This window comes from Zestomonas carbonaria, from assembly GCF_904061905.1.
In the GTDB taxonomy this organism is placed as follows: domain Bacteria; phylum Pseudomonadota; class Gammaproteobacteria; order Pseudomonadales; family Pseudomonadaceae; genus Aquipseudomonas; species Aquipseudomonas carbonaria.
In genome coordinates, this window is the sequence record NZ_CAJFCI010000076.1 from 56391 (window position 1) to 110808 (window position 54418).

Sequence of the window (54418 nt, forward strand, 5' to 3'; positions counted from 1 at the left end):
AAAACCCTGACAGTCGTGGGGCGGAGCCGTTGGCGGCGCCGTGGTCGACGGACGTCTAGGTCGATGGGGCAGTGGCGTTCAGTCCTCGCTGAACGCCGCCTGCCGGGTGGCGCGCAGGCGCGGCAGGCACATGATCAGGACCAGCACGACGGCCAGCAGCAGCAGGGTCAGGCTCAGCGGTCGGGTGACGAATACGCTGAGATCACCGCGCGACAGCAGCATGGCGCGACGCAGGTTCTCCTCCATCATCGGTCCGAGAATGAACCCCAGCAGCAGCGGTGCGGGCTCGCAGCGCAGCTTGACGAACAGGTAGCCGAGCAGGCCGAACAGAACGGTCAGGAGCACGTCGAACAGGCTGTTGTTGACGCTGTACACACCGATGCAGCAGAACAGCAGGATCGCCGGGTAGAGAATGCGGTACGGTACCGACAGCAGCCTGACCCAGATGCCCACCAGTGGCAGGTTGAGCATCAGCAATAGGACGTTGCCGACCCACATGCTGACGATCACGCCCCAGAACAGCTCCGGCCGCTCACTGATCACCTGGGGGCCGGGCACGATGCCGTGGATCATCATGGCGCCGACCATCAGCGCCATCACCGCGTTGGACGGCAGCCCCATCACCAGCAACGGAATGAACGAAGTCTGTGCGCCTGCGTTGTTGGCCGCCTCAGGGCCGGCCACGCCTTCGATGGCGCCCTGGCCGAAACGGGACGGGTCCTTGGCCAGGCGCTTCTCGATCATGTAGGAGGCGAAGGAGCTGAGCATCGCCCCGCCGCCGGGCAGGATACCAAGCAGCGAGCCGAGGCCGGTGCCGCGCAGCACCGGTTTCCACGAACGCCGGTAGTCGTCGCGGGTCGGCAGTACGCTGCCCACCCTGCTCACCTGCACCGGCCGAGACGACTCGTCGCGCTCCAGGTTGGCGATGATCTCGCCGATGCCGAAAATCCCCATGGAGATCACCACGAAACTGATGCCATCGGCCAGTTCCGGCAGGCCGAAGGTGAAACGCTCCTCGCCGGAGTTCACGTCCACGCCGATCAACCCCAGCAGCAGGCCGAGCAGGGTCATGGCCAGCGCCTTGAACAGGTCGCCCTGGGCCAGCACCACGGCCGCCACCAGGCCGAGCAACATCAGCGAGAAGTATTCGGCTGGACCGAACCTGAGGGCGAACTCGGCGAGCGGCGCAGACGCCGCCGCGACCAGCAGGATCGCCAGGCTGCCAGCCACGAACGAACCGATGGCGGCGATGCCCAGCGCGGCTCCCGCCCTGCCCTTGCGGGCCATGGCGTGGCCATCCAGGCAGGTCACAACCGACGACGACTCGCCAGGCAGGTTGACCAGGATCGCCGTGGTCGAGCCACCGTATTGGGCGCCGTAGTAGATGCCCGAGAGCATGATCAGCGCCGCCGCGGGTGTGAGCCCGTAGGTGATCGGCAGCAGCATGGCGATGGTCGCCACCGGTCCCAGGCCGGGCAGCACGCCGACCAGGGTGCCTAGGGTCACGCCGATCAGGCAGTACAGCAGGTTGTGCCAGGTCAGTGCAGCGTCGACGCCGGTGGCGAGGTTGGCCAGCAGTTCCATGTCCGAGCCTCAGGCCGGCAACACGGGCAATTGCAGACCCAAGCCCCAGGCGAACACCAGCACGCCGAAGCAGGCCAGCACCACGCCCAGCCCGGCCAGTTCGCCAAGCCGCGCCTGGCGCCGCGCGTAGCCACTGAGCAGGGTCATGGCCAGGGTCGCCAGGAGCAATCCCAGGGCCGGTACCAGCAGGGCGAAGGCAACCACCCCAGCGGCGACGAACAGCGCCGGGCGCACGGCAAACAAGGACGCCAGGGCGACCCGCTCGCCAGCACCGAACGCCAGGCTGCGCAGCAGCACCACGACACCGAGCATCACCAGGGTGACGCTGACCAGCAGCGGGAAGTAACCCGCGCCCATGCGCATCGCCGTGCCGAGCGGATAGCCTGAAGCGATCAGGCCACCGGCCAGGCCGAAGGCGACGAACAGGCCGCCGGCCAGGGTGTCGCGCGGATCGCGAATTCGCAGGCCGCCACACGCGGCCGATGAGGTAGAAACAGGTTGCATCACAGTCTCCGTGGCTCCCCGACGGAGCCCACTTGCATGAAATCCGTTCCGCTGGTGCGGTCGCAGACTGTTCCGATCCGAACGGCGGGCAATGCCCGCAACGTTCAAGCGAGCCCGAACGCGGTCTTGCCGGCCAGGACCAGTGCGCTGTCCCGTTGCGGCGTGTGCACCCGTCCACAGAGCACGTTGCGGTAATGGCGCTGCAACGGATGATGCCGGGACAGGCCATGATTGCCGGTCAGCTCCAAGGCTTTCTCCACCACCGCGACGGCGTTCTCGGTCACCGCGACCTTGATCAGCCCGGCCTCCTGGCTGGTCAGCGGCCGCTCGCTCAGGGCATCCAGTTGCAGGCGATTGCTCAGCAGCCAGCCCTCGATCTGTCCGACCGCCTCCTGCCCCCGCCCCAGGCTGGACAGCGGCGCGCCCAGGCTGGCCGGGGCTCGCTGGGCCAGCCACTCGACCAGCCAGTCGCGAGCTGCGCGGGCCACCCCGTCGTAAATAGCGCCGAGCAGGGTCGCCATGGCGCGGTTGAAATCGGCCACCGCCGGGGCATCCAGCGCGGGTGGACGGTCACTCGGATAAACGTCCACCGCGTGATCCAGAGGCAGGCGCACGCTCTCGAAGATCACCTCATGGCTGCCGGTGGCACGCATGCCCAGGTGGTCCCAGCTCTCGACGATGCGGATGCCCGGTGTATCGCGGTGGACCAGCCAGGTGCCAACCAGGGGTACCGGATCGTCGCTGCGAGCCCACACCGCCAGCCAGGTCAGCCCCGGAATACCGGTGGTATAGAGCTTGTGGCCGTCGAGCAGCCAGCCGTCGGCCTGCCGTTTCGCCACGGTCTGCGGCAGGCCGCCGCGCGCTGGTGAACCGAGTTCGGGCTCGACCCGCAAGCTGTTGATCAGCGCGCCCTCTTCCAGCGCCTCGCGCATCACCCGCCGCTTGAGGTGTTCGGGCCAGTTCGGGTTGTCCGCCAGGCGCCGGTGATACAGATACTGCATGCACAGCACCAACGCGGTTGAGGGTTCGCCAACAGCTACCGCGCCGATCACCCGGCGCAATTGCGCCAGGTTCGCCCCACCACCGCCAGCCCGGCCGTCGGTGGCCAGGCCCAGCAAGCCGTAGCGGTGCAACCGCTCCAGATTGGCGTGGGGAAACTCGCTATCGCGGTCGTAGCGCTCGGCGTCCTCGGCCAGCTCCCGGCTCAGCACCGCCAGGAACGCATCGTCGAGCACGTTCTCGATACCGCGCTCGAGCAGATTCACGACGCTCATGCCGATACCGCCTCGCGTTCACGCTCGGCCACCTTGGCACGGGTCAGCGGCAGCAGCTCCCGCCCATACTCGATGGCGTCATCCAGGGGATCGAAACCACGGATCAGGAAGGTGGTGACTCCCAGGTCGTAGTAGTCCAGCAAGGCGTCGGCAACCTGCTCCGGAGTACCCACCAGCGCCGTGGAGTTGTGGGCACCGCCGACCACCTTGGCGATGCCGGTCCACAGCCGCTTGTCCACCCGCTCGCCCTTGGCCACTGTCTCGCGCAAACGCTGGGCGCCGACGCTGTCGGGCTTGCACGGCAAGGCCGTACCGGCACTTTCGAGGCGCTGGCGGGCACGCTGCAGGATGTCTTCGGCCTTGGCCCAGGCGGCCTCTTCGGTCTCCGCGACGATGGGCCGGAAGGACACGCTGAACCTCACCACGCGACCATGTCTCGCCGCTTCCGCACGGACCTTCTCGATGGTCTCGCGGGTCTGCTCCAGGGACTCCCCCCACAGCGCGTAGACATCGGCATGCTCGCCGGCGACGCGATGCGCCACCGCCGAGGAGCCGCCGAAATAGATCGGCAGATGAGGCTTCTGCAGCGGCTTGACCGCCGAGAACGCCCGCTCGGCGCGATAAAGCTCGCCCTGATGGTCGAACGGCGCGTCACTGGTCCAGACCTGCTTGATCACCTGCAGGAACTCCTCGGTGCGCGCATAACGCTGGTCGTGGTCGAGCCAGTCGCCATCCTTGCGCTGCTCGGCATCGCTGCCGCCGCTGATCACGTGCAGGGCCAGGCGGCCGTCGAGCAGATGATCCAGGGTCGCCAACTTGCGCGCCGCCAGGGTCGGTGCAACGAAGCCGGGACGGTGAGCCAGGAGGAAGCCGATCTTCGAGGTGGACAAGCCCGCCAGCGCTGTAACCAGGAAGCCGTCCGGCTGATCCGACCAGTAGCCGACCAGGATGCGGTCGAAGCCGGCCTCCTCGTGGGCCTGGGCGATACGGGCGATGTATTGCTTGTCGAACACCGGACCGCTCGGAGCGATGGTCTCCGAGGACAGGCGGTGGCCGATCATGCCGATGAATTGAACGCTCATGTTTCTGGCTCCCTGGTTCGTCATAGGGGCTTGTGGTTAATGAGAATGCCCGGATACGGCATTCGGGCGATGGTCGCCGGCAGGCGTTTCGCCCAGCCGGAACGGTTGTTCTTCATAAGCCGCGCTACGCACGTACTCACCGAGGCGGATGAAGTCTTCCGGCTGCTGGACGGCACCGCTGTAGCGGGTCAGCAACTGCCCCTCGCCATCGAAGAAGACGAAGGCCGGTGTGCCCTGCACACCCAGGCCACGCGCCCAGAACGCCGGGGCCAGGGAGCGGCCGTCCGGCGTCACCAGCGGAGTGTCGGCATCCAGCTCGACCACCAGGGTGCGGTAGTGCCGCTGGTAATAGGCCTGCACCTCGGGCCGCTGGTAGATGTCACGGCGCATGGCCTCGCAGAAATGGCAGTCGCGCAGCTCGAAGGCCACTACCAGTGCCCTACCCTCGGCGGCGGCCTGGCGGGCTTCGGCAGCCAGGTCGTCGGGCCTGGCGCGGAACGGTTCCTCAGCCTGGGTCGCACCCAGCATCAGGGTGGCCAGCGCGGTAATCAGCAGCCTTCTCATCGGCGGCTCCAGAACAGGACGCGCCGGCGCGACAGGTCGAGCAACGACATGCACAGAAAGGTCACCAACCCGGTGTAGAGAATCCCCGCCACCATCCGTGGGTAGTCGGCGAAGTCCGCGTAGTACTGGATGAATCGCCCCAGGCCGGCGTTGGCGCCGAACAGCTCGGCGACGGTAAGCAGGATGAACGAGAAGCCCAGTCCCACCGCCATGCCCGAGAAGATGTGCGGCAGCGCGGCCGGCAGCAGCACCAGGCGGTAGTAACGCCAGCCGCGCAGGCCCAGGGTGCGGGCGTTGTCCTGGTAGCGCCGGTCGAGGCCGTGAGCGCCGGACACCGCACTCTGGAAGACCGGCCAGAAGGCGCCGATGAACACGATGAAGATCGCCGAGAGCAGGAAGGTCGGCAGGATCGCGATGGCGTAGGGGATGTAGATGGTCGGCGGAATGGGCGCGGCGACCCGGGCGAACGGCAGCCAGATGCGCCCGGCCCGCTCTCGCGAGCCGCCCCACAGGCCCAGCCCGCCGCCCAGCAGTACGGCCAGGGCGAAGCCCGGCAGCAGGATGGCGAAGGACGACAGGGTGCCTTTCCACAGCTCCGGCAGCGACTCGCCGAGCGCCTTGAAGGTCGCCTGCGGCGAAGGAATCAGCGGGTTGTCGCCAAGCGGTGTGTAGCGGCTCGCCAGTTCCCAGAGGGCGAACAGGACAAGCCACAGCAGCAGGCTTTCGCGATAACGCCAGAGCAGCGCCCAGGGACGACGGGGCGAGTGAAGGGCGGACACGGGCAGCCCGATGGACTCGCTCATCGCACGCCCTCCCCGCTTTCCACTCGCTGCAGACCACGCAGGATGTCGGCAGCCAGGGCGTCGTTGATACGTCGGCGCAGCGCCTGGAAGGCTTCGTCATTCAGCAGAGCCTGGCGCTCTCGCGGCCGGGCGAAGGACACATCGAGGTCGGCGATCACCCGCCCCGGCGAGGAGCCGAGAATGATCACCCGGTCCCCCAGGTACAGAGCCTCGTCCACGTCGTGAGTGACGAACAGCACCGTCTTGACCGGCCGCGCCTGGCGCCATACCTCGGCCAGCAGATCTTGCAGACGGGCACGGTTGACCGGATCGAGCGCGCCGAATGGCTCGTCCAGCAGCAACAGCGGCGAACCCAGGGCGAAAGCACGAGCGATGGCGCCACGCTGCTGCATGCCGCCGGACAGCTCGAAGGGATAGCGTTCCACCGTCGCTGCCAGACCAACCCTCGCCAGGTGCTCCTCGGCCTCGCGACGCGCCTCGCGTCGCGGGGTCGAAGGCCGCGCCTGGGTGATGGCCAGGCTGACGTTGTCGCGCATGTTCAGCCAGGGGAACAGAGCGTAGTCCTGGAACACGATGCCACGTTCGGGCGACGGGCCCTCCAGCGCGGCGCCACGCCAGCGCAGGCTGCCGCCATCCGGTACCTGCAAGCCGGCCACCAGGCGCAGCAGGCTGGACTTGCCCGAGCCGCTGGCGCCGAGGATCGAGACCAGTTGCCCTTCGGGAATATCCAGGTCGATGCGCTCCAGCACCGTCTGCCCACCGTAGGCCAGGCTCACGCTTTCGAGGCTCAGTCCGCTCACAGCACGTCCTTCGCCTGGTATTCGGCCTTGAGCTTCTGCCAGAACGGATCCTGCGGGTTCTCGGCCGCCAGTTGGTCGAGCACCTTGGCGTAGAGCTCGACGTTCACCGCCTGGTCGATGTCACCGCCGGCCGGAATGAACTCGCTGGCTTGCATGCTCGACCAGAACGACTGCACACCCTTCAGGTTGGGGTCGCTGCTCTGGTCGATGTGCGGCGAGTAGTAACTGTCCTCCAGCAACTGGCGGTCGAGCTTGATGTACTTGGCGATGGCGTCGATGGTCTGTTCGCGCTGCTCGCTGGCGAACCTCTCGGCACGCAGGATGGCGCGCAGGAACCTGGCCCAGGTATCCGGCTGCTCAGCCAGGCGCCGGTTGGTCACCACCAGCCGGCAGCAGGTATGCCCCGGCTCCAGATCGGCGGAACGGATCACCACCTTCAGGCCCTGGGCCTCGGCGCGCAGATCGTGCGGCCCCCAGACCACCCCGGCATCCACCTGTCCGGACTTGACCGCCTCGATCACTGCCGGCGGATTCTTCAGCTCGAACAGCTCGACATCCTTCTTCCAGCTCAGGCCATTCTTGTACAGGGCGCCACGCAGCACCGCGTCGCCGCTGGCCATACGCACGGTGGCGATCTTCAGGTCCTTCAGATCGGCGACCTGGCGGATGCTCTCGGCGCGGTCGGCACGGGCGATCAGCGCGGCATCTTCGCCCATGATCCCGCCGATGATCTTCAACTGGCTGCCGCGTGCCACGTGCACTAGTGGACCGGTGGTGCCGAAGGCACCGATGTCCAGCTTGTTGGCGATGATCGCGTTGAGGCCGTCGGCGGAGTTGGTGAACTCCACCAGTTGCACGTCCAACCCTTCCTCGGCGAAGAAATTCTGCTCCTTGGCAACGAAGAACTTGGCGTGGCCGGTGGCCGGCAGGTAGCCGACCTTGAGGGCTTCCGCCTGAGCCACCTGGCCGCCGAACAGCAAGGCCGCGCAGAACCCGATCAGTCTGGTGTTCATCACGGGCTCCTCAGTTCCGGAAGGCCTGGCTGAAGGACGTATCGACGATACCGCTGGTGTCGAAGGCCTTGGGCAGCGCGCCGGTCTGCACGAGGAAATCGGCGGTTTCCTGGTAGTCGCGGGCGGCCTGCTCGTCCACCGGGCCGACGGTCATGTTGGCCTGGCCGATCCAGTGGCGGGATACGGTCTGGTCGAGGTTGGCCTTCTTCGCCCACAGGTCGGCATAGGTTTCCTTGTTCGCCTCGACCCAGGCGCGGGCCTTCTGCAGGCGGCCGAGGAAGTCGGCGATGGCCTCGCGCTTGGGCTCGATGGAGTTGGCGTTGGCGGCGATGCTCGACAGCCCCGGCATCAGGTCGCGCGCGGTGATGATCGGCTTGGCCTCGGAGAACACGATCTGCTGGGAAATGTAGGGCTCCCACACCGGGAAGGCGTCGATGCTGCCCTGGGGAAACGCGGCGGCCGCGTCGATGGGCATCAGCTTGACGAACTCCACGTAGTCGCTGGGCAGGCCGGCCTTCTCCAGGGCCCGCAGGGTCAGTTGCTGGCTCCAGGCGCCGGGCCAGTAGGCGACCTTCTTGCCCTTGAGGTCCTCGATGGTCCTGGCCGGCGAGTCCTTGTGCACCAGCAGCGCGATGGTGTCCGGGTTCTGCCGCGAGACACCGATCAGCTTGACCGGCGCGCCCTTGGCGGCAAGGAAGATGAACCCCGAGTCGCCCAGGAAGCCCAGGTCGAGGGCGCCGGCCTCCAGCCCCTCGGCCACCGGCGCGGCGGACTGGAAGTGCTTCCAGTCGACCTTGTAGGGCGCGCCTTCGAGCACGCCGGAGGCTTCCACCGAGGCACGCACGTTGTAGTAGTTCTGGTCGCCGACGCGCAGGGTGAGCTGGTCGGCGGCCTGGCTCAGCGGCGCGGCGATGGCGAGAGCCGCAAGGCTGCGGCGGAACAGGCAGGACAGATTCATGGGGCAGTCTCCAGATGGTCAGCCGGCCTGGCGTCGTTGCAGGGCGGCAATGTGTTCGCGGATCGCCGGGATCAGGCCCCGGCCGTAGAGTTGGGCATCGTCCAGCGGGTCGAAGCCGCGGATCAGGAAGGTCGAGGCGCCGTGCTGCCAGTAGCGGCCGAGGGCGGCGGCCACCTGCTCCGGCGTGCCGACCAGCGCGGTGGAATTCCATTGCGCGCCGGTGAGCCGGGCCACGCCGGTCCACAGGCGCTCGTCCAGCACCTCGCCGCGCTGGGCGGCGGCCAGCAGGCGTTGCGAACCGGCATTGGCCGGCGCGTGGTCGTTCAGCGGCAGGCCGAGGCGCGTGCGGTTCTCGCGCACCCGTTCGAGAATCTCGGCGGCGCGCTTCCAGGCCGCTTCCTCGGTGTCGGCGACGATCGGCCGGAACGACACCGAGAAGCGCGGGCTGCGCCCCTGTGCCCGGGCTGCGGCGCGCACGCGCTGCACGTGCTCGGAAAAATCGGCCAGCGGCTCGCCCCACAGCATGTAGGTGTCGGCGTGCCGGGCGGCCACTTCGATGGCGGCCGGCGAGGAACCGCTGAAGTAGATCGGGATATGTGGCTTCTGGCGGGTGCGCACGTTCGGCAAGGCACCCTTGAAGCGGTAGAAGCGCCCGTCGTGATCGACCGGCGCCTCGGCGGTCCAGATCGCCTTCAGGACCTCGAGGTATTCGTCGGTGCGGGCATAGCGCTGGTCGTGGTCGAGATAGTCGCCGTCGCGCTGCTGGTCGGCATCGCTGCCGCCGCTGATCACGTTGAGGGCCAGGCGGCCATTGCTGAACTGGTCGAGGGTGGCCAGTTGGCGTGCGGCCAGCGGCGGTGCGATCACGCCGGGACGATAGGCCAGCAGGATGCCCAGGCGCTCGGTCGCCGCCGCGATGAAGGAACTGACCACCGCACCTTCGGCCCCGTTGGAGAAGTAACCCACCAGGGCACGGTCGAAACCGGCCTGTTCATGGGCCTGGGCGAAGCGACGGACGAACTGCGCATCCACCGCCTCCCCCAACGGCTGATCGACCTCGGCACTCGGCGTCGCCGTGATCATGCCGATGATTTCCACGCTCATCTCGCGCGCTCCTGTGTCGGTTATGCCAATCGCCAGCACAAGATCGTCTTTTGCTTATAAGAAGACGCCGTTGTCTAACGAACGCTTATAAAGCTATAGGCAACCATGACAGGAGGGAAATTCATTTTAGGCATATACTAATATGCAAATTATGCATGTAATGAATTTCTCATTCTGCGTGATGAGCATTTCGTGGGGGAGGACGGTGTGGGGTCGCGGTGCGCGCGGCGCACCCTACGGTGAGGCGTTGGCGTAATCCGGGCTACGGCGCATCGGCGCTCGCCGGACCAGTCCCCTCTCCCTCCGGAGCGGGGCGCGTAGCCAGGGTTAGGGAAAGGGTGAGGGGCGGAATTTCGGGTAACTACGAACCCACGCGCCCTCTTCCCCAGCCCTCTCCACTAGGCGTGCCCCCATAAATAGGAGAGGGAGCCGTCCGCGTTGGCTGACAGTCTGTGGCTCAAACCAACCCAGGATGCCGGCCAGTCCTTCCCCGGATTTCATCCGGGCTACGCATCTCAAGCAGACTGCGCCGCCGATGCGTTCGCCCCCAGGCGGCTGGCGATCACTTCGCCGAACAGGTCCACGGCGCCCTGCAGGTTGCCGATGAAAGCCGCGCGCACCAGCCACAGGTCGATCACCGGCTTGAAGTCGGTGACGTTGAGCACTTCCAGTCGCTCGCGATGGCGGCTGCTTTCCAGCAGCGGCAAGGGCACCAGACCGAGGCCCATGCCGTTGGCCACCAGGCCGAGTTGCAGGTCGGTGCCGAATATCTCCAGGTTCACCGACAGGTTCAGCCCCTGCTCGACCAGGGCGCGCTGCAGACCGGCGCGGAATCCGCAGCCATCCGGGTTCAGCACCCACCCACGCTCCTGGCATTCGGCCAGCCGGTAGCTGCGCTTGGGCGACGAGCCGCGCGGCGCGACCACCACCAGGTTCATGCGCGCCAGGGACTGGCCGACCAGCCCCTCCGGGAACACCTTGCCCGCCGGGAACAACGCGGCGACGGCATCCAGTTCGCCGTTCTCCAGGCGCTTGAGCAGACCGCTGCCCCAGCCGTTGGACACCTGCACGTGCAGCTCCGGATAGGCCCCTTGCAAGCGCTGCAAGGCTTCGAGCAGCAACGTGTCGCCGACCGTCTGCGGCACGCCGAGGCGCAACGAGCCGGACGGCATCGAGTCGCTCGCCACCAGTTCGCGCAGCGAATCGATCTCGCGCAGCACGGCCCGGCATTGCTCGTATACCCGCAAGCCCATGGGGGTGGGCTTCAGTGGCTTGGTGTTGCGATCCAGCAACTCCACGCCCAGCGCTTCTTCGAAATTCTGCAGGCGACGGGTGATCGCCGACTGGGTCAATTGCAGGGACTCGGCGGCCTGGCTCAACGACTGCAGGCGAATGACCGCGACGAAGGCATCGATGTCATCTATCTTCATTCTTAATTCGCATATTAGCTTATGAACAAATTGCATTTTCGTGATTATAGCCAGATTGCTACCTTAGCGCGGGCCGCTACTGGATACCGATATGAATCCCCAACCGAACCTGAACAGACTACGCACCTTCATCGGCGCACTCGCGGAACTGCTCGACAGCCACCCCGACGAAGCCACGACCCTGGAACACGGCGGCGACTTGCTACGGCAACTGGTCAGCCACGACGACTGGCTGCCGGAAGAGTTCGCTCAGCCGGATCCGCAGCGCTACCAGCAATACCTGCTGCATGCCGACTCGCGCCAGCGTTTTTCCATCGTCAGCTTCGTCTGGGGACCGGGCCAGAGCACCCCCGTGCACGACCATCGCGTCTGGGGCCTGATCGGCATGCTGCGCGGCGCCGAATACTCGCAGGGCTTCGCCCGCGCCGAGGACGGCGTCCTGCACCCGGAGGGCGCCGCCGTGCGTCTCGCCCCCGGCCAGGTCGAAGCGGTATCGCCGCGCATCGGCGACATCCACCGGGTCAGCAACGCCTACGCCGACCGGGTCTCCATCAGCATCCACGTCTACGGCGCCAACATCGGCGCGGTGCGGCGCGCCGTCTACCTCGAAGACGGCAGCGAGAAGCCTTTCATCTCCGGCTATTCCAACCCCTACCTGCCCAACCTCTGGGACCTTTCCAAAGAGAGCCTTGCGTCATGAGCCGAATCACCACCCGCTCCTTCCACGACATCCGCCAAGCCCTGCTCGACCGGCAGGAGGTGGCGCTGATCGACGTCCGCGAGGAGGCGCCGTTCGCCGAGGAGCATCCGCTGTTCGCCGCCAACATCCCGCTGTCCAAGCTGGAACTGGAGATCCATGCCCGCGTGCCGCGCCGCGATACTCCCGTTACCGTCTACGACGACGGCGAGAGCCTGGCCGAGGTGGCCGCCGAACGCCTGCTCGCCCTGGGCTACGTCGACGTGGCCCTGCTCGACGGCGGCCTGGCCGGCTGGCGCACCGCGGGCGGCGAGCTGTTCCGCGACGTCAACGTGCCGAGCAAGGCGTTCGGTGAGTTGGTGGAAAGCCAGCGGCATACCCCTTCCCTCTCGGCCGAGGAGGTCAAGGCGCTGCTCGATGCCAAGGCCGATGTGGTGGTGCTCGATGCACGGCGCTTCGACGAATACCAGACCATGAGCATCCCCACCGGCATCAGCGTGCCGGGGGCGGAACTGGTGCTGCGCGCCCGCGAACTGGCGCCGGATCCCGCGACCCGGGTAATCGTCAATTGCGCCGGGCGCACCCGCAGCCTGATCGGCACCCAGTCGCTGATCAACGCCGGCCTCCCCAACCCGGTGGCCGCCCTGCGCAACGGCACCATCGGTTGGACCCTGGCCGGCCAGCAACTCGAACACGGCCAGTCGCGGCGCTTCGGCGAAGTCACCGAGGCCACCCGGCAACAAGCCGCACAGTCCGCCCGTGCGGTAGCGGACAAGGCCAGTGTCGGCCGAGCCACGCTCGCCGATCTGCAGCGCTGGCAGGCGGAGCCCGCGCGCACCACCTACCTGTTCGACGTGCGCACGCCGGAAGAATACGAAGCCGGCCACCTGCCCGGTTCGCGCCCGACGCCGGGCGGCCAGCTCGTGCAGGAAACCGACCACTACGCCAGCGTGCGTGGCGCGCGCATCGTGCTGGCCGACGACGACGGCGTGCGCGCCAACATGAGCGCCTCCTGGCTCGCGCAGATGGGCTGGGACGTGCACGTGCTGGACGGCCTGGCAGCCAGTGCCTTCTCCGAGCGCGGCGCCTGGCAGGCGCCGCTGCCTCCCCTGCCCCGGCCCGAGGCGATCACGCCGCAGACCCTGAACGACTGGCTGGCCGAAGGCCGCACCCTGGTGCTGGACTTCACCGCCAGCGCCAACCACGTCGCCCGCCACATCCCCGGTGCCTGGTGGGCCCTGCGCTCGCAACTGCCGCAGGCCCTGGAACGCCTGCCGGTGGCGGAGCGCTACGTGCTCACCTGCGGGAGCAGCCTGCTGGCGCGCTTCGTCGTCGATGAACTGAAGGAGCTGACCGGCAAGCCGGTATTCCTGCTCGAAGGCGGCACCGCCGCCTGGGTCGCCGCCGGCCTGCCGACCGAGTCCGGCGAACAGCGCCTGGCCGTTCCCCGCAGCGACCGCTACCGCCGTCCCTACGAGGGCACCGACAACCCGCGCGAAGCCATGCAGGCTTACCTGGACTGGGAGTTCGGCCTGGTCGAACAGCTCGGTCGAGACGGCACCCATGGGTTCTTCGTGATCTAGGAGCCAGGGGGGCTGGTGACCCGTCAACGACGCAACTGGAGCCGCGCCACCAGCCCGCCGCCTTCGCGGTTGGCGAGGGTCAGGGAGCCGCCGATGGCGAGCGCCAGTTGCTGTGCGATCGCCAGGCCGAGGCCGGTGCCGCCGGTGCCCCGGTTGCGTGAGGTCTCCAGCCGGTAGAAGGGTTGCAGCACCGCCGTCAGTTCCTCTTCGGCGATGCCGGGGCCACGGTCCAGCACCTCGATCGACAACGAGCTTTCCGACTCTGCCCGCACCCGCACCTCGGCGGCGCCGGAAAACTTCAGGGCATTGTCGATCAGGTTGCCCAGGATGCGGCGCAGGGCGTGGGGCCGGGTGTTCAGGGGAATGTCCAGGCGGCCCTCCAGGCTGACCTTCTGGCCGGTGTCCTGGTAGTCGTAGACCAGGCTGGCGAGAAAGGCGTCCAGGTCGACCCGTCCGGGCTTCTCCACCGCGCCGTGGACGCTGCGGGCATAGGCAACGCCTTCGTGGACCAGGCGCTCCATCTCGCCCAGGTCCTGCTCCCACTTGTCGCGCCCGGCGGCATCGTCCATGAACTCGACGCGCAGTTTCATGCGAGTGATCGGTGTCTGCAGGTCGTGGGAAATCGCCGCCAGGATCTGCAGGCGCTCCTCCAGATGGGCCGCGATGCGATCCTGCATGGCATTGAACGCCGTCGCCGCATAGGCGACTTCGCTCGGCCCGTCCTCGTCCAGGCGCGGGCCGCGCATGTTGGGGTCCAGCGTGTCCGCCGCCCGGGCCAGGCGCGCCAGCGGGCGGGTCGCGGTGCGCACCGCCAGCCAGGTACAGCCCAGCAGCACGGCCAGTTGCGCCAGCAGGACCACTGGCAGCCAGTCGGCCATGGGCATCACCGACGGCCGCACATCGATGGTCAGCGGGCTGCCATCGGCCAGGAACAAATGGGCCTGCAAGTGCGGCGTCACACCGCCGATATCGCTGAAGCTCGGGCGGTAGTGCTGGCCGATGACACTGTTGATCGCGCGCACCACGTCGTTGTCGTTTCCGGCATCGAGCGGCTCCCCGTCGTCGCCTGGGCCCAGGACGAAACGGTAGGTGCGCCGCTCCAACTGGTCCAGCCACGCCGGGCGCTCCTCGGCGGGCAGGCGGTCGAGGATGGCGACGGCCGTCTGCACATCGCGCTCCAGGTTGCCCAGCATCATCGACTCGGCACTCTGGTAGCGCTCGAAGAACAGCAGGCCGAACGACAGCCCGTGGGCCAGCAGCAGGCCGACCAGGAAGATCAGCGACAGCCGCGAGGCCAGGGTGCGCGGCCAGATGCGCCAGCGGGACGGAGCGCTCATGTCGAGGACTCGGCGAACTCGACGGCCATGCTGAAGACATAGCCCTCGCTGCGCACGGTCTTGATGTAGACGGGCTCGCGGGCGTCGTCCCGCAGGCGCTGGCGCAGGCGGCTGACCAGCAGGTCGATGGAGCGGTCGAACAGGTCGGCGTCGCGGCCCTGGGTCAGGTTGAGCAACTGGTCGCGGCTGAGCACCCGCTGCGGATGATCGAGGAACACCCGCAGCAGGCGGTACTCGGCGCCGCTCAGGGCGACCTGGGTATCGCTGCCGTCGAGCAGGTGGCGGGCCGTGGTGTCCAGCCGCCAGTCGCCGAACGCCAGCAGGCGCCCGGGTTCGGAGACCTGCAGATTGGGCGGCAGCATGCGCGTGCGGCGCAGCACGGCATTGATCCGGGCCAGCAGCTCGCGGGCGGCGAACGGCTTGACCAGGTAGTCGTCCGCGCCCATTTCCAGGCCGACGATGCGGTCGGTTTCATCATCGCGCGCGGTCAGCATCAGCACCGGTGTGGCCTTGTGCTTGCCCGACCGCAACTCGCGGCACAACACCAGGCCATCGTCGCCGGGCATCATGATGTCGAGCACGATCAGGTCCACGCTATTGGCATCGAGCACCGCGCGCATCTGCCGGCCATCGGCGGCAAGCGTGGTGCGCAAGCCATTCTTCCTCAGGTAGTTGCCCACCAGCTCGCGGATTTCCCGGTCGTCATCGACGATCAGGATGTGGTCGACATGTTCCATCAGAGCCTGCCCTCTACGTTCATGGCCCCATTCTAGCGAGCCGCGCCACGCCCGACCGGGGGCTTTGTATTGCAGTGTATCCAGCCCTCCGGGGATACATTGCCGCTACACGACCGGCCTTCCGGCGCGCCCCTGTATCAGACTGTATCCCGTCCGCCTGCCGACACGCTGCGACCACAGAACCCCGCCCGCCCGACACATTCACGATACGCGCCCGCGATCCAATTGCCGGGCCGAAGCGCAACCAGCCTCGGCCCCCATCGGCAACGAGGATTCGAAGATGAAAAGCAAATCGATCATGGCGGCGGCGAGCCTTTTCGCCGTACTGAACCTGTGCACCTTCGCGGCTCGCGCCGAGATAGAAGAGCAGACCTACACCTATGCCACCCGGCTGGACGTGCAGAAAGCGCTGTCGATCCGCGAGGAACCGTCGGACATCTGCAAGGTGGTGGACGCCCGCATGACCTACGAGGACTCCCAGGGCGTCACCAAGGCCATCAGGTACCTCAAGCTTTCGCAAGCATGCGACATAGGCGGCTGACGGCACGCGCCACTCCGCTCGGAAAACACCCCCGCCCATGCGGCCTGCCACAAGGTGACTCACCCTATGATTCTTATCGCCTTCCTGGGCGGGATAATCACTGTCCTCAGCCCCTGCATACTGCCCGTGGTTCCCTTCCTGTTCGCCGGTGCGGCGCTACCCCGGCGATCCATCGCCCTGACCCTGGGCGCAATGGCCCTGACCTTCGCCCTGGTCTCGTCCCTGGCGGTCACCAGCAGCGCCTGGGTCATCCAGGTCAGCTCGGCGGGCCGCCATCTGGCCCTGGCGGCCCTGGGGCTGTTCGCCCTCGCGCTGCTGTCGCCACGGGTCGGCGCCTGGCTGACCCGTCCGCTGGTCGCCCTCGGCAACCGTCTCGAACGCGCCGGCCGAACGCGTAGCGGCGCCACTGCCGCCGTGTTGCTGGGCGTCGCTACCGGCCTGATCTGGACGCCCTGCGCCGGGCCGATCCTCGGGCTGATCATGACCAGCGCCATGCTGCAGGGCGCCAGTGTCGATACCAGCCTGCTGTTGCTGGCCTACGCCCTTGGCAGCGCCGTGGCGCTGGGCGCGGTCCTGCTCGCCGGTGGTCGCCTGCTCGGCCATCTGAAGCGCTGGCTGCCCGTCACCGAATGGCTGCGGCGTGCCGGCGGAGTGGTGATGCTGGTCGCGGTCGCGGTGATCGCCACCGGGCTGGACACCCGCCTGTTGTCGCGCGCGCCGCTGGGCGATACCGGCCGGGTCGAACAGATCCTGCTCGACCGCTTGCCCGGCGCCGCCGCATCGGCCGCCGACTACCTGATCGACAGGGCCGAGGCCGAGCCGGCCATCGAGCTGAAGCAGCTAGGCCCGGTGCCGTCCCTGTCCGGCGCGGTCGAGTGGATCAATTCCCCGCCCCTGACCCGCGAGGACCTGCGCGGCAAGGTCGTGCTGATCGACTTCTGGACCTACGACTGCATCAACTGCCAGCGCACCCTGCCCCACGTCAACCAGTGGGCCAGGAAGTACGCATCCGACGGCCTCGTGGTGATCGGCGTGCACACCCCGGAATATGCCTTCGAGAAGGTCATCGACAACGTGCGGCGCGAGGTGCGCAAGCTGGGTATCGAGTACCCGGTGGCCATCGACAACGACTACCGGATCTGGCGCGCCTTCGACAACCGCTACTGGCCCGCCCATTACTTCGTCGATGCCCGGGGCCAGGTGCGCTACAGCCATTTCGGCGAAGGCCGGTACCAGGAGCAGGAGCGGGTCATCCAGCAACTGCTTCGGGAGGCGAACGTCCCGTTCGAGGAAACCATCAGGGTCTCACCCCAACCCTGACTGTGCGCCCCCCGCCGAAGCGAGAGGGACCGGCGGGAAAGCACGGAGCCTGATAGCACGCACGGATACTCCCCCCAGGGAGAGGGGCCGGGGGCGAGGGACCGAAGTGTCGTTGCAAGACACGGCCTGGCTGGAACCAGGACTGTTCACAGTTGATGAAACACCCTGGCCCGGTACATCCGGGGTAAGCCCCACAGCCCTGCCGAGCCGGCACGCGGCACCTTGTCATGAGGCCCCGTGCCGGTTCGGCGTTTCAGCGGCCTTCTGTATCCCAACGTATCTCGGCCGGCGGTTCCGCACTTCGCTTACAAATCCACCGGGTGCCGGACACGTTGCCGATACAACGCGCCCTCGTAATGGCCACACCCGATCAAGACGGCCATACCGAGGAGCGAACCATGCATACCCCCCATCCGATCCCGCTGATGTCCCGAGTCGATGCGGTGGGCCAGTGGCTCGCCCCGCTCGGCCTGCGCCTCCTGCTGGCCTGGGAATTCTTCGAGGCCGGACGCGAGAAGCTGCTGGGCGACAACTGGTTCGCCGACCTGGCCGGCAGGTTCCCGTTCCCCTTCACCTTGCTGGGCCCCGACCTGAACTGGGCGCTGGCGACCTGGCTGGAGCTGGTCGGCAGCCTGGCGCTGCTGCTGGGCCTGGGCACGCGCTACGCCGCCTTCGCCCTGTGGGTCCTGACCATCGTGGCGATCCATGCCGTCCACTGGCCCGCCGAGTGGTCGAGCCTGGCCGACCTGTGGAACGGCTACGCCATCACCGACAAGGGCTTCGGCAACTACAAGCTGCCGCTGCTGTACCTGGCCATGTTGCTGCCGCTGATCCTGACCGGCGGCGGACGCCTGAGCCTGGATGCCCTGATCGGCGCCGGACGGGAACCGGCCACGCCCCGCTCTGACCGCACCATCTGGGGCCTGGCCCTGCTCGCCCTGGGCCTGCCGCTCAGCGTGCTGCTGCCATGGCTGGGCGGCGCCCTGGCCATCGCCGGCACGCTACTGGTGGCGATCCGCTTCCGCCACGCCACCGCCCCGGCTCACTGACTCGTCGTGTCACCGCCGCCTATCGCGGCACCTACCCGCGCGGCACCGCCGCGCTCTTCTGGAGAAAGCAAATGACCCGTACCACCACCCTCAGCAAAACCACCCTCGGGATGATCGGCGTCGCCTTGTCCGGCGGCATGTTCCTGGCCAACACCGCCTTCGCCGTGCAACCGCTGGCCCAGGGTTATCTTTCCGCAGGCATCCAGGTTGCCCAGGCGGGCGAAGGCAAGTGCGGGGAAGGCAAATGCGGCGGCAGCGCCAGCGACGACAAGGCGTCGCAAGCCGAAGGCAAATGTGGCGAAGGTAAATGCGGTGAAGGCAAGTGCGGCGATGCCTCGTTCTCGAGGACCGACACCGACAAGGACGGCCGGGTATCGCGGGCCGAGTTCCTCGCCGTCGCCGCCAAGCGTGCCAGCGCCTTCGACAAGATCGACACCGACCACGACGGCTACATCAGCGAGGCGGAAGCCCACGAGTTCCTGCGCGCCACCTACGAGGCCAACGGCAAGCCGATGCCCAAGGGCCTGTTCAGCAGCATCGCCGACTGACCCGACCTGAGCCATTGCGCGCCCTCCCCTCCATCCCGAGGGGACGGGGCGCCCCTGACGAGACCTTCGCGATGAACATGACCAAACCCCTGGTGTCCGCAGGGCTCGGCCTGCGCCGTGGCCTGCTGCAATCCCTCCTGGCGATGGACGACGACGCGGTGGACTTCCTCGAATGCGCGCCCGACAACTGGATCGGCGCAGGTGGCCGGCTCGGCGAGACGCTGGCGGAGCTTTCGGCGCGCTTCCCGATCAGTTGCCACGGCCTGTCGCTCTCCCTCGGCGGGCCCGAACCGCTGGACATGGAGTTGCTGGCCAACACCCGCAGGTTCCTGGAAACCCATGCCGTGGCGCTGTACAGCGAACACCTCAGCTACTGCTCCGACGACGGCCACCTGTACGACCTGATGCCGCTGCCCTTCACCGAGGAAGCGGTCCTGCATGTCGCCAGCCGGATTCGCCAGGCGCAGGACGTGCTGGGCCGCAGAATCGCGGTCGAGAACATCTCCTACTATGCCGCGCCCTACCAGGCCATGAGCGAGATCGACTTCATCAACGCGGTGCTGGATGAGGCCGATTGCGACCTGCTGCTGGACGTCAACAACGTCTACGTCAACGCCTGTTGCCACGGCTACGACGCCGAACGCTTCCTGGCCCGGCTGCCCGCGCGGAGGATCGCCTCCTACCACATCGCCGGCCACTACGACGAAGCCGACGACCTGAAGATCGACACCCACGGCGCCCCGGTGAAGGATGCCGTGTGGTCGCTGCTCGAAAGCGCCTACGCCCGTTTCGGCGTGCGTCCCACCCTGCTGGAACGCGACTTCAACTTCCCACTGCTGGAAGAACTGCTGGCGGAAGTCGAACGTATCCGCTCGCTGCAGGGCGTCTTCGTCGACGGCCGGATCACAGGCGGGCACGCCCATGCCTGAGTCCCTGCGCGAACAGCAATACACCCTGGCGCGGCACCTGCGCGATCCGGCGAACAACCCGCCACCGCCGGGGATCGAGCCGCGTCGCCTGAAGGTCTACCGGGAACTGTTCTTCAACTCCATCAGCGGATTGCTCGCGGGCAGTTTTCCAGTGATCCGGCAGACGCTGAGCGAGGCCGAGTGGAACTCCCTGGTGCAGGCCTTCTACGCCGGCCACCGCTCCCGGACGCCCCTGTTCACCGAGATCGCCAGCGAGTTCGTCGCCTTCCTGCAAGGCCATTCCGAGCAGGCGGACATCCCGCCATGGCTGGCCGAACTGGCCCACTACGAGTGGGTGGAACTGGCGCTCCAACTGGCCGACGCCAACGCGCCCGCCCACCGCGCCGATGGCGACCTGCTGGAAGGCATTCCCCTGCTATCGCCGCTGGCGCTGCCCCTCGGCTATCGCTGGCCGGTGACCGACCTGGGTCCCGGATTCAAACCGGCCGAGGCAGCGGGGCAACCCACCCTGCTGCTGGTACATCGCGACGAGAACCATCGCGTGCGCTTCGCACAGATCTCGCCGCCGGCCTACCGGCTGCTGCTTTCGCTCTCGACCAACCAGTGGAGCGGCCGCCAGCACCTGGCCGCGCTCGCCGACGAGGCGGGAGACGACGCGGACGGGTTGCAGGCCCAGGGCCTGGCCATGCTGGAACAATTGCGCTCGGACGGGATCGTCCTCGGCACCCTCATCACAGGAGCCTCATCATGAACACCCGGACCAACCACCTCGGAGGCTGGCGACTGTTCAGCCTGCTGGCCGTCTCGATCCTGGCGATGGCCGCGCTCATCCTGGCATTCGCCCCGGATAGCGTGGAAGGAACCAGAAGCGTCATCCGCGCGACCGCGAGAACCTCGTTCGCGCTGTTCTTCACCGCGTTCACCGCATCCGCGTTCGCCGTGCTGGTGCCCTCGCCCTTCAGCCGGTCCCTGCTGCGCGAACGGCGCATCATCGGGCTTTCCTTCGCGTTCTCCCACTTCGTGCATGCCATCGCGATCTTCGCCTACGGGCAACTGGCGCCGGAGTTCTGGCCGAACCGCACGGCGCTCGGCAACCTGCCGGGATCGATCGGCTATGCGTTCATCCTCCTGCTGACGCTGACCTCGTTCAAAGGCCCCGCCCGCCTGCTGGGCGCGAAGGCCTGGAAGCGCCTGCACGTGACCGGCATGTGGGTGATCGCCGCGATCTTCACCTACTCCTACTTCAAGCGCATACCGACGAACCTGCTGTACGCCATCCCGTTCGGCATCGTCGTGGCCGCGGTCGCTGTCCGGCTGGTCGGCAAGCTCGCCCTGGCGGCCAGGCGCAACCAGCGCGCCCCGGCGAACCCCGACGAACGGAAGGCGCTGGTGTCGTGATACGGGCTGCCCCTCGGCAATCAACCCGCGCCGTGCGCCCAGCGGCGGTACAAGCCGCGGGCGGCGGCGTCCAGAATGAAACCCAGCACGCCAATCAGCACCACCATGGCCATCAGTTCGGAATAGGCCAGGCGGTCGCGGGTATCGAGGATGTAGTAGCCGAGCCCGGCGCTGACGCCGAGCATTTCGCAAGGTACCAGGACGATCCAGAGGATACCGATGGCCAGCCGCACGCCGGTGAGCACATGCCCCAGCACGCCCGGCACGATCACCCGTCGCAGCGTCTCCCAGCGCGTCGCGCTCAGGCTGCGCGCCAGTTGCAGCCAGCGCGGATCGAGCTGGCGCACCCCGGCCGCCGTGTTCAGCATGATCGGCCAGACGGCCGCGAATGCCAGCAGGAAGTAGATCGGCTGGTCGCCCACGCCCATCAGCATCACCGCGATGGGCATCCACGACAGCGGCGAGATCATCCGCAGGAACTGGAAGGCCGGCGTGGTCGCCGCCTCCAGCAGCCGCGAACTGCCCACCAGCAGGCCCAGCGGAACACCGACCAGCAGCGCCAGCAACAGCCCCGCCAGCACCCGCTTCAGGCTCACCAGCGCATGCTGGTACAGCTCGGCGCGCCAGAGCAGTTCCTGCAGGCTGGCCAGCGTGGCCTGCGGCGAGAACAGCGCCGACAGGCCATCGGCCTCACCGAACAGACGGACGCCCAGCCACCAGAGCGACAGCAGTACGCCAAGGCCGAAAATGCCCAGCAACCCGTAGCGTTGGCCCCGGCTCAAACGCCGATCTCCTCGGTGCGCTCGAAACCCTCGGCGATCCCGAAGGCCTTGAGCCCACCGACGGCGGCGATGCTGTTCCTGACGAAACGATCGTCCACCAGATCGGCCGCGGCCCGCTGCGGATCGAGGTCGGCGAGGAAGGCGTTGTCGCCCTGGATCAGGGTGCCTTTCAGCCTTTTCACCAGTTCCTCGGTGTAGCTCGGGAAGGGATAGGGCTGGAAGTCGATGCGCTGCTCCTTCCAATCGGCATGGCGAATCGCGCCGCTGGCGAGATAACCCTCGCGCTCGCTCGCGGCCGGAGCCAGGACCCGGTCCAGTACCTCGCGGGCATGGGGGGTATAGCGGTTGGCGCCGTCCTTGGACAGCAGGCTGGCCGCCTCTTCTCGGTGGTCGCGGGTCCAGAGCTGGGCCTTGACGATGGCGTTGACCACCTTCTGCGACCACTCCGGCCGGTTGTTCAGGTCATGCTCATGCATGAACACCACGCAACAGGCGTGGTTGCGCCAGACGTCGCCGGTAAAGCGCTGGATGCGCCCGACCTTGAGATTCTCCGCCAAGGCATTGAAGGGTTCGGCGACGATGTAGCCGTCGATGCGCTTGCTGGCCAGGGCCGGCGGCATGTCGGAAGGCGGCAGCACCACCAGGTTGACCTCGTTGTCCGCCAGGGCGCTGCCGGTGGCTCGGCTGACCGGCTGCAGGCCGTTCTCGCGCAGCAGTTGTTGCAGCACCACGTTGTGGATCGAGTACCAGAACGGAATGGCCACCGACTTGCCTCCCAGTTGGCGCACCTCGGTGATCCCCGGCGAGACCGTGAGCCCCGAGCCGCCGACATGGTTCCAGGCGACGACCTTGGCCGGCACCTTGCTGCCGTAGCGGGCCCACACGGTCATCGGCGACAGCAGGTGGATGACATTGACCTGTCCGGATATGAACGCCTCGATCACCTGTGCCCAGCTACGCAGCAAAACCGGCCGTTCGGCCTTGATGCCCTCGGCCTCGAACAGGCCGTTGTTGTGCGCCACCAACAGCGGCGTGGCATCGGTGATCGGCAGGTAGCCGATGCGCACCGGCGCGTCCGGTTCGGCGGCGGCGCGCGCCTGCAGGCTGCCCAGCAAGGGCAAGGCCCCGGCGGCGGTCAGCAGCGCGCCGAGTCTGAGAAAGTCACGTCGGGAGTGAGTGGGATCGTCCAGGCACATGGCAAGCCTCCAGCGGTTCGATTGAAGTTCCGTTGTTGCGGCTCGCCCGCCGTAGGGTTCTGAGAATGTCGATGCGCAGCGCGCCCAGCTCCTCGACCAGTTCGCCGCGCGGATGCGGCAGGTCGATGTGCCACTCGCCGAGCGTCCGCGCCGGGGTGTCGCCCAGTAGCAGGATGCGTTCAGAAAGCAGCAGGGCCTCATCGATGTCGTGGGTGATCAGTACCGCGGCGGTGCCCTGCCCACGGATGATCCTGAGCAGCAGTTGCTGCATGTCGGCGCGGGTCACCTCGTCCAGCGCGCCAAAGGGTTCGTCCAGCAGCAGCACCTGCGGCTGCCGGGCCAGGCAGCGCGCCAGCGCGGTACGCTGGGCCATGCCGCCGGACAACTGCGCGGGAAACTGCGCGCGCGCGTGCGGCAGACCGACGGCGGCGATCGCCTGGTCGATCCTGGCCTTGCGCTCCGCCTTGTCCAGTTTCGGTTGCCGGGCGAAATCCAGCCCGAAGGCAACGTTGTCTTCCAGGTTCAGCCAGGGCAGCAGGCTCGGGTCCTGGAACGCCACCGCCAGGCGCGGATGCGGCCCGTCCAGCGGCTCGCCGAGCAAGTGGATGCTGCCACCCTGCGGTTCCTGCAGGCCGGCGAGCACACGCAACAGGCTGGACTTGCCGACGCCGCTGGGACCGAGGATGGTGACCAGCTCGCCCGGCGCCAGGCGCAGGTCGAAATGCTCCAGCACGTGGTGCCAGCCCTGGCCACGGGAGTAACCGAGGCTGATGTCGCGCGCCTCCAGCACGCTCACGCCGCCGCTCCTTTCGCCTGCCGGTTCAGCTCCGTGCGCAATTGCACCAGGCTCGGCGTCACGATGGGCACGAACGCCGACTCGCGCCAACGCCGCGCGAAAGCCCCGCCATGGGCCTGGAGATAGGCCTTGCCGCCACTGGCCTGCAACTCCAGTTGCACCGCGCCGGCGGCAGACTCCGCCAGGGCGATGCGCAAGCGGAACAAAGCCGCTGGCTGGGCACTGAACGTGGCGCCGCCGAGACCGCTCTTCAACTCGCCCACCCGGCCCTCCAGGGCCTGCCTGTGCTCCACGAGTTCATCGGCCAGTACCGAACGGCTGCCGCCCAGGTGGGTCTCGACCTCCGCCAGCGCGCGGCGCGCCAGGCCGATCGCCAGGCCACATTGCAGCCCGAGAAAAGCCGGTCGTACCGCCGGGAGAAACTGTCGCGCATCCTCGTGCAGCAACCAGTCGCGCGCCAGTTGCAGCCGAGTCAGGGTGAGTGCCGCGGTATTGCTCGATTGCAGGCCGAGCAAGGCCAGGTCGTCGGAACGCTGCAAGCCGTCCAGGCCATCGGGGATGGCGGCCACGAAAGGTGCTCCGTCCCCGGCATGGGCGATTGCCGCCGCCACAACGAATCCACCCTTGCGCAGGTTGGTCACCCAGGGCAGGCGACCGTCCAGCGTCCAGCCTTCGGCGGTCGATCGCGCATCGACCTGCAACGACTCGATGCCGCTGAGAAACTTCATGGCGTTGGATAGCCCGGTGGCTCCCGCCAGGTGGCCATCGAGCAAGGGTTTCAGCACGCGCTCGCGCAACGCCGCATTGGGGCTCTGCAACAGGTACTCGATGAACGCCCGCTGCCCCCAGAGGACGAAGGCGGCGGTCAGCGAGTGCTCGGCCACCGAAGCGATCGTCTCGACCGCATCCTGCAAGGTACCGCCCGTGCCGCCGAGCGCTGGCGCAACGCCGACTCCCGTCAGGCCCGCCGCCGCGAGTCGCGGCAGCACCTGCTCCGGATCGCAGTGCCCGAGATCGAGCGCTTCGGCGTGGTCGTCGAGCCAGTGGCAGAGTGTCGGGTCCAGCATAGGGGTATCTCCTCGGTACCCGGCGAAGAACATCCGCCGGGAATCGATTGATGGGGCGTTCAGTTATCGGGACGCTGCCAGCGGTACTTGGCCAGCTCGGGGTTGAGGGGCGTCCTGGCGAACACGTTGGTGAAGTTGCACAACGTGGCGAGGCTGACCCCGAGGATCACCTCGATCGCGTTGCCGTCGCTGAAACCGGCGGCCCGGAAGGCAGCGAACTCGTCGTCGCTGACATTGCCGCGAGTGGCGATCACCGCGCGGGTGAAGGCCGCCAGCGCTTCCAGGCGCGGCTCAGGCAGTTCGGCCTGCTCGCGCAGGGCGGACACTACGGGGTCGGGCAACCGGGCCTTGTTGGTCGCCACCACGGTATGCCCGGCCACGCAGAAATCGCAGCCATGGGTAGTCGCGGCGACCAGTTGCACGACTTCCCTTTCGGCGAAACTCAGTTCAGCCTTGGCGTTCAGGCCGGACACCGTGAGATAGGTTTCCAGCGCCGCCGGCGCATTGGCGAGAACACCCAGCAGGTTGGGGATGTAGCCTGAAGCCTTGAGCGCGTTCTGCAGGAACGGCTGCGCCGCTTCGGGCGCGCTTTCCAACGTCAGCAGTGGTACACGGGACATGGAGTAGTCTCCTCATCGGTAGGTACCAGAAGTCTGTTGGTAATAAGAAACTCGCTCAATATTCTAAAGTCGCGATCACTTGCTCTTGAGTCTTTCGATTAGATGATTTCGTCCAGCCCCCTTATCGACTGGTTATTAGAGAGTCTCGAACTCGATGCCAGCCTGTTCCACATCGGTCGTTACTGCGGTGGCTGGCATGCCAGCACTCACGGCCTCGCCAGGGCGAGTTTCCACCTGGTGGTGCAGGGCCATTGCTGGCTGCACGTGGATGGCGAGCCCGAAGCCCGGCGACTGGACAGCGGTGACGCGGTGTTCCTGCTGCGCGACGTACCCTATCGCCTGTCCAGCGACGCCTCGGCTCAGCTCGCCATGGCCCGGTCGCGAGGGGTCATGCAGTCGCTGGAAGTCGATGCCAGCGACGGCGTGGGACTGGTTTGCGGCTTCTTCCACTTCCACTCGGGCCTCTCGGCGCTGATCGTCGAGGCGCTGCCCGACTGGATCATCCTGCGCGCCGGCGACCCGTCGCTCGCCGCCGCCCGCAGCCTGTTCGAGCTGATTCTGGAAGAATGCCGCCGCGCCTCCCCATCGTCCTCGTTGCTCGAACGCCTCAGCCACCTGCTGTTCCTCTACGTGCTGCGCCAGCAGGCAATCGAGAATCCGGGCCTCGGCGGCCTGGTCGCCGTTGCCCGGCAACCCGTCTTCGCTCGTCTGCTGGAAGCCTTGATCGAACACCCGGAACGGCCATGGACGCTGGAAGACATGGCCGCCTGCACGGGGCTGTCGCGCTCGGCATTCTTCAAACGCTTCAATGAGCTGGCGGGACAATCGCCCGGACAGGTGCTCCAGGCCCTGCGCATGCGCCATGCCTGCCGGCTGCTGAAGGCCGACCATACGGTGGCCGAGGTGGCCGATGCCGTGGGCTATCAATCGGTCGCGGCCTTCACCCGTGCCTTCCACAAGCTGATGGGCCAGCAGCCCGGCGCCTATCGCAAATCGCGCCACTAGGGATCAGGGGCGGCCCCCAGGCGATCGCCAGAACCTAATGGCGCCGGGAATGCTGCCGATATCCCCGACGACAGAAACAAAGATGTCAAGACAGCCATGCCCTCAACGCTTGGCTATACTCCCTCACTTTCAGACCGCCTACAGGTACAGGAGTACCCCATGAACAAAGCCGAATTGATCGAAGCCATTTCCATTTCTGCCGATCTGCCGAAAGCCACTGCGGGCCGCACGCTGGACGCCATCACCAGCACCATCTCCTCCGCCCTGCAGAAAGGTGACGACGTCACCCTCGTCGGCTTCGGCACCTTCACCGTGAAGGCCCGCGCCGCCCGCGAAGGCCGCAACCCGCAAACCGGCGCCGCGATCAAGATCGCCGCTGCCAAGCTGCCCAGCTTCCGTGCCGGCAAGACGCTGAAAGACGCCGTCAACTGAGTCACCCCGCCTCATCGAAAGGCCCCTTTCGGGGCCTTTTTCGTCTCGCTGGATTTCCGCCACCGCGCGATGCGCACCAGGCGGGATCAGAGCCCCGTCGAACTTATATTCAGGCGTTTCATCCGCGATGCCAGGGTCGTCGGCTTGATGCCCAGCAACGCCGCCGCTCCGTTCGGGCCGAACAGGCGGCCATTGGCGGCTCTCAAGGCAGCCAGCATGTTCTCGCGCTCGAGCGCCAGCATCTGCTGCTCGGTGAGGATGCCTTCCAGGGGAGCGCGCGCAGCCTCGGCACCGGCCTCTTTCGCGGCCAGGTGCCGCTCCGGCAGGTTCACGGTGATCTCCGGGCCCTGCGACGTGATCAGCGCCCGCTCTATGACGTTCTGCAGTTCGCGGATGTTGCCCGGCCAGGTGTAGTGCTGCATGCGCTCGATATCGATCTTGCGCAGCAGGCGGCCAGGCTTGTTCAGGCGCAGCCCGATCTGCTCGATGAAGTGCACGGCCAGCAACGGGATATCCTCGGGACGCTCGCGCAGGGCCGGCGAGTGGATGGGAAAGACGTTGAGGCGGAAGTACAGGTCTTCGCGGAAGCGCTTGGCATCCACCTCGGCGCGCAGGTCACGGTTGGTGGCGGCGATGATGCGTACATCGACCCGGCGCGTACGCTCCTCGCCGACCCGCTCGAACTGGCCTTCCTGTAGCACGCGCAGCAACTTGCTCTGCAATTCGAGCGGTATTTCGCCGATCTCGTCGAGAAACAGGGTGCCGCCATCGGCCAGCTCGAACCGGCCGATACGATCGCGCAGCGCACCGGTGAAGGCCCCTTTCACATGGCCGAAGAACTCGCTTTCGAACAGTTCCGCCGGGATCGCCGCGCAGTTCACCCGGATCAGCGGCTGCCCGCTGCGCCGGCTGGCCTGGTGGATGGCGCGGGCGATCAGTTCCTTGCCGGTGCCCGACTCGCCGTTGACCAGCACGCTGGCGTCGGTCGGGCCGACCACGTCGATCTGCTTGACGATCTTCAGGATCGAGTCGCTCTGCCCGACGATTTCGCGGTAGCTGTGCTCGATGCGGATTTCTTCCTGCAGGTAGGCGTTCTGCTGTTCCAGGCGGTGCTTGAGTTCCTGCAGTTCCTCCAGGGCATCGTGAAGGCGCTGCTGGGTGCTGAGGCGTTCGGTGATGTCGCGGAACACCACCACCGAGCCGACGATGCGGCCATCGGAAATCACCGGGGTGCTGGTGAACTCCACCGGGAACATGCTGCCGTCGCGGCGCCAGAACACCTCCTGGCGTCCCTCGTGGACCAGCCCATCGTGCACCGCCTTGTAGATCGGGCAATCCTCCACCGGATAATGGCTGCCATCGGCGTGGCTGTGGTGATGGATGCGGTGGATGTTCTTGCCGATCATCTCGCTCTGCTCCCAGCCGAGCATGCGCGCCGCCGCCGGGTTGACGTAGGTGGCCAGACCTTCGCTGTCGATGCTGTAGATACCATCGCCGACAGCACTGAGCAGCAACTGGTTGTCGCGTTCGCTTTCCTGGAACAGGTTGAGGATGTTGCGCCACTCCAGCAGGCCGCCGCGCATGGTGCGCTCGGTCTCCGCCTGGTCGAGCAGGTAGCGCTGCTCGCTGCGCTCGCGCAGCACCAGGATCAGGTAGAGCACGCCACGAAAGCTGAGGGTGGAAGCGGATATCTCCACCGCCAGGCGCTCACCGTCCTTGTGCCTGAAGGTGAATTCGTCGCTCCAGCCGCGCCCGGTCTCCATCACCGACTGGGTGAAAACGATCAGCTTGGGCAGCATGTGGCCGAACAAGCGGGTCACCGTCAGTTGCAGCAACTCCTGGCGCGGGTAGCCGAACAGCGTGCTGGCGGCGATGTTCATGTCGACGATGCGGTTGGCCACCGGGTCGAACTGCACGATGGCCTCGCCGCAGTGTTCGAACACCATGTGACGCGTCGCATAGGCCATGTCAGCCCAGTCGGTGAGGTAATCCGGCTCGCCCGTGCTCATGCTACGAAACCTCGTAATGCGGCTACGACAGTTCGTTGTTATACGAGAATTCGTAATTCGGAGAAAGGATCAGATCGACCAATAAAAATCGGATCAGAAATATAAATAATTGATTTAAATCGACTTTTATCCTGACACTCGAACCTGGCACAGCCTTCGCTCTAGTGCTTGCAACGCGATGACTTCCATCGCGACACAAGCCCAAGACAAGAGAGGAGTAGCAGCATGCCAAGCGTCGATATCGCCCAGTACAAGGATGGCGATTTTCTCGTCAACTACGAAGAAAAGGTCTTCGAGGACGTCAAAGCCGAGCCGGGCGAAAAAGCCCTGATCACCTTCCACACCATCGCCTTCGAAGGCTCCATCGGCCTGGTCAACATGCTCCAGGCCAAGCGCCTGCTGCGCAAAGGCTTCGAAACCAAGGTGCTGCTCTACGGACCGGGTGTGCAACTCGGCGTGCAACGTGGTTTCCCCACCCTTGGCGCGGAAGCCTTCCCCGGCCACCTCGCCGTGAACAACCAGATCAAGGCATTCATGGAAGAAGGCGGCGAAGTCTATGCCTGCCGCTTCGCCCTGCAGGCGCTCTATGGCCAGACCGAGAAGGCGCTGATCGAGGGTATCCGCCCGATCAACCCGCTGGACGTGATGGACCTGCGCCTGCTGATGCGCCGCGAGGGCGCGCTGATCATCGACACCTGGACCGCCTAAGAGCCCCCGCTCCTCTCCCCTCGCCGGGGAGAGGAGACCTGACCTCGCCGATCACCAGGAGTCCGCCATGACCATCATCCGAGCAGCCGCCGTACAACTCAGCCCGGTGCTCTACAGCCGCGAAGGCACCATCGACAAGATCTGCCGAACGATCCTCGAACTCGGCCGGGAAGGTGTGCGGTTCGTCGTCTTCCCGGAAACCGTGGTGCCCTACTACCCGTATTTCTCCTTCGTGCAGCCGCCGTTCCAGATGGGCCGCGAACACCTCAGGCTGATGGAGGAATCGGTGGTGGTTCCTTCCGCCGCGACCGTCGCCATCGCCGATGCCTGCCGCGAGGCCGGCGTGGTTGCCAGCGTCGGCATCAATGAGCGCGACGGCGGTACCCTCTATAACGCCCAGTTGCTGTTCGATGCGGACGGCAGCCTGATCCAGCACCGCCGCAAGATCACCCCGACCTATCACGAGCGCATGGTCTGGGGACAGGGCGACGGCTCCGGCCTGCGCACCGTGGACAGTGCCGTCGGACGCATCGGCTCGCTGGCTTGCTGGGAGCACTACAACCCGCTGGCCCGCTATGCGCTGATGGCCGACGGCGAACAGATCCACGTCGCGATGTTCCCCGGCTCTCTGGTCGGCGAGATCTTCGCCGAACAGATCGAAGTGACCATCCGCCACCACGCCCTGGAGTCCGGCTGTTTCGTGGTCAACGCCACCGCCTGGCTCACCCCGGAGCAACAGCAGCAGATCGTGAATGACACCGGCTGCGCCCTCGGGCCGATCTCCGGCGGCTGCTTCAGCACCATCGTTTCGCCAGAAGGCAGGTTGCTCGGCGAGCCGCTGCGCAGCGGCGAAGGCGTGGTGATCGCCGACCTCGACCTGGCGCTGATCGACAAGCGCAAACGCATGATGGATTCGGTCGGCCACTACAGCCGCCCGGAACTGCTCAGCCTGCTGATCGACCGCACCCCCACCGCGCATGTCCACGAACGCGCCGCCGCGCTGCCCAGGAGCGACGCGACGCTCGCTGAGGAGTTGGATCATGCAAGCCTCTGAACTGATCGCCAGCGACCTGCTCAGCGAGCTGCAATGCCATGGCGTGCGCTGGCTGGACGAAAGCGCCGGGCTATCGCGCAAGGGCGGTGCCGGGCCCTCCGACCACAAGGCGCTGACCCTTGGCGACCATACCGCGATGGTGCCGATGCTCAACCAGGCATCGCTGGATTCGCCCTACGTCGCGCGGCCGTCGGCCACCGGCGAGCTGGCACTGATCTTCCGCGAAGGCCAGCAGGTGGGCCAGGTGCAAATCCCCGGCGTACCGAACTTCTATGCGCGCAGCACCGCCGACGGCATTCCCTACTGGAAGATAGCCACCCTGCACAGCAAGGACGTGCTCGCCACCACCGTCCTCCAGCACTGCATCCGCATGAACGATGCCGAGCGCGCCTGCCAGTTCTGCGCCATCGGCCAGTCGCTGGCGGCGGGCAAGACCATCGCTCGCAAGCGCCCTGCGCAACTGGCCGAAGTGGCCAAGGCCGCAGTCGAACTGGACCGCGTCAAGCACATGGTGATGACCACCGGCACCCCGCAGACACCCGATCGCGGCGCGGCGATCCTCTGCGAATCGGCGGCGGCGGTGACCGCGGCGGTCGACCTGCCGATCCAGGCGCAATGCGAACCGCCGAACGACGATGCCTGGTTCCAGCGTCTGAAGGACAGCGGCGTGGTGTCGCTAGGCATGCACCTGGAAGCGGTCTCCGACGAAATCCGCGCGCGAATCATGCCGGGCAAGGCGGAGGTGCCGATCTCCCGCTACTTCAGCGCCTTCGAAGCGGCGGTCGCGGTATTCGGCCATGGCCAGGTCAGCACCTATATCCTCGCCGGCCTGGGCGACTCCGAAGACGCCATCGCCGCGATGAGCGAGCGCCTGGCGGCAATCGGCGTATATCCCTTCGTAGTGCCCTTCGTGCCCATCGACGGCACTCCGCTGGCCCATCACCCGAAGCCGGACAACGCCTTCATGCAGCGCCTCTACCCACGCGTCGGCGCCAGCCTGCGCCGCCACGGCCTGCGCTCGGAAAACATCAATGCCGGCTGCGCCAAGTGTGGCGCCTGCTCGGCCCTGAAAAAGCACGAGTAACGGAGACAATGCCATGCCGGGATCATCGTTCGCCCTGATCGACGGAGACTTCGCCGACTTCCTGGCCGGCGACCTGCTGGTCAAGCCAGCACGCGAACCCTGGGAAAAGCGCGGCTACTACGCCCTGCGCCGCTCGGTATTTTCCGAGGAGCAGCAACTGCTGGCGCAGGACAAGGACAGCCACGACTTCCAGGCCACGCCCATCGTCGCAGTGGCCGGCAGTTGCGGGGTCGCCGACCGGGTAATCGGCGCGGTGCGCATCTACGAGCAGGAGCCCGGCCTGTGGTACGGCGGCCGGCTCTGCGTGGAGAAGGCCTATCGCCGCCACGGCATGATCGGCAAGGCACTGGTCAACGAAGCAGTGTCGCTGGCCATCGACATCGGCTGCCAGACCTTCCTGGCCACCGTGCAACTGGTCAACGAAAGCTACTTCCACAGCCTGCACTGGCACACCCTGGAACACATCGAGCTGCTCGGCCAGCCACATGTGCTGATGCAGGCCGAACTGTCCAGCTACCCGTTCATGCCGCGCGAAGTCTCGCTGCTGCCGCTCAAGGCGCGCCGTCATGGGTAGCGCCGCGCATCTGTCCCCGGCCGGCGTGCTCGATGCGCTGCTCGACGACCTGCGCAATACCCCGGCGATGCGCGCCAAGCAGGCGATCCAGCATCCCGCGCGGGCACTGTCGCTGTCACCGACCAGAGGCCGCGACTCGCTCTACGCCCTGCCCGGCGACGATACCGCGGCGATCCGCTGCGGCGAGCATTACCAGTTGCTGGCCATCGAAGGCATGTTGCCGGAGTTCGTGGCCGCCGCGCCCTGGTTCGCCGGCTGGTCGGCGGTGATGGCCAATGTCAGCGACATCACCGCCATGGGCGGACGGGCCACCGCCGTGGTCAATGCCTACTGGCATCACGATACCCAGGCCGCCAACGAGGTGCTGGCCGGTATCCGCGCCGCCTGTACTGCCTACGGGCTGATTCTCGCCGGCGGCCACACCAGCCAGAGCCCCGGCAATCCGGCGGCGCTGGCAGTGGCGATCACCGGCATCGCCAATCGCCTGCTGTCGACCCTGCATGTCGCACCCGGCCAGGTACTGGCCATGGCGGTCGACCTGGACGGCCGCTGGCACGCCGATACGCCGTACTGGAAAGCCTTCGAGAACGTGCCCGGCGAGCGCCTGCGCAGCAAGCTCGACGTACTGCCGCGACTGGCCGAGGCCGGACTGCTGCACGCCGCCAAGGACATCAGCAATGCCGGGCTGCTCGGCACCTTGCTGATGCTGCTGGAACCCACCGGCTGCGGCGCCGAACTCGACCTCGACGCCCTGCCGCGTCCTGGCGATGGCGAGTTGTCGCGCTGGTTGCAGGCCTTTCCCAGCTACGGGTTCCTGCTGACGCTCGACGAAACCGCCTGGACCGAGGTTCAGGCCGCCTTCGCCTTCCAGGGACTGAGCTGCGCACGCATCGGCCGGATCGACGCCAGCGCCCGGGTGTGGGTGCGCCTCGCCGACGAGCAGGCCGAGTTCTGGAACCTGGCCAGCACTCCGTTTACCGGATTCGTCCATCCCCAATCATCGAACGAGGAGCACTGAACATGCCCGCCGTGAACTTCAAGGTGCGCTGGCCGGATGGCCAGGAAAGCATCGGCTATTCGCCTTCCACCGTGATCTACGAACACCTGCACAGCGGCACGCCCTATGCGCTGGAGGACTTCATGCAGCGCCTGGAGAACGCTCTCAACGCCGCCTCGGAGCGGGTCAAGGAGGTCAAGGGTTTCTATTGCAGCTCGGCGATGGACACCCTCGCCTCGCTCAAGTACCACGCGCGCCGATACGAAGAGGGCGGCGGCAACGTGCGGGTGATCGACATGCAGACGGCCCATGCGGGGCACGTCAGCGGCGGCTGGAGTTCGTTCTAGCCGGCCAGCCATACCACACGCGGAGCGATCCGCCGATTTCCATCGAGACCGGCCCCCTCCGGACCGGAATATTCAGGAGTTCCCCATGCCCACCGCACTCAAATCCGTCCAGGTTCCTCACTACAGCGTGCTCATCGTCGGTGGTGGCCAGGCCGGACTGTCCGCCAGCCACTACCTGCAACAGAAGAATATCGATCACCTTGTGCTGGAAAAGCACAGCCTCACCCATAGCTGGCGCACCCAGCGCTGGGATGCCTTCTGCCTGGTCACGCCGAATTGGCAATGCGCGCTTCCCGGCTATCCCTACTCCGGCGACGACCCGCACGGCTTCATGAAGCGCGAGGAAATCATCGACTACCTGGACGGCTTCATCCGCAGCGTCAACGCGCCGGTACGCGAAGGCGTCAGCGTCCAGCGCGTCAGCCCCCGCCCCCAGGGTGGCTACGCGGTCCAGACCAGCGCCGGCGAATTCAGCGCCGACCAGGTCATCGTCGCGTCCGGCGGCTACCACACGCCGATCATTCCGCGCCTGGCCGAGCGACTGCCCGCCGGAATAACGCAGATCCATTCCGAGCAATACCGCAACCCGCAGGCGCTGCCGGAAGGCAACGTGCTGGTGATAGGCTCCGGCCAGTCCGGCGCGCAGATCGCCGAGGACCTGCATCTGGCCGGGCGCAAGGTCTACCTGGCGGTCGGCGACGCACCGCGCTGCGCTCGCTTCTACCGGGGCAGGGATGTGGTCGACTGGCTGGCGGAGATGGGCTACTACGACATCGGCGTCGACCAGCATCCCCTGCGCGAAGGCGTGCGTGACAATACCAACCACTACGTCACCGGCCGCGATGGCGGGCGAGACATCGACCTGCGCAAGTTCGCCACCGAGGGCATGGAACTGTTCGGCCTGCTCAAGGACCTGGACGGCGACAAACTGATCTTCTCCACCGACCTGGAAACCAAGCTGGACGCCGCCGACGCGGTCTACAACCGCATCAACGCCAGCATCGACAAGTACATCGAAGAGAACCGCATCGACGCCCCGGCCGGCGAGGTCTACCAGCCGGTCTGGCGCCCGTCGCAGGAGCGCGCGACCCTGGACCTCGGCGCGGCCGGCATCACCAGCATCATCTGGTGCATCGGCTTCACCCCGGACTTCTCCTGGCTCGACGCCGGCGTCTTCAACGGCCGCGGCCAGCCGGTACACAATCGTGGCGTCACCGCCCTCGCCGGCCTGTATTTCCTAGGCCTGCCATGGCTGTACACCTGGGGCTCAGGTCGCTTCTCCGGAGTTGCACGCGACGCCGAGTACCTGGTCGAGCAGATCGCCCAGCGCCAGCACAAGGCGGCCGCAGGCTGAACATCACCGACCGGTTCAGGCTGCTTGCCGGGCATCACGGCGAACAGCCTGCACCGGCCGGCCGAGAACGCACAGGAAGGCTTGGCGCATGCGCTCACTGTCGTCGAAACCGGTTTCCGAGAATCACATCCATCGGCAGGCGGATCCAAGAGGCAGGACAGCCGTCATGCGGAAAACGAACTACTGCTGCAAGAACAGTTGTCTCTGCCCAAGATCCACACCCGCCCAATCGCACAAATAGTGCAGATTCAAAATGTAATCCGCGATTTCATGCTTGTTGATAGTGCCCGTGGCCCTCCTCAGGGAGAACACATGGTCATAGTCGATAGCCCCCGCAACCCTGACGACCTCACCGATATCGGGATCATCGGCACCAAGGAGCGCAGGGTTCTCCGACACCTGCTTAAGAATCGACGCAGACATTTTCGGGAGCGCATAGCTGTTGAACTCCCAGTCCGCACGCCTTATTTCTTGCTGCTCCTCAACCAGCCGCCCCATCTTGGGCACTATGCTCTTGCATTCGCTGGAAAGAACCGCACGAATCCTCGGCACGTAGTCAGAACTCACTCCACCGCCCGCAACTTCGATCTTTTTCTCTATCCGGGCCGCCTGTTCGGAAGCAACCCGGGAGTCATTTTTCGCGTCGATATACTGATAGATTGAAAATGCAAACCCGACAATGCTGAGCAATGCCAACAAGCCAGTCGCAAATGGATGCTTGCCAAGCAACTCGATAAACGACTTCCCAGCCTTTAGCCAAAAACCGACCGAAGCTCGTTTCTCTTCACGAGAGGCATTGCCAGAAGCCTCCTCTGCCCTCTCCAGGCCCGGATCATTTTCCATCCCCTCATCCCCCATCCGAAATGTGGGACAGCCCGACGTGGCCATCCATAAGCCACTATAGCCATCATCCGGGAGGTCCTATGGCAGCTTGTGGCTTCTGGTCTGGTCGAGAGGCCCTATCGGGGGCCCAACTGCAGTGCCGTGGCGCTGCTGCCAGGCGGGAGGACAAACCCTACCCGAACCGACAACCACCGTAGGGTGGGAAACCGCGAAACGTTTCCCGCCAGGAACAACCAGGCCACCTTGCTGAAAAGCGTCCCGCCGGACGAAGAAACTTCTGGATCCCCGCGTGCGCGGGAATGACGGCTTTTCCAGGGCTGTCCTAGATCGAAATAAGCCCATGCTCCAGCGCGTACTTCATCAGCGCGGCGGGTTTGTCGATGTTCAACTTGCGCCTGATGCTCAACCTGTAGGTTTCGACGGTGCGGACGCTGATATCCAGTTCGCGCGCCATTTCCTTGTTGTTGAAGCCCTTGGCGATCATCGACAGGACCTGGATCTCCCTCGGGGTCAGTTCGTTTTCTTCGCGTTTGTTGGTCGCCAGCTTGCGGGCGACCTCGGGGCTGTAGAAGCTTCCGCCGGCGACGATGGCTTCGATGGCGGCGATCAGTTCCTGTGAGGGCGCGTTCTTCAGGACGTAGCCGAAAGCGCCCGCGCTGATGGAGGTGCGCACGTACTCCTGGTTGTCGTACATGCTCAGGATGAGGATCTTGATGCCGGGATAGAGGCTGCAGAGCTTCTTCGTCAGCTCCAGCCCGTTCATGTCGTCCTTCAGGCCGATGTCCACGAGCAGCAGGTCGATTTCCGTCGACTGGAGCAGTTCGAGCGCTTCGGTTCCGGACTCGGCCTGCGCCACCACGTCGAAATGCGGCATGGCCGAAAGCAGCGAATTCACACCATCGCGCACCAGCGCATGGTCATCGATCAGCGCGATTCTTATCGGCTTGGAATCGCTCATGCGGGCCTCTTGCCGTTATTCGTCGCGAGCGCATCAAGCTCTTTGCAGGGGTATTTCAACGTAGAGTTCCGTGCGGCCGGGTGAGGAGGAAACCGTGAATGAACCTCGATGATGGTCCACGCGTTCCCTGATATTCCTGAGGCCTATTCCCTGGCTCTTTTCCATCAGGACAGGGCTGAATCCCACACCGTTGTCTTCTATACGAAGCGCAATGGCGTTCTTCGCGTTCAACATCGAAATTATAACCGTGCTGGCTTTCGAGTGACGCTCGATATTGGCCAGGGCCTCCTGGATGATCCTGAACAGAGTGACGGATACGTTCTTGTCGACCGGGGCGTCGTCGAGGTGGCGTTCATAGTGCGTGGGGATGTCAGTGCGCTGTTCGAACTCGGCAACGAGTTGGTCGATGGCCGGCAGGAGGCCGAGGGTATCGAGCAGCGACGGGCGCAGATCGTGAGAGATGCGCCGGATCTCGCCGATGGCTTCGCCCAGCCGAGAGATGCCCGAACGGAGGTTCTCCAGCCCCTTTTCCTGGCCGTTCTGGAGTTCCAGGCTGGCCAGTTCGAACTGGAACTTGATGGAAACCAGTTGCTGGCTGATGCCATCGTGCAGCTCGCGGGAAACCCGGGATCGCTCCTCTTCCTGGAGGGTCACGATGCGCTGGTTGAGGGCGTAGAGCTTGCGGTCGGCCAGGCGATGCTCGCTGACGTTGAGCATCAGGCCACCGGCGAACACCACCAGCACGGCGATCATCGCGAAGGACGAGATCGCCAGCACCGTGGTCAGCACGCCGGAAGCCACTTCTTCCCGTGACTTCCGCGTCGCCACCTCGACGTCGTCGATGTAGATGCCGGTACCGAACATCCAGTCCCAGCGGTCGAGCATCACCACGTAGGAAAGCTTTTCGGTCACCTGCCGCGTCGAGGGCTTTTCCCAGGTGTAGCGCTGGAACCCATCGCCATGCTGGGCGCTTTCCAGCAGGGCTTGAATGACCGGCAGGCCATTATTGTCGGTCATGCCCAGGAGGTCCTTGCCCACCAGGTGGGCCTGCCTCGGATGCATGAGGTTCTTCCCTTCGCGGGTATACACGAAGAAGTAACCATCCACTCCGAAGTTCGCGCGCGCCAGCATATCGAGCGCCTGGCTCTTGATGGCTTCGTCGTTCCTGCCACTTTCGTACAGGGGGGCGATCAGGCTCGACGCGAGCTCGATATAGTTTTTGAGCTCGGCCTGTTTCGCCGCCATGATGCTGCTTTCGATCAACTTCGCCTGTTCTTCTTCCAGTTTTCGGCTTTGCGCGAAAACCAGAACACAGATGAAGAGCACCGAGATAATGAGCGGCAGGACGCTCAGCGTGACGATCTTGTATTTAAGCTGCATGAGTTCTCACCTGATGCCTGCCATGGTTCTGCGCATCGAAGACCGGATCGCCTGACTTCTTCAGCGCTGGGCTTCCTCGAAGCCCGCGCGGATCTTCTCTTCCGGCAGTTGGTCGCCGATGAACACGATCACGCTTTCCCGCGCCTCGCCCTCCTTCCACTCCGCATCCCAGTCGAAGCCATAGAGCCGCAGCACGCCCTGGAACACCATCCGCCGCTCCTCGCCGGCGATGGCCAGCACGCCCTTGTAGCGCAGCAGGGAGTTGCCGTGCTCTTCCAGCAATTGCTCCATGAAGGCACTGAGCCTGTCGATATCCAGCGGTCGCTCGCTCTTCAGCACCAGGGTGCCGATGCGGTCGGGCGTGCCGGCCGGGGTCAGCGGGCTCAGCACGGGACCGACATCGGCGTTGAGGTTGAAGCCACGCACGTCCAGCAGCTCGGCCAGGTCGATGCGGCCGTGGTCGACCATGCGGATCGGCGAGCGTCGGTTGATCCGCTGCAGGCGCGTGTGGAGCGTCTCGAAGGCGGCCTCGTCCACCAGGTCGCGCTTGCTCACCAGGATGCGGTCGGCGAAACCGACCTGGGCCTGGGCAGTGGGTTCGGCCAGGTGGCGCTCGGCGTTGGCGGCGTCCACCAGGGTGATGATGCCGTCCAGCACATAGCGCTCGCAAAGCGCCTCGTCGGCGAAGAAAGTCTGGGCGATGGGCGCCGGGTCGGCCACCCCGGTGCACTCGATCACCAAGCGGTCGAAGGCGATCTCTCCGCTGTCCAGCCTCTCCAGCAGGACGAACAGCGCCTTTTCCAGCTCGACATGGATGGAGCAGCAGACGCAGCCGTTGGCCAGCGTCATCACCTGCACCGGCTCGTCGCCGAGCAACTGGCCGTCGATCGGCGTCTCGCTGAATTCGTTCTCGATCACCGCGATCTTCAGGCCGTGTTCAGCCTTGAGGATGTGTTTCAGCAAAGTGGTCTTGCCGGCACCAAGGAAGCCACTGAGCACGGTGACCGGAATGGGGAAATGGGAAGACATCGGTTATTCCTCGGCATCGGGAGCGGCTACAGGATCGATGTGCCCGCTCCCGGAGGCCTGTCGGCCAAATGAAAAGCGCCACGACGAAGCGTGGCGCTCAGGTTACCGCAACCAACCGGTCAGCAGCAGCGTACGGGGCGTCCCTTGCCACCGCCGTAGCGGGCTTCCTGCCGCTCGCGGAAGAACTCCTCGTAGGCCATGACCGGCTTGTCCGGGTGCTTGCTGCGCATGTGCTCGACGTAGGTGTCGTAGTCGGGCATGCCCACCAGCATGCGGGCAGCCTGGCCCAGATACTTACCCATGCGGCTCAGGTCGTTGAACATGCGCAGCGTCTCCTCAGGCGTCCGGAATCGGCTGGAAAGGCGATTCCTTGTCGGTGCGCTCGGATTTCACCCAGGCGCTGCGCCCGACCTTGATGGCGTAGAACAGGATGCTCAGCACCACGAACAAGAAGAGCACGGTCAGGGTCGCGTTGGTGTAGGCGTTGAAGATCACGTGCTGCATCTGGCCGATATCCTTGGCCGGGGCCAGCACCTGGCCGGCGTCCAGCGCATCGCTGTACTTCTTGGCCAGGGCCAGGAAGCCGACCGCCGGGTTCGGGTCGAACAGCTTGATCAGGCTCGCCGTGGTGGTGCAGATCAGCAGCCAGGTGGCCGGGATCAGGGTGACCCAGACGTAGCGCTGGCGCTTCATCTTGATCAGCACCACGGTGCCGAGCATCAGCGCGATACCGGCCAGCATCTGGTTGGAGATGCCGAACAGCGGCCACAGGGTGTTGATGCCACCCAGCGGATCGATCACGCCCTGGTACAGCAGCCAGCCCCACATGGCCACGCAGCCGGCGGTGGCGATCACGTTGGCTGTCCAGGACTCGGTGCGCTTCAGCGCCGGCACGAAGTTGCCCAGCAGGTCCTGCAACATGAAGCGCCCGGCACGGGTACCGGCGTCCACCGCGGTGAGGATGAACAGCGCCTCGAAGAGGATCGCGAAGTGGTACCAGAACGCCATGGTGTTCTCGCCCGGCAGTACCTGGTGGAGGATGTAGGCGATGCCCACCGCCAGGGTCGGCGCGCCGCCGGCACGGGCGAGGATGGTGTTCTCGCCGATGTCCCGCGCAGTGGCTTCCAGTTGCTCGGGAGTGATCGTGAAGCCCCAGCTACTGACCGTCGCGGCGACGCTGACGGTGTCCGAGCCGACGATCGCCGCCGGGCTGTTCATCGCGAAGTAGATGCCCGGCTCGATCACCGAGGCGGCGACCATCGCCATGATGGCCACGAAGGACTCCATCAGCATGCCGCCGTAACCGATGTAGCGGGCATGGGTCTCGTTGGCCAGCAGCTTCGGCGTAGTGCCGGAAGAGATCAGCGCGTGGAAGCCGGACACCGCGCCACAGGCGATGGTGATGAACAGGAACGGGAACAGGGAGCCCTTCCACACCGGGCCGGTGCCGTCGACGAACTGGGTCAGCGCCGGCATCTTCAGGTCGGGAGCGATGATCAGGATGCCGATGGCCAGCCCGACGATGGTGCCGATCTTCAGGAAGGTCGACAGGTAGTCGCGCGGCGCCAGCACCAGCCACACCGGCAGCACGGCGGCGACGAAGCCGTAGCCGATCAGCATCCAGGTGATCTGGATGCCGGTGAAGGTGAAGGCCGGGCCCCAGACCGGATCGGCGGCGACCTGGCCACCCACCCAGATGGAAGCCAGCAGCAGCACGACACCGATGACCGAGATTTCGCCGATCCGCCCCGGGCGGATATAGCGCATGTAGACACCCATGAACATCGCGATCGGGATGGTCGCCATCACCGTGAACATGCCCCACGGGCTTTCGGCCAGGGCCTTGACCACGATCAGCGAGAGCACCGCGAGGATGATGATCATGATCAGGAAGGCGCCGAACAGCGCGATGGTGCCGGGAATCTGGCCCATCTCCTCGCGCACCAGCTCACCCAGCGAGCGGCCGTTGCGACGGCTGGAAATGAACAGCACCATGAAGTCCTGCACCGCGCCGGCCAGCACCACGCCGGCGATCAGCCACAGGGTGCCGGGCAGGTAGCCCATCTGCGCGGCCAGCACCGGGCCCACCAGCGGGCCTGCGCCGGCGATCGCGGCGAAATGGTGGCCGAAGAGGATGTGCTTGTTGGTCGGAACGTAGTCCAGGCCATCGTTGTTGAGCACCGCGGGCGTCGCGCGGTTCGGGTCGAGCTGCATCACCCGGGTGGCGATGAACAGGCTGTAGTAACGATAGGCGATGAGGTAGATCGCGGTCGCAGCAGTAACGATCCAGAGGGCGTTGATGGCTTCGCCGCGACGCAACGCCACTGTGCCCAACGCGAATGCGCCCAGCACGGCAACGGCGAACCAGGCAATTCGGGTAGCCAATTGAGTCATCTATGGTCTCCTGCCGCTGGCGGTTACCTGCGGCGGCTTTTGTTTTTGTTTAGCCCCTGATGAGGGCCCGGCCACTATCTGCGCCAAGCCGCCGCGAAGACATTCGCATAACTACGAAGCAGGACTGCGTAGAACTACGCAGATTGATTCGGCTGTGCCCGTTTTGGCGGGGCAGTCGATCACACCACCCTGCCCCACGGGAGCCTCCTCGAGCCACAGGGAGAGCTGCGCACTTCCCAGAGGCGCGAGGTCCGATATCCGATCGGTTTACCGTCGGAACCTGCATGCCGTGATGCACTGGATCACACTTCGAGAATGATCATCAGCTTCCAGCACAAAGGCCTGCGCCTGTTCTACGAAACGGGTTCCACCAAGGGCATCCACGCCGATCACGCCAAGCGCCTGGGGATCTCGACCTCCCCGGCTGGCGGCTCCACCCTCTCAAGGGGGAACTGGCCGGCTACTGGTCGCTAACCGTCAGCGGTAACTGGCGGGTGATCTTCCGCTTCGCCAACAGCGATATCGAATTGGTCGACTACTTGGACTACCACTGAAACAGGAGGGCGAAACCATGGTCATGCACAACCCACCACATCCTGGCGAAACCCTGCTCGAGGACGTGCTCCCCGCTCTGGATATCAGCATCGCCGAACTGGCCCGACGCCTCGGCTTCGCGCGCGAAACCCTCTCCCGCGTCTGGCTCGGCGTGCAGGCCGACTACGATCTCTGGCAGGCCCGGCAGCGCGAGCAACCGCACATCGAGCGCTTCGCCGCCATTGCCTGACGGCAGGAACAAGCCCCCGACACTTCAAGCGGGGGCTCTTGTTTCACAGTGCCTTACAAGCGGCCGATCAACGCGTCGACCGAGGCGCCCCAACCTTCAATGCAACTGCAAGCGCCTGATATCACGCTGAGGCGGCTGTACTCACGGCTGAACTGCAAGACGCTTCATAGCCCATGCCCCCCACCTTCTGCTGCACCGGCATTGGCGGCCCGAGTGTTTCCTGAATCACCAGGGCGGCCTGGAAGATCCCGCTTTTGCCCAAAACGCGAACCGCAGAAAGCAAAAACCCCTGACTTCACCAGGAAGATCAGGGGTTTGCTTGAATCGGAAAGTGGCGGTGAGGGAGGGATTCGAATCCTGTTGTCCCCTGCCCTGTTGAGTCGCAATCCGTACCATTTCTGACTTTCAGATTTAGGTTGAATGTTGTTTCGTGGCTTTGTGGCTCAGTGATTTCGACACTTTTTCGACACTCAACCCGTACGCAGCTCCTTGAGTAATTCAGGATGACGGCCCAAGATTTTGAATAGCTGCACCAAGGGTTGCGGTGCCTCCGTACTGCCTCGCTCGTAGCGAGAAAATGCATTAGGTCCACCGCCAAACAGCTCAGCCGCCTCGCGCTGGCTCAAGCGCAATTGCTTGCGCACGCTACGAATCAGCTCCTGATTACCGTCCTGGGCATTCACCTGCTGGCGAAATTCATTCATGGCACGCATAACACGCTCGCTCTCAGCCGGCCCGGTCAGGGACTCGCCGCAAGCATCGCACCAGTCAGCCGTTACCGCAGTAATTTGGGTGGTCTGCCCTTTGTAGGTGAAGGGCATATCGCGGGTGTCGTGAACCAGTTCCGCCCCGCCGCATACTGGACATTTCATGGTCACTTCTCCTTGAAGGAAACGATCAGCAGATCGGCCACCAACGTGAACTTCAGGTAGACCTGCCCGAAATCGGTTTCGGGTCGGTAAACGTCCTGCCAGGTAGTATGATCCGCATAGGTTGTCATGCTCTTGAAAAAGTCGCGGCTGCTCAGGGCACCAATGACGGCCAGCATGTCGGCCACCTCCATGCCCAGCTCAGCGCCCCCTTCAAGGGCCACGCGGGTGAAGCGATAACGCTGCTCAGCTACGGCTTGCTTCACCAGCTCAAGCTTGAAATGGGGTTTGCGCTTTTCCATACGACAAAAATAACCTATTAGGTTAATTTTATCAAGAGTGAATCAAAATGATAGCGGTGGATTGAAAAGACAAGGAACAGCGTAAACTGCGTGACCTGCTCTTAACTAGGGTTGCCACTGAGGTTAGCCTCCCGGCTGATCAGTGTTATTTTTAGTTCCTGTGCTTTCAAATTCGGTTATAACCTCACCTATAAGAGTTACAAGATTCTTATGATAAAGGCTTTTCCACCATTCATTTTTTTTAAAAAATTAGCATGATATCCAATTTGTGTCTTTAATGAAGCCTTCCATAGATCATCATTTAAAACAAGCATCCATATTTCTTCGCAAGAAGTCAGCATTATCGAAACAAACCACTTATATTTCTTTATCAGGTCCTTTTGGTTATTGTCTTCATCTGACAGCATTCTTAAATCAATACCATTTGAAAATTCGGGGTACTTAAAAGCCAAGTGCAGATAGTTTGAGTATATCCCCTTTGCTGTGGCCTCTTGCTGAGCTTCTCTATTGGCTTTGACTTGCCACCATGCATAAGCCCCTGCGAGTACGGCCATTAGAGCCATTACGCTATTAGCTAGAGCGGAAATAACATCAGCTTTAGTACAGATATAGTCAAACATATACCCCCCTTTGTTTTGATTTCAGGGGATTAGGTGATTACCTGCATAGCAGGCCCCTTCATGCTTGCCACACATTTTCTTGAGCGCAACCTTTGCACCTTTCCGGCAATCACGATAAATCAGTGATCCATATTTGTAGTTCTGACAGACACTAGAATGGTCGACTTTTCCGTCAATCTCTACCCACTCGAAGTGACCAGCTACTCTTTTCTTCTGGTGCCCACTCTCCCATTCCCAATAGCTGGAGTGAGTACGGCGGATGGTCTGACTTCTTTGCGACGAACTATTTGAAGCGTAGTGCCGTGCCGGTGGCGGCTGAACCGTATTTATGTCAGTCCGAGGCGTGTAGTTCTGGTCGTTGTAGGTCGTCTGCCGGGTTTGAGTCTGATGCCCTTGCCCGTTTGACCATGTGATTTCAGCACGTGGCTGTGGGGCAGCATATGTTGGATTGGCGGCTGCTTGGTATTGGTAGCTTGGCTGTTCTGTTTCGAAAGCCTGTTTGAACTGGTTGACGTTGATCGATACAGGCTTAAGCAGCGGCCATATGATGGTGTAGACAGCAGCACCTGTGATGCCGAAGGCAATTAAAGCTGGCAGGTGGCTTTTTTTCTTTTTATGCAAGCGTGACGGTGCGTCGCTGCGGTTTGCTTTCATTCCTTTCCCCTCCCCCCTCCTTCATTTCCGGGCGTACCAGCGCCTAGCTACTTCCTTGGTGATCGCTATCCCGCGTTTTGATTGGGCAAGTTTGAATCGGCCTTCTCGTAATCGGGGCTGATCTGTCCTGCTTCTGGTGCAATTTTACCGCTGACAATCCATAAGGCGAATTGTGGGTATAGCGCTACTACAGCCTCAATCTCCTCGGCCTTGATCTCCCGGCTTTTCGCAGGGTTCTTCAGGTTGCTCCAGGTGTATCGGCTGATGCCTGTCTGCTCTTCTAGCTGCGGTAGCTTCAAGCCGCTGTGCTTGAGCACGGTTATTACCCGCTCTTTTATCATTCCATTTCCATCTAAATTAGCTCTATCCATTTTGACTCAATCCAAATATGATTCACTTCGACTCTAGTCAAAATGGATTGGGTCAGAATTTACACGATACGTGTTAATTGCCACGAATAGTGACGGAACGAGCATGGAACTGGAAGAGCTGGAACCTTCGAAGCTGATAGGCCCGCAACAGGACGTGGAAACCGTCGAGTCCTGGGCCGACCGCAACGGCCTGACCTACGGCACCGCGCGTGCCTGGGCAATGAAAGGCGTTCTCCCCACCGTAAAGCTAGGCAAGCGCCGCATGGTCAACAGTGCCCTGCTCCGCTCCTGGCTGCTGGAGCAGGACTGGACGGCATGAATGACCAATTCAGTAAGTTTCTTAGCTCAATCCTAGCGGCACTGACTGAGCTTCGCTGTGTAGGGGCTGATCGTTACAACTGGGGCATCGACGCTAGAGCTCAAATCTATCTGGCGCATTCTTTGGGGATTATCAGTTTCGATCAGTTGGAATTGCTTAGCGGCCTTATTACCAATGCGCGGATGCATGCCGGGCGTCATTTTCCCAGTGAGCGCAATGCGGGGCCCGTCATTACGTGGTTTGAGTTGCATAAGCGTGAGCGTGCTGCTCGGGCCGTCGAGGTAAAGCCCCAGGCGCAGGTGCCGGCCAATGAGCAGCCTGAATCGGTATCTGCGCCAACCACATGCGGAGAACTGCGGCTGCTCTGTCTGCTGGTCAAGGCGCGAAGTGGCGAAACCCGCGCACTCCCAGTCCACACCGTGCACCCAGTGCCGCCCCGTGTCCGTCTCCAAGGTCGATGGCCGCTGGAAGGTGATACCGGCTTCACTCTGCGACCGGCACCAACCCGCCGACCGTCCGCCGAAGTGGTGGTTCGTTGTCTACGACAGCGGCAAGCCAACGCCTTTCGTGCCGATTCGCGAGCCGTTCGAGGACTGAGCCATGCCTGACATCGCTCTTGAGTGGGTTGGCGTCTGGCTCCTGTTCGTGGGCTGTGCCCTCGTCATCGGGCGAGATTGGGGTCTGCCAGCCGCCCGCGCCTGGGTCGATCCGGTCAAGGGCACGCCAGAAAGCCGTACCCTGAACGGTGCCGCATCGCCTCCGGCGTCCGTGACTGGCCAACTCGGTCTGATCAGTCATCCACCTCAAGCCCCGCCAGTCACGGGCGACGGTGGCGAAACGGGATGACAAGGGCCGTGGCCCTTGGTGTTTGACGCGATAACGGCCCGCGTACAGGCCGAGTTGTAACCCCGGCAATCCGAGAAACCCCTCGGGCGAAAACTTCACAAGTTCGCCCGTGTGGACCCGCTCGGCCTGCTGAAAGGCAAACCCGCGCAATAACGCGCAACCAAGCGAGGAAACACACATGGCACGTTCGATTATGGAAGTTGCATTCCTGGGCACCCAAAAGACTGAGATGGAGGGCGCCAAATACGTGAAGGTCTTCTACGGCGATGAGCCGGACGGCAAGACCGAGCACGGCCTTTCGGTCATCGGCATGGCGGCGGCTGACGAAGTGGCGGATGAGATTTTCTTCGCTGGTTCTCAGTTCGAGCCGCTGCAACTGGTCCGCATTACTTTCGACGTGTCTCGGGGCGGCCAGAACAAGGGCAAGAATCTGGCCTTGCATATCGAAGCTGTGGACACTCGGAAGGGCGCCCAACCTTCCGCTGCCAAACCCAGCCCGTCCACTCCGGCCGACGCTCCCAAGGCATAACCCAGGGTCGGGCCGTGCTGATCCGTGACCGCGTCTATTGCGACCTGTGCCTTGCCCCGATGGGGCAGGTGTACGGCCAGCCCGCTGATGGCAGCGGCTGGGCGGCCGCGTTTGGCATGGCTCCCGACTATGCCGTCTGCCCGGACTGTCTCGAAGCCGAGTGCGAACCGGCTTCCGAGGCGGCTCCGGAGCACAACTGAGGGGAGCGCTATGGGCTCGCTCGAAAGCTATCTGGCCAACGTCACCTTGGGCGACCTGTGGGCCCTCCAGTTCATTCAAGGGATGGTCTATCTGGCCGCCCTTGGCCTCATTCACGGGCATCAGAGGTAACGGGCAATGGCTTTCACCTGGGGGCAATACCTCGTTATCGCTGGGCTCTTCATCGGTTCTCTGGGAATAGGCGTCGCCTGGGGGAATTTCCGGCTCGGCTGGAAAGAAGTAATCGACGCATCAACCAACTGAGGAAACTCACCATGCAAGTGAAAAACCTGCCGGCCGCTGTCGGCCAAGATGTGGTCCAGAAAGGTACCAGTGTCGGTAAAGCACTGGGTGGCAAAACGGCCTCCGTTCTGACTGTCGCCGCTGCTTCGATGACGGCGGGCATGGCCAATGCGGCCATTACCGTGCCGACCGAACTGACCGATGTCTTCACCGATCTGGCTACCGCCTTCGGTGTTTTGATGGCGGCCGGTGCCGTGCTGTTCGGCGTCATCCGTGGCGGCATTGCGCTGTTCAAGATCGCCGGTCGCGTGTTCTCGGCGGCTGGAGCCTAAGCCAATGGCGGTCAAAGTTCCGGGCTTTGCCCGCCTGCTGGTTGCCCTCACCCTTTTGGGGTGGGGGCAGTTTGGTTTTGCTGAGGATTACTATTGGCAGTACGGCACTTCGCCTAAGTACCCAACTGCTCTTGCGGCGTGTGAGGCTTGGTTTGCTCCTCATGCGGCCAACTATAGTTTTCGAACTTGGCGGGAGAGTGCCACGACTATTCATTGTTATGCGGACTATAAGAATCAGCCGGGTAACTGGTGGCAAAAACAGATCGTTCATCGCTCGGGGACGACATGCCCTCCGGGCACGGAATATGATTCATCGATTCAGGAGTGTGTCACTCCCAAGAATTGTTGGGACCTACCGAACGTAGATCGAGCCGTAAAGTGCCCGTTCGTCATGCAGGACGGCAAGCAGGTCGTTCAATGCCCGGAGTCCATCTCTTTTGACGGTTGCTCCTTCGGCCTAAATCAAACCGAACTAACCAAAAAATGCTGGAAAGAGCCGATCCAGGGTTCTTCCACCGGCCTTGAGAATTGGTGCGTCGCTAACTACTTCGCGAACGGCCCTGAAAAGCCCTCGGATGATCCATGTCCCTCCGATGGCTCCTGTTCGCCGTGGGACCAGCCTACTCCGGGTGCCAACTGCGTGATGGTCAACGGTCGCGAGGTTTGCCGCGACCCTAACGACAATGAGTGCATCAAGGTCGATGGCTCCAATAAATGCATCATGGACGAGATGCAGTGCAACTACGTGAACCTCGTTCTCCAGTGCACCGTCGGCGACAAGCCGCAACGCAACTGCGCCTACCACAACGGTAAACAGGTCTGCACCGACCCGAATGACCCCAACAAGCTGATCGACGAGAACTCTCCCGACCATCCCAAGAACGGCGGCAACGCCGATGGCGACGAAACCAATGATCCCAAAGAGCCGGGCTCCGAAGGCGGCACCGCCCAAGATGGTGATGCGGCCGCGACCAATGAGGCGATCAAGGATTTACAGGACGGCCTGGGCGGGAAGATCGACAAGACCAATTCGTTGCTCGAGCAGATCAAGAAGGGGCTGCTGGGGGATGACTACAGCTCTGATGCCGAATGGACCGACGAAGGGGCCAAGGCATCGGGGGAAGGTGCGGGTGGCCAGATCGCCTCGGCACTCGATACGGCAGTCGATGAGGCGCTGGAAGGCTCGGAAGCCGAACTCAAGGATGCCCTCGACGCCTTGCCGGGCACTGTCGAGGGCTGGTTTGGGGTAGGTGGTGAACGGCTAGCCGGGGTGGGTGTGTTGGACAACCTGTTCCCCTCGGCGGTGGGCTGTTCCGACTACAGGGTCAATGTCGGCATCCCGCGCTATAGCTTCACCCTGGTGGTGCCCACCTGCGAACTGAGCCGCGTCAAGCCGCTACTGGAGTGGTTGCTGTGGTGCCTGACGGCGGTGGGCGTCTGGAACATCTACATGTCTGGCCTGCGGCTTGAAAACGCCAAGGCGATTCGAGGGGGCTTCTGATGCCATTCATCATCGGCTTCCTGCGGACTATCGTCTCGGTCGTCTTCAAGCGCCTCTCGGCGTGGCTCGTCGGCCTGTTCACGGCACTGGCCGGGCCGCTGATCTCCGCCTTCCTCAAGCTGTTCTCCAGGCTCGGGAAGGTCGCCCTGGTGATTGCCGCGATTACTCTGGCTGTTGGCCTGTTCACTGGCGCGGTGGATTTGGTCTTCGGCCAGATTGCTTCCAACGCTCCTGATGATCTGGTTGCCATTGGTCGCATGCTGCTGCCGGGCAACCTCTCCATCTGCATCGGCATTCTGGTTCTGGTGCGGGTTAAGGCGCTGATCTTCTTCTGGGTCGTGCGCCTCTCCGAGAAGTTCGAGAACGCCTAGCCATGGCCGTCTATATCGTCACCGGCAAGCTGGGCGCCGGCAAAACCCTGCTGCTGATCTTGCGGATACTTCACTACCTGAAGAGCGGTCGGCGGGTCGCAGTGAATGTCGATGTGCGCATGGACAAGCTGTGCAAGCCGCACAACCGATACTCCCGGCTCGTGCGGCTGCCCGACCTGCCATCCGCTGATGACCTGATCGGCCTGGGCGTGGGTTGCGAGGAATACAACGAAGAACAGTTCGGCGGCATCTTCCTCGATGAGGCGGGCGTCTGGCTGAACTCCCGCGACTGGAACCAAGGCGGCCGTTCCGACCTGCTCAAGTTCTTCCTGTTCCTGCGTAAACGCCGCTGGGACCTGTGGTTGTGCGTGCAAAACGTCAACGTGATCGACAAGCAGGTGCGCGAGTCCATCGCCGAGCATGTCGTCTACATCAACCGTTGGGACCGCCTCAAGGTGCCGTTCCCCTTCCGCCATATCGGTCGCCTGTTGACCCTTGGCATCTGGAAAGGCCGGCTCCCCAAGATGCACCAAGCCATCGTCAAGTACGGCGCCAAGTTCAACAGCCCGAAGGTCGATGACTGGTTCTACCGGGGCGAAGAGTTCTACTCCTTCTACGACACCACCCAGGAATACAACAAGGACTACGACAAGGGCGCCTATTCCATGCTGCCGCCCGGCTACTGGCGGCGCGTTCTCCCGGCTGCACCGCGCAATGTGGGGTTTTACATGCGAGCCACGAAAATTTTCTTCCGCCGCACGCGGATCCTCAACGCCTTCTTCCTCGGCGGCTTGGTGGCGCTGCTGATCTGCCTGCCGGTGTTCTCCGGCATTGCGGTTTCTCGCCAGTACGCGCAATCGGCTCCCGCCGGTGTTGCCGCGTCTGCTTCTGGCTCGACTGCATCGGCATCGACTAAAGCGTTGGCCGAGGAATTCCCCGACCTGCGCATTGCCACCTATGGCCGCCTCTCGGGGCAATCGCACTACGTCTTCCGTGATGCCTCGGGGCAACGCATCAACGCCGACGATCTGCTGGTCCGCGATGTGACCGTCAAGGATCGCGGCCCCCGTGAAGCCCTGCTGGTCCGGGGCGATGACTTCCTCTCCGTTTACAGGTAACGAACCATGAGCGATAGGGAACAAACCTGGACGTGCGTTTACTTCGCCGCCCTGATAGCGATCCTGATGGCGGTCACCACGCTGTTTTCTCCGGCTGCCCGGTGTGCGGAGCGCGTGGAGCTCTACGATGCCACTCTGCAAGACTTCGTCGAGTGGGCTTCGCTCAAGCTCAACAAGTCGGTGGTGGTGGGCTCCGACATCAGTGGCGCACCGATTAGCATCTTTGCCACCTTCGAAGGGGCCGAGCAGCTTCAGGCGCTGATTGAAAACGCGGTGACCTCTGCCGGTTACCGCTTCGCGGCGCGTGGCGACACCTTACTGATCAGCAGCCAGCCGATTCCCGAACCGCTGGACCTCAAGACGCGGGTTTTCCAGCTTCAGCACCTGCAGTCCGATTTCGCCTACCAGTCGATTGTCGACGTACTGCGCTCCCGCCAGGACGAAACCGAACGGGGCTCCACGTCCATCATGGCCACGCCGTCGCCGACCTCCAACGCTGTGATCGTCACGGCCACTGAACAGCAGCTCGACATCGTCGATAGCATCCTCGGCGAGATCGATAAGCCACGTCGCCAAGTGGTGATCACCGCGGTGGTGGCGGAACTGGCCGATTCCGATTTCGATGCGTTGGGTCTCAACGTCGGCCTCGATGACAAACGTATCGAACTGGGCGGCATCAGCCTGCGCGGTTCCGATGTATCCGACCTGGGGTTCAGCCTGACCTTCTCCGGTCCGACGCTCTCGGCCTTCCTGCAAGCCGTCAAGGTCACTGGTAACAACCGCATCCTCTCCACGCCCCAACTACTGACCCTGAACCGCGAACCGGCCTCCATCGTCGTCGGTCAGAACGTGCCTTTCATCACCGGGCAAACCACCAGCGGCTCTACACCGGCCTCCGATCCGTTCCAGACCATCGTCCGCCAGGATGTGGGCGTCTCGCTCGACGTAACGCCGTTCATCACGCCTTCCGGGGCTATCGAATTGCTGGTCGATCAATCGGCTTCCAGCGTCTCCGACGACAAGAGCGCCGCCGACATCATTACCAATACGCGGCGTATCTCCACCAAGGTCCAGCTACCGGATGGCGGCGGGCTGCTCCTGGGTGGGTTGCGGTCGGAACAGACCGACCGTTCCGAATCCAGGGTGCCTTTTCTCTCCGATATCCCCCTGATCGGCCCGGTGTTCCGCTCGACCTCTGAGCGCAGGCGGGGAACCAACCTCGTCGTGTTGCTGACCGCCTCGATCCACAAACCGAGTGATGGGGTGGCTGTGCCGGATGCAGTGCGCTCGCTTGTGCCGCAAGCGGCCGAGCAGGTGCGCGGACACTTCGGCGCAGCCGGTGGGGCCGCGCACCTGGCCGGCCGCGCGGCCCCGTGACGTCCCTGTAACACGTCAGATAAACCAGAAAACACAGTTTCGATTCGTCGCAATTTGGAGCAGTAGACATGAAGGCAAAAGATCAGATTCGGGTAGATCGTCAGTTCAATGAAGACCCGAAAGGTCGGGTGTTTTTTGATGATACGACGGCGAAGATTACTGACCTGAGCAACGTTCGGTTGCTTCGTTGCGGTGTCGATACGGTTCGCCAGTTGTACCGGGGTTTGATCCGCCCTGAGATTCTGGTCCTGTTTGAGAAACCGGGCGAGATCGTCAACTTCGCAGGGGAGCGCTGGCACGCAGGACGAGTGGGACGTGACTCGGGCTATCAGTACAAGCTCCAGAACGCCGATTTGGGCTTCATCCTGTTGGTGAAGAATTTCAACTTCAAGCTGGATAGAGTTGGCCCTCACCTCAAGATCGAAGTGTCGCCTCATGCTATCGACGCACTGAGTCCGGAGCGGCTTCAGGCCCGCATGGATCACTATGCCGACCAGCTAATGACTCACGTCGAGGTCAACCAGTGTGCCGTCCATCTGGCCTTGGACCTTCAAGGCTGGAAGCCTTCGGCCGATCTGGTCGCCCATATGCACTGTCGGGCCAGGACGCATCGGGACATTTCTGGCATCAATGAACTGCACTGGACCACCAAGGCGGCCGTTTATGGGCGTGGTGAAACTCATATGTTTGGTTCGGCCAACGGCATCCAGCTCGCCATTTACAATAAGACCGAGCAGGCCAGGGCCACCGACAAGCTGGATTTTTGGGAAGCGATCTGGAAGCGCCGAGACAGCTTCGACGACAACGATCCGGAGAACTACAACTCGGACGAAGACGTGTGGCGTATCGAGCTGCGCTATCACCATTCCATCGTTCAGCAGTTCGCCAGCGGCTCCCTGGACGTGAATACCGGCCTGCCCATTGATACCCGCACTTATGCGGCTTTTTCGGCACATCTGGACGGCCTGTGGCGCTATGGGTTGGGGCAGTTCAAGCTGCTGGCCCGCCCTGGCCGATTTGAGCCGATCTGGACCTTGATCCGTGATGACGTGACGGTCGATGTACCAGTCGATTCGTTGCTCGATGAAACCGAATACAAGCGCTATCACAAGACCAGCAAGGGGTTCTCGGGAAAGAACGTCGAGCTCTTCCTGGGTAACTTCGTCAGTCTGCTGGCGAGGGAAAGGGTGGGTGCAAAAAAGGCGTTTGACCGGCTGCAAACCTGGGAGTGTTGGCCGGTTATTCGTGACCATTACGCCGCCAAGGAAATGAGCGAGCACGACATCTACAAGCACATCAAGAATCTGCTTGAAGAGCGGCATGTGCGTTGGGGGCGGGCTGTATAGATGGCAATCGAGCCGCTACCGGATGGCCGCTGGAAAGTCGATGTTGAGCCTATCAAGGGCAAGCGATTTCGCAAGACGCTCAAGACCAAGGCTGAAGCGCTGCGCTTCGAAGCGACCTGCCGCGCTAAAGTAATCGACAATCCGGAATGGTCACCCAAGCCAAAGGATCGTCGCCGACTCTCCGAGCTGATTGCGCTTTGGTATGACCTTCATGGTATGTCTCTTTCCGATGGCAAACGTCGCTGTGCCATCTTGAAAGAAGCGGCTAGCGCCATGGGTGATCCTGTCGCCTTCAAGCTCACTGGTGCCAACGTTGCGAACGTTCGAGCTCAGTGGATGGCCGAGGGGGTTGCCGGGAAGACGCTGAATAACCGGCTGGCCTATCTCAAGGCGGTCTATAGCACCCTGCGCAAACTCGATGTCATTGACTACGAATGCCCATTCCACCAGCTACAACCGATCAAGTTGCAAGAAAGGCCATTGTCCTTTCTCTCTCTGGAGCAGATCGACGAATTGCTCAAAGCCCTGGATGAGCGTGAAACCTCCCCTCACCCGCCGATGATTGCTCGCCTTTGTCTGGCAACGGGTGCACGTTGGGGTGAAGCTGAAGCGATAGGCCCGGACAGGCTCAAGGGGCATGCGGTGGTGTTCGCCAATACCAAATCGAAACGGGTCAGAGTGGTGCCCATATCGGCCAGTCTGGCTAAGAGCCTAAAATCCCATTGGGCTAAGCATGGCCAGTTCACGCACTGCA

59 protein-coding genes and 2 pseudogenes (1 of these 61 running past the window's edge) are annotated in these 54418 nt (G+C 64.1%); 31 read left to right on the plus strand and 30 right to left on the minus strand.

Annotated features, from left to right (window positions below; all coding sequences use genetic code 11):
* Nucleotides 1-78: 78 nt before the first annotated feature.
* From PSEWESI4_RS19190 to PSEWESI4_RS19240, 11 genes are all read right to left on the minus strand, one after another.
* Entirely contained in the window at nt 79-1584 is a 1506-nt protein-coding gene (locus PSEWESI4_RS19190) for a tripartite tricarboxylate transporter permease (RefSeq protein ID WP_187672827.1), read from the minus strand.
* Between the two features lie 9 nt (nt 1585-1593).
* A complete protein-coding gene (locus PSEWESI4_RS19195) occupies nt 1594-2088 on the minus strand; it encodes a tripartite tricarboxylate transporter TctB family protein (protein WP_187672828.1) in 495 nt (164 codons plus the stop codon).
* A 104-nt stretch (nt 2089-2192) separates the two neighbouring features.
* Nucleotides 2193-3362 (minus strand): acyl-CoA dehydrogenase family protein, encoded by a 1170-nt coding sequence (locus tag PSEWESI4_RS19200; protein WP_187672829.1) that lies wholly within the window; start codon nt 3360-3362, stop codon nt 2193-2195.
* A complete protein-coding gene (locus PSEWESI4_RS19205) occupies nt 3359-4444 on the minus strand; it encodes an LLM class flavin-dependent oxidoreductase (RefSeq protein WP_187672830.1) in 1086 nt (361 codons plus the stop codon). Before PSEWESI4_RS19205 ends, PSEWESI4_RS19200 begins: the two co-directional genes overlap by 4 nt.
* Before the next feature lie 36 nt (nt 4445-4480).
* A complete protein-coding gene (locus PSEWESI4_RS19210; RefSeq protein WP_187672831.1) occupies nt 4481-5008 on the minus strand; it encodes a thioredoxin family protein in 528 nt (175 codons plus the stop codon).
* The gene (locus PSEWESI4_RS19215) at nt 5005-5811 is read right to left on the minus strand and encodes an ABC transporter permease (protein ID WP_187672832.1); all 807 of its coding nucleotides are present in this window, start codon (nt 5809-5811) and stop codon (nt 5005-5007) included. Before PSEWESI4_RS19215 ends, PSEWESI4_RS19210 begins: the two co-directional genes overlap by 4 nt.
* Nucleotides 5808-6611, minus strand: coding sequence for an ABC transporter ATP-binding protein (locus tag PSEWESI4_RS19220; protein WP_187672833.1), 804 nt, complete (start codon nt 6609-6611; stop codon nt 5808-5810). The genes PSEWESI4_RS19215 and PSEWESI4_RS19220 overlap by 4 nt, the downstream gene beginning before the upstream one ends.
* Nucleotides 6608-7624, minus strand: coding sequence for an ABC transporter substrate-binding protein (locus tag PSEWESI4_RS19225; RefSeq protein WP_187672834.1), 1017 nt, complete (start codon nt 7622-7624; stop codon nt 6608-6610). Before PSEWESI4_RS19225 ends, PSEWESI4_RS19220 begins: the two co-directional genes overlap by 4 nt.
* Nucleotides 7625-7634: 10 nt before the next feature.
* Nucleotides 7635-8582, minus strand: a complete 948-nt coding sequence (locus PSEWESI4_RS19230; RefSeq protein ID WP_187672835.1) for an ABC transporter substrate-binding protein — start codon at nt 8580-8582, stop codon at nt 7635-7637.
* An 18-nt stretch (nt 8583-8600) separates the two neighbouring features.
* Nucleotides 8601-9665: an LLM class flavin-dependent oxidoreductase gene (locus tag PSEWESI4_RS19235; protein WP_187672945.1), complete on the minus strand. Its 1065-nt coding sequence runs from the start codon at nt 9663-9665 to the stop codon at nt 8601-8603.
* A 536-nt stretch (nt 9666-10201) separates the two neighbouring features.
* Nucleotides 10202-11116 carry a LysR family transcriptional regulator gene (locus tag PSEWESI4_RS19240; protein WP_187672836.1) on the minus strand — a complete coding sequence of 305 codons (915 nt, stop codon included), beginning with the start codon at nt 11114-11116 and terminating at the stop codon, nt 10202-10204.
* 91 nt (nt 11117-11207) lie between these two features.
* On the opposite strand from PSEWESI4_RS19240, the gene PSEWESI4_RS19245 reads away from it, so the two are divergent.
* Nucleotides 11208-11816 (plus strand): cysteine dioxygenase family protein, encoded by a 609-nt coding sequence (locus tag PSEWESI4_RS19245; RefSeq protein ID WP_187672837.1) that lies wholly within the window; start codon nt 11208-11210, stop codon nt 11814-11816.
* Nucleotides 11813-13396, plus strand: coding sequence for a rhodanese-related sulfurtransferase (locus PSEWESI4_RS19250; RefSeq protein ID WP_187672838.1), 1584 nt, complete (start codon nt 11813-11815; stop codon nt 13394-13396). The genes PSEWESI4_RS19245 and PSEWESI4_RS19250 overlap by 4 nt, the downstream gene beginning before the upstream one ends.
* A gap of 23 nt (nt 13397-13419) precedes the next feature.
* Here PSEWESI4_RS19250 and PSEWESI4_RS19255 read toward each other — a convergent pair whose 3' ends face one another.
* The gene (locus PSEWESI4_RS19255) at nt 13420-14733 is read right to left on the minus strand and encodes a sensor histidine kinase (protein WP_187672839.1); all 1314 of its coding nucleotides are present in this window, start codon (nt 14731-14733) and stop codon (nt 13420-13422) included.
* Nucleotides 14730-15470, minus strand: a complete 741-nt coding sequence (locus tag PSEWESI4_RS19260; protein WP_187672840.1) for a response regulator — start codon at nt 15468-15470, stop codon at nt 14730-14732. The genes PSEWESI4_RS19255 and PSEWESI4_RS19260 overlap by 4 nt, the downstream gene beginning before the upstream one ends.
* Before the next feature lie 280 nt (nt 15471-15750).
* Between PSEWESI4_RS19260 and PSEWESI4_RS19265 the strand changes: the two genes are divergently transcribed.
* The 7 genes and pseudogenes from PSEWESI4_RS19265 (at nt 15751) to PSEWESI4_RS19295 (ending at nt 21255) form a co-directional block, all read left to right on the plus strand.
* Nucleotides 15751-16011 (plus strand): DUF2790 domain-containing protein, encoded by a 261-nt coding sequence (locus PSEWESI4_RS19265; protein WP_187672841.1) that lies wholly within the window; start codon nt 15751-15753, stop codon nt 16009-16011.
* Between the two features lie 66 nt (nt 16012-16077).
* On the plus strand, nt 16078-17331 hold the full coding sequence (locus PSEWESI4_RS19270) for a cytochrome c biogenesis protein DipZ (protein WP_187672842.1): 1254 nt from the start codon (nt 16078-16080) through the stop codon (nt 17329-17331).
* A 425-nt stretch (nt 17332-17756) separates the two neighbouring features.
* Nucleotides 17757-18203 (plus strand): annotated as a pseudogene (locus PSEWESI4_RS19275) (HvfX family Cu-binding RiPP maturation protein); the annotation flags it as partial.
* Nucleotides 18204-18451: 248 nt separating this feature from the next.
* Nucleotides 18452-18928, plus strand: a complete 477-nt coding sequence (locus PSEWESI4_RS19280; RefSeq protein WP_187672843.1) for an HvfA family oxazolone/thioamide-modified RiPP metallophore — start codon at nt 18452-18454, stop codon at nt 18926-18928.
* 71 nt (nt 18929-18999) lie between these two features.
* Entirely contained in the window at nt 19000-19857 is an 858-nt protein-coding gene (locus PSEWESI4_RS19285) for an HvfB family MNIO-type RiPP peptide maturase (RefSeq protein ID WP_408004325.1), read from the plus strand.
* Nucleotides 19850-20608 carry an HvfC family RiPP maturation protein gene (locus PSEWESI4_RS19290; RefSeq protein WP_187672844.1) on the plus strand — a complete coding sequence of 253 codons (759 nt, stop codon included), beginning with the start codon at nt 19850-19852 and terminating at the stop codon, nt 20606-20608. The genes PSEWESI4_RS19285 and PSEWESI4_RS19290 overlap by 8 nt, the downstream gene beginning before the upstream one ends.
* Nucleotides 20605-21255, plus strand: a complete 651-nt coding sequence (locus tag PSEWESI4_RS19295; RefSeq protein ID WP_187672845.1) for a ferric reductase-like transmembrane domain-containing protein — start codon at nt 20605-20607, stop codon at nt 21253-21255. Before PSEWESI4_RS19290 ends, PSEWESI4_RS19295 begins: the two co-directional genes overlap by 4 nt.
* A gap of 20 nt (nt 21256-21275) precedes the next feature.
* Here PSEWESI4_RS19295 and PSEWESI4_RS19300 read toward each other — a convergent pair whose 3' ends face one another.
* From PSEWESI4_RS19300 to PSEWESI4_RS19320, 5 genes are read right to left on the minus strand one after another with little or no spacing between them, the layout of a single operon-like run.
* Nucleotides 21276-22037 (minus strand): ABC transporter permease, encoded by a 762-nt coding sequence (locus tag PSEWESI4_RS19300; RefSeq protein WP_187672846.1) that lies wholly within the window; start codon nt 22035-22037, stop codon nt 21276-21278.
* Nucleotides 22034-23233 (minus strand): ABC transporter substrate-binding protein, encoded by a 1200-nt coding sequence (locus tag PSEWESI4_RS19305; RefSeq protein ID WP_187672847.1) that lies wholly within the window; start codon nt 23231-23233, stop codon nt 22034-22036. The genes PSEWESI4_RS19300 and PSEWESI4_RS19305 overlap by 4 nt, the downstream gene beginning before the upstream one ends.
* A complete protein-coding gene (locus PSEWESI4_RS19310) occupies nt 23199-24029 on the minus strand; it encodes an ABC transporter ATP-binding protein (RefSeq protein WP_187672848.1) in 831 nt (276 codons plus the stop codon). The genes PSEWESI4_RS19305 and PSEWESI4_RS19310 overlap by 35 nt, the downstream gene beginning before the upstream one ends.
* The gene (locus PSEWESI4_RS19315) at nt 24026-25096 is read right to left on the minus strand and encodes an acyl-CoA dehydrogenase family protein (protein ID WP_187672849.1); all 1071 of its coding nucleotides are present in this window, start codon (nt 25094-25096) and stop codon (nt 24026-24028) included. The genes PSEWESI4_RS19310 and PSEWESI4_RS19315 overlap by 4 nt, the downstream gene beginning before the upstream one ends.
* 59 nt (nt 25097-25155) lie before the next feature.
* On the minus strand, nt 25156-25716 hold the full coding sequence (locus PSEWESI4_RS19320) for a carboxymuconolactone decarboxylase family protein (RefSeq protein ID WP_187672850.1): 561 nt from the start codon (nt 25714-25716) through the stop codon (nt 25156-25158).
* A gap of 102 nt (nt 25717-25818) precedes the next feature.
* Here PSEWESI4_RS19320 and PSEWESI4_RS19325 point away from each other — a divergent pair, with 102 nt between their 5' ends.
* Together PSEWESI4_RS19325 and PSEWESI4_RS19330 are read left to right on the plus strand one after the other, a co-directional pair.
* Nucleotides 25819-26721 carry an AraC family transcriptional regulator gene (locus PSEWESI4_RS19325; RefSeq protein ID WP_187672851.1) on the plus strand — a complete coding sequence of 301 codons (903 nt, stop codon included), beginning with the start codon at nt 25819-25821 and terminating at the stop codon, nt 26719-26721.
* Between the two features lie 159 nt (nt 26722-26880).
* Nucleotides 26881-27153, plus strand: a complete 273-nt coding sequence (locus tag PSEWESI4_RS19330; RefSeq protein WP_187672852.1) for an HU family DNA-binding protein — start codon at nt 26881-26883, stop codon at nt 27151-27153.
* 86 nt (nt 27154-27239) lie between these two features.
* On the opposite strand, the gene PSEWESI4_RS19335 is transcribed toward PSEWESI4_RS19330, so the two are convergent.
* Nucleotides 27240-29162: a sigma 54-interacting transcriptional regulator gene (locus PSEWESI4_RS19335; RefSeq protein ID WP_187672853.1), complete on the minus strand. Its 1923-nt coding sequence runs from the start codon at nt 29160-29162 to the stop codon at nt 27240-27242.
* Between the two features lie 225 nt (nt 29163-29387).
* Between PSEWESI4_RS19335 and PSEWESI4_RS19340 the strand changes: the two genes are divergently transcribed.
* The 7 genes from PSEWESI4_RS19340 (at nt 29388) to PSEWESI4_RS19370 (ending at nt 35280) form a co-directional block, all read left to right on the plus strand.
* A complete protein-coding gene (locus PSEWESI4_RS19340; protein WP_187672854.1) occupies nt 29388-29870 on the plus strand; it encodes an MSMEG_0572/Sll0783 family nitrogen starvation response protein in 483 nt (160 codons plus the stop codon).
* A gap of 67 nt (nt 29871-29937) precedes the next feature.
* Nucleotides 29938-30924 (plus strand): Nit6803 family nitrilase, encoded by a 987-nt coding sequence (locus PSEWESI4_RS19345; protein ID WP_187672855.1) that lies wholly within the window; start codon nt 29938-29940, stop codon nt 30922-30924.
* Nucleotides 30911-32008 carry an MSMEG_0568 family radical SAM protein gene (locus PSEWESI4_RS19350; protein WP_235978968.1) on the plus strand — a complete coding sequence of 366 codons (1098 nt, stop codon included), beginning with the start codon at nt 30911-30913 and terminating at the stop codon, nt 32006-32008. Before PSEWESI4_RS19345 ends, PSEWESI4_RS19350 begins: the two co-directional genes overlap by 14 nt.
* 13 nt (nt 32009-32021) lie before the next feature.
* A complete protein-coding gene (locus PSEWESI4_RS19355; RefSeq protein ID WP_187672856.1) occupies nt 32022-32582 on the plus strand; it encodes an MSMEG_0567/Sll0786 family nitrogen starvation N-acetyltransferase in 561 nt (186 codons plus the stop codon).
* Entirely contained in the window at nt 32575-33600 is a 1026-nt protein-coding gene (locus tag PSEWESI4_RS19360) for a sll0787 family AIR synthase-like protein (RefSeq protein WP_187672857.1), read from the plus strand. The genes PSEWESI4_RS19355 and PSEWESI4_RS19360 overlap by 8 nt, the downstream gene beginning before the upstream one ends.
* A gap of 2 nt (nt 33601-33602) precedes the next feature.
* The gene (locus PSEWESI4_RS19365) at nt 33603-33926 is read left to right on the plus strand and encodes an MSMEG_0570 family nitrogen starvation response protein (RefSeq protein WP_187672858.1); all 324 of its coding nucleotides are present in this window, start codon (nt 33603-33605) and stop codon (nt 33924-33926) included.
* An 85-nt stretch (nt 33927-34011) separates the two neighbouring features.
* Nucleotides 34012-35280, plus strand: a complete 1269-nt coding sequence (locus PSEWESI4_RS19370) for an MSMEG_0569 family flavin-dependent oxidoreductase (RefSeq protein WP_187672859.1) — start codon at nt 34012-34014, stop codon at nt 35278-35280.
* 180 nt (nt 35281-35460) lie between these two features.
* Here the strand turns inward: PSEWESI4_RS19370 and PSEWESI4_RS19375 are convergent, their stop codons facing one another.
* From PSEWESI4_RS19375 to PSEWESI4_RS19400, 6 genes are all read right to left on the minus strand, one after another.
* Nucleotides 35461-36123, minus strand: a complete 663-nt coding sequence (locus PSEWESI4_RS19375) for a hypothetical protein (protein WP_187672860.1) — start codon at nt 36121-36123, stop codon at nt 35461-35463.
* A 322-nt stretch (nt 36124-36445) separates the two neighbouring features.
* Nucleotides 36446-37081, minus strand: coding sequence for a response regulator (locus PSEWESI4_RS19380; RefSeq protein ID WP_187672861.1), 636 nt, complete (start codon nt 37079-37081; stop codon nt 36446-36448).
* Nucleotides 37082-37114: 33 nt separating this feature from the next.
* Nucleotides 37115-38461, minus strand: a complete 1347-nt coding sequence (locus tag PSEWESI4_RS19385) for a cache domain-containing protein (protein WP_187672862.1) — start codon at nt 38459-38461, stop codon at nt 37115-37117.
* Nucleotides 38462-38521: 60 nt separating this feature from the next.
* Complete coding sequence (gene yjiA / locus PSEWESI4_RS19390) at nt 38522-39490, minus strand: GTPase (protein WP_187672863.1); 969 nt, start codon at nt 39488-39490, stop codon at nt 38522-38524.
* A gap of 119 nt (nt 39491-39609) precedes the next feature.
* Complete coding sequence (locus PSEWESI4_RS19395; protein ID WP_187672864.1) at nt 39610-39813, minus strand: YbdD/YjiX family protein; 204 nt, start codon at nt 39811-39813, stop codon at nt 39610-39612.
* A gap of 13 nt (nt 39814-39826) precedes the next feature.
* Nucleotides 39827-41884: a carbon starvation CstA family protein gene (locus PSEWESI4_RS19400; RefSeq protein WP_187672865.1), complete on the minus strand. Its 2058-nt coding sequence runs from the start codon at nt 41882-41884 to the stop codon at nt 39827-39829.
* 315 nt (nt 41885-42199) lie between these two features.
* Between PSEWESI4_RS19400 and PSEWESI4_RS19405 the strand changes: the two are divergent.
* Both PSEWESI4_RS19405 and PSEWESI4_RS19410 read left to right on the plus strand, forming a co-directional pair.
* A pseudogene (locus PSEWESI4_RS19405) lies at nt 42200-42438 on the plus strand (type II toxin-antitoxin system RelE/ParE family toxin).
* Nucleotides 42439-42455: 17 nt separating this feature from the next.
* Nucleotides 42456-42668 carry a helix-turn-helix transcriptional regulator gene (locus PSEWESI4_RS19410; protein WP_187672866.1) on the plus strand — a complete coding sequence of 71 codons (213 nt, stop codon included), beginning with the start codon at nt 42456-42458 and terminating at the stop codon, nt 42666-42668.
* A 470-nt stretch (nt 42669-43138) separates the two neighbouring features.
* Here PSEWESI4_RS19410 and PSEWESI4_RS19415 read toward each other — a convergent pair whose 3' ends face one another.
* The 5 genes from PSEWESI4_RS19415 to PSEWESI4_RS19435 form a co-directional block, all read right to left on the minus strand.
* Nucleotides 43139-43540, minus strand: coding sequence for a type II TA system antitoxin MqsA family protein (locus PSEWESI4_RS19415; RefSeq protein ID WP_187672867.1), 402 nt, complete (start codon nt 43538-43540; stop codon nt 43139-43141).
* A gap of 2 nt (nt 43541-43542) precedes the next feature.
* Nucleotides 43543-43839, minus strand: coding sequence for a type II toxin-antitoxin system MqsR family toxin (locus PSEWESI4_RS19420; RefSeq protein ID WP_187672868.1), 297 nt, complete (start codon nt 43837-43839; stop codon nt 43543-43545).
* 197 nt (nt 43840-44036) lie between these two features.
* A complete protein-coding gene (locus PSEWESI4_RS19425) occupies nt 44037-44459 on the minus strand; it encodes a hypothetical protein (RefSeq protein WP_187672869.1) in 423 nt (140 codons plus the stop codon).
* Nucleotides 44460-44480: 21 nt separating this feature from the next.
* Nucleotides 44481-45113: a hypothetical protein gene (locus PSEWESI4_RS19430; protein ID WP_187672870.1), complete on the minus strand. Its 633-nt coding sequence runs from the start codon at nt 45111-45113 to the stop codon at nt 44481-44483.
* A 65-nt stretch (nt 45114-45178) separates the two neighbouring features.
* On the minus strand, nt 45179-45484 hold the full coding sequence (locus PSEWESI4_RS19435; RefSeq protein WP_235978969.1) for a helix-turn-helix domain-containing protein: 306 nt from the start codon (nt 45482-45484) through the stop codon (nt 45179-45181).
* A 103-nt stretch (nt 45485-45587) separates the two neighbouring features.
* Between PSEWESI4_RS19435 and PSEWESI4_RS19440 the strand changes: the two genes are divergently transcribed.
* From PSEWESI4_RS19440 to PSEWESI4_RS19490, 11 genes are all read left to right on the plus strand, one after another.
* A complete protein-coding gene (locus tag PSEWESI4_RS19440; protein ID WP_187672871.1) occupies nt 45588-45803 on the plus strand; it encodes a DNA-binding protein in 216 nt (71 codons plus the stop codon).
* A 309-nt stretch (nt 45804-46112) separates the two neighbouring features.
* On the plus strand, nt 46113-46400 hold the full coding sequence (gene pflM / locus PSEWESI4_RS19445; RefSeq protein ID WP_187672872.1) for a lysogeny maintenance protein PflM: 288 nt from the start codon (nt 46113-46115) through the stop codon (nt 46398-46400).
* A gap of 427 nt (nt 46401-46827) precedes the next feature.
* Nucleotides 46828-47178, plus strand: coding sequence for a hypothetical protein (locus tag PSEWESI4_RS19450; protein ID WP_187672873.1), 351 nt, complete (start codon nt 46828-46830; stop codon nt 47176-47178).
* A 14-nt stretch (nt 47179-47192) separates the two neighbouring features.
* Nucleotides 47193-47378, plus strand: coding sequence for a hypothetical protein (locus PSEWESI4_RS19455; RefSeq protein ID WP_187672874.1), 186 nt, complete (start codon nt 47193-47195; stop codon nt 47376-47378).
* 273 nt (nt 47379-47651) lie between these two features.
* Nucleotides 47652-47951, plus strand: coding sequence for a hypothetical protein (locus PSEWESI4_RS19460; protein ID WP_187672875.1), 300 nt, complete (start codon nt 47652-47654; stop codon nt 47949-47951).
* Between the two features lie 4 nt (nt 47952-47955).
* Nucleotides 47956-49452: a hypothetical protein gene (locus PSEWESI4_RS19465; RefSeq protein WP_187672876.1), complete on the plus strand. Its 1497-nt coding sequence runs from the start codon at nt 47956-47958 to the stop codon at nt 49450-49452.
* Nucleotides 49452-49823: a hypothetical protein gene (locus PSEWESI4_RS19470; protein ID WP_187672877.1), complete on the plus strand. Its 372-nt coding sequence runs from the start codon at nt 49452-49454 to the stop codon at nt 49821-49823. The genes PSEWESI4_RS19465 and PSEWESI4_RS19470 overlap by 1 nt, the downstream gene beginning before the upstream one ends.
* Nucleotides 49824-49825: 2 nt before the next feature.
* Complete coding sequence (locus tag PSEWESI4_RS19475) at nt 49826-50941, plus strand: zonular occludens toxin domain-containing protein (RefSeq protein ID WP_187672878.1); 1116 nt, start codon at nt 49826-49828, stop codon at nt 50939-50941.
* A gap of 6 nt (nt 50942-50947) precedes the next feature.
* A complete protein-coding gene (locus PSEWESI4_RS19480; RefSeq protein WP_235978970.1) occupies nt 50948-52318 on the plus strand; it encodes a secretin N-terminal domain-containing protein in 1371 nt (456 codons plus the stop codon).
* A 68-nt stretch (nt 52319-52386) separates the two neighbouring features.
* Entirely contained in the window at nt 52387-53664 is a 1278-nt protein-coding gene (locus PSEWESI4_RS19485) for a hypothetical protein (RefSeq protein WP_187672879.1), read from the plus strand.
* Nucleotides 53665-54418: the 5' portion of a phage integrase gene (locus PSEWESI4_RS19490; RefSeq protein ID WP_187672880.1), read on the plus strand. Its footprint extends 257 nt past the window's final position; the window shows 754 of its 1011 coding nt (coding positions 1-754); it begins with the start codon at nt 53665-53667; its stop codon lies beyond the right edge, outside the window.

Bases quoted from the DNA above. Each gene is read 5' to 3' on its own strand.
- PSEWESI4_RS19450 (WP_187672873.1), top strand. From the start codon at position 46,828: ATGGCACGTTCGATTATGGAAGTTGCATTCCTGGGCACCCAAAAGACT.
- PSEWESI4_RS19285 (WP_408004325.1), top strand. From the start codon at position 19,000: ATGAACATGACCAAACCCCTGGTGTCCGCAGGGCTCGGCCTGCGCCGT.
- PSEWESI4_RS19330 (WP_187672852.1), top strand. From the start codon at position 26,881: ATGAACAAAGCCGAATTGATCGAAGCCATTTCCATTTCTGCCGATCTG.
- PSEWESI4_RS19240 (WP_187672836.1), bottom strand. From the start codon at position 11,116: ATGAAGATAGATGACATCGATGCCTTCGTCGCGGTCATTCGCCTGCAG.
- PSEWESI4_RS19430 (WP_187672870.1), bottom strand. From the start codon at position 45,113: ATGAAAGCAAACCGCAGCGACGCACCGTCACGCTTGCATAAAAAGAAA.
- PSEWESI4_RS19360 (WP_187672857.1), top strand. From the start codon at position 32,575: ATGGGTAGCGCCGCGCATCTGTCCCCGGCCGGCGTGCTCGATGCGCTG.
- PSEWESI4_RS19190 (WP_187672827.1), bottom strand. From the start codon at position 1,584: ATGGAACTGCTGGCCAACCTCGCCACCGGCGTCGACGCTGCACTGACC.
- PSEWESI4_RS19425 (WP_187672869.1), bottom strand. From the start codon at position 44,459: ATGTTTGACTATATCTGTACTAAAGCTGATGTTATTTCCGCTCTAGCT.
- PSEWESI4_RS19235 (WP_187672945.1), bottom strand. From the start codon at position 9,665: ATGATCACGGCGACGCCGAGTGCCGAGGTCGATCAGCCGTTGGGGGAG.
- pflM (WP_187672872.1), top strand. From the start codon at position 46,113: ATGAGCAGCCTGAATCGGTATCTGCGCCAACCACATGCGGAGAACTGC.
- PSEWESI4_RS19395 (WP_187672864.1), bottom strand. From the start codon at position 39,813: ATGTTCAACGACCTGAGCCGCATGGGTAAGTATCTGGGCCAGGCTGCC.
- PSEWESI4_RS19305 (WP_187672847.1), bottom strand. From the start codon at position 23,233: ATGTGCCTGGACGATCCCACTCACTCCCGACGTGACTTTCTCAGACTC.
- PSEWESI4_RS19335 (WP_187672853.1), bottom strand. From the start codon at position 29,162: ATGAGCACGGGCGAGCCGGATTACCTCACCGACTGGGCTGACATGGCC.
- PSEWESI4_RS19315 (WP_187672849.1), bottom strand. From the start codon at position 25,096: ATGCTGGACCCGACACTCTGCCACTGGCTCGACGACCACGCCGAAGCG.
- PSEWESI4_RS19465 (WP_187672876.1), top strand. From the start codon at position 47,956: ATGGCGGTCAAAGTTCCGGGCTTTGCCCGCCTGCTGGTTGCCCTCACC.
- PSEWESI4_RS19255 (WP_187672839.1), bottom strand. From the start codon at position 14,733: ATGAGCGCTCCGTCCCGCTGGCGCATCTGGCCGCGCACCCTGGCCTCG.
- PSEWESI4_RS19420 (WP_187672868.1), bottom strand. From the start codon at position 43,839: ATGGAAAAGCGCAAACCCCATTTCAAGCTTGAGCTGGTGAAGCAAGCC.
- PSEWESI4_RS19435 (WP_235978969.1), bottom strand. From the start codon at position 45,484: ATGGATAGAGCTAATTTAGATGGAAATGGAATGATAAAAGAGCGGGTA.
- PSEWESI4_RS19250 (WP_187672838.1), top strand. From the start codon at position 11,813: ATGAGCCGAATCACCACCCGCTCCTTCCACGACATCCGCCAAGCCCTG.
- PSEWESI4_RS19380 (WP_187672861.1), bottom strand. From the start codon at position 37,081: ATGAGCGATTCCAAGCCGATAAGAATCGCGCTGATCGATGACCATGCG.
- PSEWESI4_RS19385 (WP_187672862.1), bottom strand. From the start codon at position 38,461: ATGCAGCTTAAATACAAGATCGTCACGCTGAGCGTCCTGCCGCTCATT.
- PSEWESI4_RS19245 (WP_187672837.1), top strand. From the start codon at position 11,208: ATGAATCCCCAACCGAACCTGAACAGACTACGCACCTTCATCGGCGCA.
- PSEWESI4_RS19375 (WP_187672860.1), bottom strand. From the start codon at position 36,123: ATGGAAAATGATCCGGGCCTGGAGAGGGCAGAGGAGGCTTCTGGCAAT.
- PSEWESI4_RS19265 (WP_187672841.1), top strand. From the start codon at position 15,751: ATGAAAAGCAAATCGATCATGGCGGCGGCGAGCCTTTTCGCCGTACTG.
- PSEWESI4_RS19280 (WP_187672843.1), top strand. From the start codon at position 18,452: ATGACCCGTACCACCACCCTCAGCAAAACCACCCTCGGGATGATCGGC.
- PSEWESI4_RS19325 (WP_187672851.1), top strand. From the start codon at position 25,819: ATGATTTCGTCCAGCCCCCTTATCGACTGGTTATTAGAGAGTCTCGAA.
- PSEWESI4_RS19485 (WP_187672879.1), top strand. From the start codon at position 52,387: ATGAAGGCAAAAGATCAGATTCGGGTAGATCGTCAGTTCAATGAAGAC.
- PSEWESI4_RS19440 (WP_187672871.1), top strand. From the start codon at position 45,588: ATGGAACTGGAAGAGCTGGAACCTTCGAAGCTGATAGGCCCGCAACAG.
- PSEWESI4_RS19415 (WP_187672867.1), bottom strand. From the start codon at position 43,540: ATGAAATGTCCAGTATGCGGCGGGGCGGAACTGGTTCACGACACCCGC.
- PSEWESI4_RS19200 (WP_187672829.1), bottom strand. From the start codon at position 3,362: ATGAGCGTCGTGAATCTGCTCGAGCGCGGTATCGAGAACGTGCTCGAC.
- PSEWESI4_RS19460 (WP_187672875.1), top strand. From the start codon at position 47,652: ATGCAAGTGAAAAACCTGCCGGCCGCTGTCGGCCAAGATGTGGTCCAG.
- PSEWESI4_RS19290 (WP_187672844.1), top strand. From the start codon at position 19,850: ATGCCTGAGTCCCTGCGCGAACAGCAATACACCCTGGCGCGGCACCTG.
- PSEWESI4_RS19410 (WP_187672866.1), top strand. From the start codon at position 42,456: ATGGTCATGCACAACCCACCACATCCTGGCGAAACCCTGCTCGAGGAC.
- yjiA (WP_187672863.1), bottom strand. From the start codon at position 39,490: ATGTCTTCCCATTTCCCCATTCCGGTCACCGTGCTCAGTGGCTTCCTT.
- PSEWESI4_RS19340 (WP_187672854.1), top strand. From the start codon at position 29,388: ATGCCAAGCGTCGATATCGCCCAGTACAAGGATGGCGATTTTCTCGTC.
- PSEWESI4_RS19355 (WP_187672856.1), top strand. From the start codon at position 32,022: ATGCCGGGATCATCGTTCGCCCTGATCGACGGAGACTTCGCCGACTTC.
- PSEWESI4_RS19480 (WP_235978970.1), top strand. From the start codon at position 50,948: ATGAGCGATAGGGAACAAACCTGGACGTGCGTTTACTTCGCCGCCCTG.
- PSEWESI4_RS19475 (WP_187672878.1), top strand. From the start codon at position 49,826: ATGGCCGTCTATATCGTCACCGGCAAGCTGGGCGCCGGCAAAACCCTG.
- PSEWESI4_RS19210 (WP_187672831.1), bottom strand. From the start codon at position 5,008: ATGAGAAGGCTGCTGATTACCGCGCTGGCCACCCTGATGCTGGGTGCG.
- PSEWESI4_RS19365 (WP_187672858.1), top strand. From the start codon at position 33,603: ATGCCCGCCGTGAACTTCAAGGTGCGCTGGCCGGATGGCCAGGAAAGC.
- PSEWESI4_RS19400 (WP_187672865.1), bottom strand. From the start codon at position 41,884: ATGACTCAATTGGCTACCCGAATTGCCTGGTTCGCCGTTGCCGTGCTG.
- PSEWESI4_RS19205 (WP_187672830.1), bottom strand. From the start codon at position 4,444: ATGAGCGTTCAATTCATCGGCATGATCGGCCACCGCCTGTCCTCGGAG.
- PSEWESI4_RS19470 (WP_187672877.1), top strand. From the start codon at position 49,452: ATGCCATTCATCATCGGCTTCCTGCGGACTATCGTCTCGGTCGTCTTC.
- PSEWESI4_RS19270 (WP_187672842.1), top strand. From the start codon at position 16,078: ATGATTCTTATCGCCTTCCTGGGCGGGATAATCACTGTCCTCAGCCCC.
- PSEWESI4_RS19195 (WP_187672828.1), bottom strand. From the start codon at position 2,088: ATGCAACCTGTTTCTACCTCATCGGCCGCGTGTGGCGGCCTGCGAATT.
- PSEWESI4_RS19370 (WP_187672859.1), top strand. From the start codon at position 34,012: ATGCCCACCGCACTCAAATCCGTCCAGGTTCCTCACTACAGCGTGCTC.
- PSEWESI4_RS19260 (WP_187672840.1), bottom strand. From the start codon at position 15,470: ATGGAACATGTCGACCACATCCTGATCGTCGATGACGACCGGGAAATC.
- PSEWESI4_RS19345 (WP_187672855.1), top strand. From the start codon at position 29,938: ATGACCATCATCCGAGCAGCCGCCGTACAACTCAGCCCGGTGCTCTAC.
- PSEWESI4_RS19350 (WP_235978968.1), top strand. From the start codon at position 30,911: ATGCAAGCCTCTGAACTGATCGCCAGCGACCTGCTCAGCGAGCTGCAA.
- PSEWESI4_RS19295 (WP_187672845.1), top strand. From the start codon at position 20,605: ATGAACACCCGGACCAACCACCTCGGAGGCTGGCGACTGTTCAGCCTG.
- PSEWESI4_RS19320 (WP_187672850.1), bottom strand. From the start codon at position 25,716: ATGTCCCGTGTACCACTGCTGACGTTGGAAAGCGCGCCCGAAGCGGCG.
- PSEWESI4_RS19225 (WP_187672834.1), bottom strand. From the start codon at position 7,624: ATGAACACCAGACTGATCGGGTTCTGCGCGGCCTTGCTGTTCGGCGGC.
- PSEWESI4_RS19215 (WP_187672832.1), bottom strand. From the start codon at position 5,811: ATGAGCGAGTCCATCGGGCTGCCCGTGTCCGCCCTTCACTCGCCCCGT.
- PSEWESI4_RS19230 (WP_187672835.1), bottom strand. From the start codon at position 8,582: ATGAATCTGTCCTGCCTGTTCCGCCGCAGCCTTGCGGCTCTCGCCATC.